43 protein-coding genes, 1 tRNA gene and 1 pseudogene are annotated in these 46,685 nt (G+C 40.6%); 20 read left to right on the top strand and 25 right to left on the bottom strand.

All coding sequences use genetic code 11. From position 1 onward, the window contains the following. Positions 1-92 precede the first annotated feature (92 nt). The 6 genes from queA to CWC14_RS09465 all read left to right on the top strand — a co-directional run bounded on the left by queA (position 93) and on the right by CWC14_RS09465 (position 7,509). Positions 93-1,124, top strand: coding sequence for a tRNA preQ1(34) S-adenosylmethionine ribosyltransferase-isomerase QueA (queA, locus tag CWC14_RS09440; RefSeq protein WP_008466350.1), 1,032 nt, complete (start codon positions 93-95; stop codon positions 1,122-1,124). Between the two features lie 139 nt (positions 1,125-1,263). Further along, a complete protein-coding gene (tgt, locus tag CWC14_RS09445) occupies positions 1,264-2,391 on the top strand; it encodes a tRNA guanosine(34) transglycosylase Tgt (protein WP_076921874.1) in 1,128 nt (375 codons plus the stop codon). A gap of 26 nt (positions 2,392-2,417) precedes the next feature. Further along, entirely contained in the window at positions 2,418-2,753 is a 336-nt protein-coding gene (gene yajC, locus CWC14_RS09450) for a preprotein translocase subunit YajC (protein ID WP_010391747.1), read from the top strand. Between the two features lie 19 nt (positions 2,754-2,772). Beyond that, the gene (secD, locus tag CWC14_RS09455) at positions 2,773-4,632 is read left to right on the top strand and encodes a protein translocase subunit SecD (RefSeq protein ID WP_055012404.1); all 1,860 of its coding nucleotides are present in this window, start codon (positions 2,773-2,775) and stop codon (positions 4,630-4,632) included. 9 nt (positions 4,633-4,641) lie between these two features. Then, positions 4,642-5,589, top strand: a complete 948-nt coding sequence (gene secF / locus CWC14_RS09460; RefSeq protein ID WP_013465987.1) for a protein translocase subunit SecF — start codon at positions 4,642-4,644, stop codon at positions 5,587-5,589. A 132-nt stretch (positions 5,590-5,721) separates the two neighbouring features. Continuing rightward, positions 5,722-7,509: a GGDEF domain-containing protein gene (locus CWC14_RS09465; protein WP_138562574.1), complete on the top strand. Its 1,788-nt coding sequence runs from the start codon at positions 5,722-5,724 to the stop codon at positions 7,507-7,509. Between the two features lie 52 nt (positions 7,510-7,561). Here CWC14_RS09465 and suhB read toward each other — a convergent pair whose 3' ends face one another. Continuing rightward, the gene (gene suhB / locus CWC14_RS09470) at positions 7,562-8,365 is read right to left on the bottom strand and encodes an inositol-1-monophosphatase (RefSeq protein WP_010391751.1); all 804 of its coding nucleotides are present in this window, start codon (positions 8,363-8,365) and stop codon (positions 7,562-7,564) included. A gap of 236 nt (positions 8,366-8,601) precedes the next feature. On the opposite strand from suhB, the gene CWC14_RS09475 reads away from it, so the two are divergent. After that, on the top strand, positions 8,602-9,018 hold the full coding sequence (locus CWC14_RS09475) for a VOC family protein (protein ID WP_138562576.1): 417 nt from the start codon (positions 8,602-8,604) through the stop codon (positions 9,016-9,018). 46 nt (positions 9,019-9,064) lie between these two features. On the opposite strand, the gene CWC14_RS09480 is transcribed toward CWC14_RS09475, so the two are convergent. Next, on the bottom strand, positions 9,065-9,730 hold the full coding sequence (locus CWC14_RS09480) for a LiaF domain-containing protein (protein WP_138562578.1): 666 nt from the start codon (positions 9,728-9,730) through the stop codon (positions 9,065-9,067). A gap of 313 nt (positions 9,731-10,043) precedes the next feature. Here CWC14_RS09480 and CWC14_RS09485 point away from each other — a divergent pair, with 313 nt between their 5' ends. From CWC14_RS09485 to CWC14_RS09495, 3 genes are all read left to right on the top strand, one after another. Further along, entirely contained in the window at positions 10,044-10,616 is a 573-nt protein-coding gene (locus tag CWC14_RS09485; RefSeq protein WP_138562580.1) for a BON domain-containing protein, read from the top strand. A gap of 64 nt (positions 10,617-10,680) precedes the next feature. Then, positions 10,681-10,839: a YqaE/Pmp3 family membrane protein gene (locus tag CWC14_RS09490; RefSeq protein ID WP_008466367.1), complete on the top strand. Its 159-nt coding sequence runs from the start codon at positions 10,681-10,683 to the stop codon at positions 10,837-10,839. 275 nt (positions 10,840-11,114) lie between these two features. Beyond that, positions 11,115-11,191, top strand: a tRNA-Ile gene (locus CWC14_RS09495). A gap of 366 nt (positions 11,192-11,557) precedes the next feature. Here CWC14_RS09495 and CWC14_RS09500 read toward each other — a convergent pair. The 8 genes from CWC14_RS09500 to CWC14_RS09535 all read right to left on the bottom strand — a co-directional run bounded on the left by CWC14_RS09500 (position 11,558) and on the right by CWC14_RS09535 (position 18,577). Beyond that, positions 11,558-12,412 carry an Lcl C-terminal domain-containing protein gene (locus CWC14_RS09500; protein WP_138562582.1) on the bottom strand — a complete coding sequence of 285 codons (855 nt, stop codon included), beginning with the start codon at positions 12,410-12,412 and terminating at the stop codon, positions 11,558-11,560. A 229-nt stretch (positions 12,413-12,641) separates the two neighbouring features. Next, positions 12,642-12,908 (bottom strand): hypothetical protein, encoded by a 267-nt coding sequence (locus CWC14_RS09505; RefSeq protein ID WP_138562584.1) that lies wholly within the window; start codon positions 12,906-12,908, stop codon positions 12,642-12,644. Positions 12,909-13,363: 455 nt separating this feature from the next. Beyond that, positions 13,364-14,740, bottom strand: coding sequence for a VapE domain-containing protein (locus CWC14_RS09510; RefSeq protein WP_212746550.1), 1,377 nt, complete (start codon positions 14,738-14,740; stop codon positions 13,364-13,366). Next, on the bottom strand, positions 14,737-15,762 hold the full coding sequence (locus tag CWC14_RS09515) for a hypothetical protein (RefSeq protein ID WP_138562586.1): 1,026 nt from the start codon (positions 15,760-15,762) through the stop codon (positions 14,737-14,739). Before CWC14_RS09515 ends, CWC14_RS09510 begins: the two co-directional genes overlap by 4 nt. 96 nt (positions 15,763-15,858) lie before the next feature. Next, on the bottom strand, positions 15,859-16,341 hold the full coding sequence (locus CWC14_RS09520; protein ID WP_138562588.1) for a hypothetical protein: 483 nt from the start codon (positions 16,339-16,341) through the stop codon (positions 15,859-15,861). A 2-nt stretch (positions 16,342-16,343) separates the two neighbouring features. Further along, positions 16,344-16,544 carry a hypothetical protein gene (locus tag CWC14_RS09525; RefSeq protein ID WP_212746551.1) on the bottom strand — a complete coding sequence of 67 codons (201 nt, stop codon included), beginning with the start codon at positions 16,542-16,544 and terminating at the stop codon, positions 16,344-16,346. A 99-nt stretch (positions 16,545-16,643) separates the two neighbouring features. Beyond that, positions 16,644-17,237 carry a hypothetical protein gene (locus tag CWC14_RS09530; protein ID WP_138562590.1) on the bottom strand — a complete coding sequence of 198 codons (594 nt, stop codon included), beginning with the start codon at positions 17,235-17,237 and terminating at the stop codon, positions 16,644-16,646. After that, positions 17,234-18,577, bottom strand: coding sequence for a tyrosine-type recombinase/integrase (locus tag CWC14_RS09535; RefSeq protein WP_138562592.1), 1,344 nt, complete (start codon positions 18,575-18,577; stop codon positions 17,234-17,236). Before CWC14_RS09535 ends, CWC14_RS09530 begins: the two co-directional genes overlap by 4 nt. A gap of 535 nt (positions 18,578-19,112) precedes the next feature. On the opposite strand from CWC14_RS09535, the gene CWC14_RS09540 reads away from it, so the two are divergent. Beyond that, positions 19,113-20,990 carry a methyl-accepting chemotaxis protein gene (locus tag CWC14_RS09540; RefSeq protein WP_013465980.1) on the top strand — a complete coding sequence of 626 codons (1,878 nt, stop codon included), beginning with the start codon at positions 19,113-19,115 and terminating at the stop codon, positions 20,988-20,990. 85 nt (positions 20,991-21,075) lie between these two features. Here CWC14_RS09540 and CWC14_RS09545 read toward each other — a convergent pair whose 3' ends face one another. Beyond that, positions 21,076-21,405: a 5-carboxymethyl-2-hydroxymuconate Delta-isomerase gene (locus CWC14_RS09545; RefSeq protein WP_013465979.1), complete on the bottom strand. Its 330-nt coding sequence runs from the start codon at positions 21,403-21,405 to the stop codon at positions 21,076-21,078. 192 nt (positions 21,406-21,597) lie between these two features. On the opposite strand from CWC14_RS09545, the gene CWC14_RS09550 reads away from it, so the two are divergent. The 7 genes from CWC14_RS09550 (at position 21,598) to CWC14_RS09580 (ending at position 27,502) form a co-directional block, all read left to right on the top strand. After that, positions 21,598-22,377 (top strand): porin family protein, encoded by a 780-nt coding sequence (locus CWC14_RS09550; RefSeq protein ID WP_249928732.1) that lies wholly within the window; start codon positions 21,598-21,600, stop codon positions 22,375-22,377. A gap of 136 nt (positions 22,378-22,513) precedes the next feature. After that, positions 22,514-22,984: a CreA family protein gene (locus tag CWC14_RS09555; RefSeq protein WP_008466374.1), complete on the top strand. Its 471-nt coding sequence runs from the start codon at positions 22,514-22,516 to the stop codon at positions 22,982-22,984. A 3-nt stretch (positions 22,985-22,987) separates the two neighbouring features. Continuing rightward, positions 22,988-23,770, top strand: a complete 783-nt coding sequence (locus CWC14_RS09560; protein WP_138562594.1) for a hypothetical protein — start codon at positions 22,988-22,990, stop codon at positions 23,768-23,770. Between the two features lie 2 nt (positions 23,771-23,772). Then, positions 23,773-24,399: a LysE family translocator gene (locus CWC14_RS09565; RefSeq protein WP_138562596.1), complete on the top strand. Its 627-nt coding sequence runs from the start codon at positions 23,773-23,775 to the stop codon at positions 24,397-24,399. A gap of 12 nt (positions 24,400-24,411) precedes the next feature. Continuing rightward, on the top strand, positions 24,412-24,906 hold the full coding sequence (locus tag CWC14_RS09570; protein WP_138562598.1) for a gamma-glutamylcyclotransferase family protein: 495 nt from the start codon (positions 24,412-24,414) through the stop codon (positions 24,904-24,906). Positions 24,907-24,933: 27 nt separating this feature from the next. Then, the gene (locus CWC14_RS09575; protein WP_138562600.1) at positions 24,934-26,475 is read left to right on the top strand and encodes a serine hydrolase; all 1,542 of its coding nucleotides are present in this window, start codon (positions 24,934-24,936) and stop codon (positions 26,473-26,475) included. 103 nt (positions 26,476-26,578) lie between these two features. Continuing rightward, complete coding sequence (locus CWC14_RS09580; protein ID WP_024601706.1) at positions 26,579-27,502, top strand: histone deacetylase family protein; 924 nt, start codon at positions 26,579-26,581, stop codon at positions 27,500-27,502. Here the strand turns inward: CWC14_RS09580 and CWC14_RS09585 are convergent. Beyond that, a complete protein-coding gene (locus tag CWC14_RS09585; protein ID WP_024601707.1) occupies positions 27,482-27,781 on the bottom strand; it encodes a DUF4144 family protein in 300 nt (99 codons plus the stop codon). The genes CWC14_RS09580 and CWC14_RS09585 overlap by 21 nt on opposite strands. 77 nt (positions 27,782-27,858) lie before the next feature. Between CWC14_RS09585 and CWC14_RS09590 the strand changes: the two genes are divergently transcribed. Then, entirely contained in the window at positions 27,859-30,387 is a 2,529-nt protein-coding gene (locus CWC14_RS09590) for an EAL domain-containing protein (RefSeq protein WP_171036839.1), read from the top strand. Here the strand turns inward: CWC14_RS09590 and CWC14_RS09595 are convergent. From CWC14_RS09595 to rsmD, 13 genes are all read right to left on the bottom strand, one after another. After that, on the bottom strand, positions 30,360-31,175 hold the full coding sequence (locus CWC14_RS09595) for a DUF2797 domain-containing protein (protein ID WP_138562605.1): 816 nt from the start codon (positions 31,173-31,175) through the stop codon (positions 30,360-30,362). The two genes, CWC14_RS09590 and CWC14_RS09595, sit on opposite strands and share 28 nt — an antisense overlap. 21 nt (positions 31,176-31,196) lie before the next feature. Continuing rightward, positions 31,197-33,737, bottom strand: coding sequence for an EAL domain-containing protein (locus CWC14_RS09600; protein WP_138562607.1), 2,541 nt, complete (start codon positions 33,735-33,737; stop codon positions 31,197-31,199). Between the two features lie 95 nt (positions 33,738-33,832). After that, entirely contained in the window at positions 33,833-35,119 is a 1,287-nt protein-coding gene (purD, locus tag CWC14_RS09605) for a phosphoribosylamine--glycine ligase (RefSeq protein WP_076921882.1), read from the bottom strand. Between the two features lie 14 nt (positions 35,120-35,133). After that, complete coding sequence (locus CWC14_RS09610; protein WP_138562609.1) at positions 35,134-35,952, bottom strand: class I SAM-dependent methyltransferase; 819 nt, start codon at positions 35,950-35,952, stop codon at positions 35,134-35,136. A 109-nt stretch (positions 35,953-36,061) separates the two neighbouring features. Continuing rightward, on the bottom strand, positions 36,062-37,648 hold the full coding sequence (purH, locus tag CWC14_RS09615) for a bifunctional phosphoribosylaminoimidazolecarboxamide formyltransferase/IMP cyclohydrolase (RefSeq protein ID WP_138562611.1): 1,587 nt from the start codon (positions 37,646-37,648) through the stop codon (positions 36,062-36,064). 235 nt (positions 37,649-37,883) lie between these two features. Beyond that, entirely contained in the window at positions 37,884-38,174 is a 291-nt protein-coding gene (gene fis / locus CWC14_RS09620; RefSeq protein WP_002957804.1) for a DNA-binding transcriptional regulator Fis, read from the bottom strand. A 19-nt stretch (positions 38,175-38,193) separates the two neighbouring features. Then, the gene (gene dusB, locus CWC14_RS09625; RefSeq protein ID WP_024601713.1) at positions 38,194-39,165 is read right to left on the bottom strand and encodes a tRNA dihydrouridine synthase DusB; all 972 of its coding nucleotides are present in this window, start codon (positions 39,163-39,165) and stop codon (positions 38,194-38,196) included. A gap of 282 nt (positions 39,166-39,447) precedes the next feature. After that, on the bottom strand, positions 39,448-40,329 hold the full coding sequence (prmA, locus tag CWC14_RS09630) for a 50S ribosomal protein L11 methyltransferase (protein ID WP_138562613.1): 882 nt from the start codon (positions 40,327-40,329) through the stop codon (positions 39,448-39,450). A gap of 71 nt (positions 40,330-40,400) precedes the next feature. After that, positions 40,401-42,245, bottom strand: a complete 1,845-nt coding sequence (gene rpoD / locus CWC14_RS09635; RefSeq protein WP_076921885.1) for an RNA polymerase sigma factor RpoD — start codon at positions 42,243-42,245, stop codon at positions 40,401-40,403. A gap of 390 nt (positions 42,246-42,635) precedes the next feature. Continuing rightward, positions 42,636-44,387 (bottom strand): DNA primase, encoded by a 1,752-nt coding sequence (dnaG, locus tag CWC14_RS09640; RefSeq protein ID WP_138562615.1) that lies wholly within the window; start codon positions 44,385-44,387, stop codon positions 42,636-42,638. 166 nt (positions 44,388-44,553) lie between these two features. After that, complete coding sequence (locus CWC14_RS09645; RefSeq protein ID WP_016899740.1) at positions 44,554-45,000, bottom strand: GatB/YqeY domain-containing protein; 447 nt, start codon at positions 44,998-45,000, stop codon at positions 44,554-44,556. Between the two features lie 19 nt (positions 45,001-45,019). Further along, positions 45,020-45,235 (bottom strand): 30S ribosomal protein S21, encoded by a 216-nt coding sequence (gene rpsU / locus CWC14_RS09650; protein WP_002957797.1) that lies wholly within the window; start codon positions 45,233-45,235, stop codon positions 45,020-45,022. A gap of 145 nt (positions 45,236-45,380) precedes the next feature. Next, on the bottom strand, positions 45,381-45,986 hold the full coding sequence (gene rsmD, locus CWC14_RS09655; protein WP_138562617.1) for a 16S rRNA (guanine(966)-N(2))-methyltransferase RsmD: 606 nt from the start codon (positions 45,984-45,986) through the stop codon (positions 45,381-45,383). 225 nt (positions 45,987-46,211) lie between these two features. On the opposite strand from rsmD, the pseudogene CWC14_RS09660 reads away from it, so the two are divergent. Beyond that, a pseudogene (locus CWC14_RS09660) lies at positions 46,212-46,685 on the top strand (signal recognition particle-docking protein FtsY); the annotation flags it as partial.

Genomic DNA, 46,685 nt, shown 5'->3' on the forward strand with positions numbered 1-46,685 from the left:
CCTAAATCGCTTTTAATTCCAACTGAAACTCGCATTTTGAGGTGGTTTGGGTATACACTTGGCGCGATTTTAAATGATGTGGAATTCTAACAATGCGCGTAGCTGATTTTAGCTTTGACTTACCTGATGAATTAATTGCTCGTTTTCCTAAAGCAGACAGAACCAGTAGCCGTTTATTGAGCTTAGATGGGCCGAGCGGTGCTGTTGAGCATAAAATATTTAGTGACATTCTTGAACTGGTTAACGAAAACGATTTACTGGTTTTTAACAACACCAAAGTAATACCTGCGCGTATGTTTGGTCAAAAAGAATCAGGCGGTAAAGTTGAGGTGCTGGTAGAGCGTGTATTAGATGAACACCGCGTTCTTGCGCATATTCGTGCGAGTAAATCCCCAAAGCCAGGTAATGTACTCATTTTAGAGGGCAAAGCAAAAGCTATTATGGTGGCACGCCATGATACCTTATTTGAGCTTGAGTTTGACCGCAGTGAAAATGTGCTCGATATTTTAAATGATGTGGGCCACATGCCGCTTCCTCCTTATATTGACCGCCCAGATAACGAAGCCGACCGTGAGCGTTACCAAACGGTATATGGCGAAAAGCCAGGCGCTGTTGCTGCACCTACGGCAGGTCTTCATTTTGACGATAAACTTATGACTGCGCTTAAAGACAAAGGCGTACAAATGGCGTTTGTTACCTTGCATGTTGGCGCAGGTACATTCCAGCCAGTTAGGGTAGAAAGTGTTGATGAGCACATCATGCACTCTGAATATATTGAAGTGCCACAAGATGTGGTTGATGCGGTTGCCAGTACTAAAGCCAAAGGCGGGCGTGTGATTGCAGTAGGTACAACTTCAGTACGATCACTAGAGTCAGCCGCAAAAATACATGGCGGCAAGTTAGATACTTACTTTGGCGATACCGATATCTTTATTTTTCCAGGTTATCAATTTAACGTTGTTGATGCCATGGTAACTAACTTCCATTTACCCGAATCAACTCTGATCATGTTAGTTAGTGCCTTTGCAGGGCAAGACAACATTATGGGCGCTTACAATACGGCGATTGAACAACAGTATCGCTTTTTTAGCTATGGCGATGCGATGTTTTTGACCCGTAAATAATTCTCAGCGTTATCGGTTTTTATTTTACTCATAAGCATAGTGAATTTCTCACTGCTAATAGTAATAGGGTGGTAAAAAGGGTAGAATCGAGCGGTTAAATTATAGCTTGTTGGACTGTTTTTCCGACACAGAGGATATTATGAAATTTGAATTAGACTGCACTGATGGCAAAGCGCGCCGCGGCCGCTTGATTTTTGATCGAGGTGTAATAGAAACACCAGCGTTTATGCCTGTAGGTACTTACGGCACGGTTAAGGGTATGACACCTGATGAAGTAAAAGCAACCGGTGCACAAATTTGTTTGGGCAATACATTTCACTTAATGTTGCGCCCTGGCACTGAAATCATCAAACAGCACGGTGATTTACACGACTTTATGAATTGGGACTTCCCAATTCTTACTGATTCAGGCGGTTTCCAAGTATTTAGCCTTGGCGCAATGCGTAAAATCACTGAAGAAGGCGTAATGTTCCAATCGCCTGTAAATGGTGACCAAATTATGATGTCGCCAGAAAAGTCAATGGAAGTGCAGCGTGATCTTGGCTCAGATATCGTGATGATATTTGACGAATGTACGCCGTACCCTGCCACAGAAAAAGAAGCCAAAGACTCTATGGAGCTTTCTCTTCGTTGGGCTAAGCGTTCAAAAGAAGGGCATGGCGACAACCCATCAGCATTGTTTGGTATTATTCAAGGCGGTATGTATCCTGAGCTTCGTGCACAATCACAAGCAGGCCTTGAAGAGATTGGTTTTGATGGTTATGCACTCGGTGGTTTATCGGTGGGTGAGCCTAAACATGAAATGATTAATATTCTTGATCATTGTGCTTATAAAATGCCAGAAAACAAACCGCGTTACCTAATGGGTGTTGGCAAGCCAGAAGACCTAGTTGAGTCGGTTCGCCGTGGTATAGATATGTTTGACTGTGTAATGCCAACACGCAATGCACGTAACGGTCACTTATTTATTACAACTGGCATCATAAAAATCCGTAACGCAGTGCATAAAACAGATACTGGCCCACTTGATCCAGAGTGTGATTGCCATACCTGTAAGAATTATTCGCGTGCCTACTTGCATCATTTAGACAAATGTAACGAAATTCTTGGCGCACGACTAAACACTATCCATAACTTACGATACTATCAACGTGTTATGGAAGGTTTGCGTAATGCTATTAGCGAAGGTCAACTAGAGACATTTGTACACGATTTTTACGCTCGCCGAGGCCAAAAAGTGCCAGAGCTAGCTGATACAACAAATTAAAATTTAAAAATTAAAGAGGAAGTATTATGAGTTTATTTATTTCAAACGCACATGCAAGCGCTGGCGCACCTGCAGCAGGCGGCGGTATGGAAATGCTAATTATGTTAGCGATTTTTGGTTTGGTTTTTTACTTTTTAATTTACCGCCCGCAAGCAAAGCGCGTAAAAGAGCATAAAAGCTTAATGAGCGCGATGGCAAAAGGCGATGAAGTGCTAACCCAAGGTGGTTTAGTGGGTAAAATCGTAAAAATTGCTGAAGATAAAGACTTCATCGTGATCTCATTAAATGAGCAAGCAGAAGTAACTGTACAAAAATCAGCAGTATCTGCTGTACTGCCTAAAGGCACAATGAAGTCGCTATAAAAATAATAAGGACAGCCCCGTGTTAAACAAGTTTCCAATTTGGAAGTATTTACTTGTTTTAGCTGTGTTAGCCATTGGCCTTTTATATGCTTCACCAAACCTGTATGGCCGCGATCCGGCCATACAGGTTTCTGGCGCTAAAGGCACCGATGTTGACCTCAGTGTTGTAGACAAAGTAAACGCAATCCTCAAAAAAGATAACGTAAGCGCTAAATCGACAAAGCTCGAAGATGGGCAAATTCTTGTTCGTTTTAAAAATGTTGAAGACCAACTAAAAGCACAAGACTTACTGCGTAACTCGCTAAGTAACGATTATATCTCAGCTATTAATATGGCTCCTGCACAACCGGCTTGGTTAAAGTCGCTGGGCGGTAATCCTATGAAGTTAGGCCTAGATTTAAGTGGTGGTGTACATTTCACCATGGAAATCGATATGGTCACTGCGGTGGATAATCAGTTAGAGCAAATGGAGCAAGATTTCCGTAGCGACCTGCGTGAAGAAAAACTACGTTATCGTAGTGTGCGCCGTGTAGCTGGTTCTGAGCGCATGCGTGTAGAAATGCGTAACGAAGAAGATAAAGATGCTGCAGAGCGCTTTTTAGAAAGCCGATACCCATTAAACGTTTACATTGATGATAGCAGTAACGATAACGCATTCTTTGCCACTATGAGTGAGCTAAAGCTAAAAGAAATTCGTGACTATGCTATCAAGCAAAACGAAACTATTATTCGTAACCGTATCAACCAAATTGGGGTTGCAGAGCCAAACGTACAGCGTCAAGGTGCTGAACGTATTATTGTGCAATTACCAGGGATTCAAGATACCGCTCGCGCTAAAGAAATTTTAGGTGCTACGGCAACGCTTGAGTTTCGTGAGGTTGACGAAAATGCTGACATAAGCGCCGCTGCTCAAGGTCGTATCCCACCGGGTACTGAAATGATCATGAGCCGTGATGGTTATCCTGTGGTACTAAAAAAACGCATTATTCTTGAAGGCAGCCATATTACTGGTGCGCAGTCAGGTGCAGATGAGTACCAGCGTCCACAAGTAAGCATTAAACTCGATAGTAAAGGTGGAGCAAAAATGAATGCCTTTACCAAGCGTGCTATCGGTAAACGTATGGCTACCGTGTTTATTGAATACAAGCCATCAGGTAAAAAAGACAGTGACGGTAAAGCACTTCCGCCAATTAAAGTGGAAGAAGTTATTAACGTAGCAACCATTCAAGCGCGTCTTGACCGTTCATTCCGCATTACCGGTATTGATAACCCAGCTGAAGCACATAACTTAAGTTTACTACTACGAGCGGGTGCACTGGTTGCGCCTATTCAAATTGTAGAAGAACGTACGGTTGGGCCAAGCCTAGGTCAAGAAAACATTGAAGCAGGTATGACCGCTGTAGCCTTAGGTTTTGCGTTTGTACTGGCCTTTATGCTTATTTACTACAAAGGTTTTGGTCTTGTTGCGAATATCGCACTGGCTGCCAACTTAGTACTTATTATTGGTGTAATGTCGTTAATTCCAGGTGCAACGCTTACCCTACCGGGTATCGCAGGTATTGTATTAACCGTGGGTATGGCTGTTGATGCGAACGTACTTATATTTGAGCGTATTCGTGAAGAGCTTGCTGATGGCCGCAGCCCTCAACAAGCGGTTCATTTTGGTTACGATAGTGCCTTTAGTACTATTTTTGATGCCAATATCACCACATTAATTGCGGCGATTATCTTGTTTGCTGTTGGTACCGGTCCTGTTGCAGGCTTTGCGGTAACCCTAGCAATTGGTATTTTAACCTCTATGTTTACAGCAATTGTAGGTACCCGTGCGGTGATCAACCTATTTATTGGTGGTAAACGTGTTGATAAACTTTCAATTTAAGGAGCAGACATGCAAATTTTAAGATTGGGCGGAAAAACCCTTCGTTTCATGTCTCTTCGAAAAGTGGCAATGGGCTTTTCTACGTTATTAATCATAGCGTCGCTGGCGTCACTTTTTGTTAAAGGCTTAAATTTCGGTTTAGATTTTACCGGCGGTACAGCAGTTGAGGTAGGTTTTTCACAACCTGCCGATCTGAAAAAAGTACGTAATGTACTGGCTGAAAACGACTTTGCTGATGCATCGGTACAGCTTTTTGGCTCAAGCCAAGAAATACTGGTCCGTTTAGCCCCTCGCGGTGATGATGTAAAAGCAGAAGTAATTGGTAACCAAGTAATTGCTGCCCTTAAACAAGCTGATGATAGCGTAGTAATGCGCCGTATTGAGTTTGTAGGCCCAAGCGTAGGTGAAGACTTAAAAGAGCAGGGTGGCCTTGCCATGTTAACAGCGCTTATATGTATCTTAATTTACGTAGCATTTCGCTTTGAATGGCGCTTTGCTGTGGGCGCAGTTGGCGCGCTTTTACACGATGTAATCATTACGATTGGTTTATTCTCGGTGCTTGGTTTAGAGTTTGACTTAACTATTTTGGCAGCAATACTTGCCGTGATAGGTTACTCACTAAACGATACCATTGTTGTATCAGACCGTATCCGTGAAAACTTCCGTAAAGTACGTATTGACGACACCATTGAAATTATTGACCTGTCACTTACGCAAACACTTAATCGTACTTTAGTTACATCAATTACCACTATTTTAGTATTAATTGCACTCTTTGTATGGGGCGGCCAAACTATTCATGGCTTTGCTACCGCACTATTATTTGGTGTATTTATTGGTACTTATTCTTCAGTTTACGTTGCCAGCTCGGTGGCGATTGCCATGGGCGTAAGTAAAGAAGATTTAATACCAGAGGTGATTGAAAAAGAAGGTGCCGATTTAGACTCAATGCCTTAATTGAGATTAAATTATCCTTAAAACAAAACCGCTCCTAGTGAGCGGTTTTTTATTGCCTCCTAGATAAGTCACATAATAGTCATACTCAGTTGGTATTTTATTGCTCTTATTAAATTTTTATTTGAGCTAGTAGTGACTGAGCAACGTAAAGCCTTAGAGTCAATCTTACAACAAGGGGCAATAACAACCTTGTTCCAACCTATTTTTGATATAACTAAGCAATCTATTATTGGGTATGAAGCGCTGAGTCGAGGCCCTAAAAATAGCCCATTAGCGATGCCAAATAAGCTATTCGAAACGGCTCATAAATATCAATTAATTTCAGAGCTTGAGCTTTTATGCCGTTCTCGCGCCATAGAAAACTTTGTAAAACTAAATCTACAAGGGAAGTTATTTTTAAATGTCAGCCCAAAAATTCTACTCGATCCGAGCCACCCTAAAGGCGAAACCTTACATTTAATTGAACAGTTTGGTCTTGCGGCTAATCGTGTGGTGATTGAAGTCACCGAACAAGAAAAAGTAGATGATGGCTTTTTACTGTTAAAAACCATTGCTCATTATCGAGAGCTAGGCTTCACTATTGCTATTGACGATCTTGGTGCAGGTTATTCCGGTCTAAAGCAATGGTCGCAGTTATGCCCAGATATTGTAAAAATTGATCGTTACTTTATTGATCATTGCGATCAAAGCGAAGTTAAAAAAGAATTTCTAAAATCAATTGTGGTGTTAGCGCGGGCAACAAATACAGCGGTGATTGCTGAGGGAATTGAGCGTACTGAAGAACTCGATTTAGTTAAAAGTATAGGCATAAGTCATGTTCAGGGATTTTTGTTAGAAAGACCCACCCAACAACCAAGCTATGACTATAACTGTAAGCAGTTACAAGCATTTACATCGACTCAAGCAGGTTCAAAGTTTGAACAATCAATGGCTATCGGGGTGCTTGCTGTTGCTCAGCCTGCCATTAGCAGTCATACGCGTTGTAAAGAAGCTCATGCGCTTTTTGAGCAAGACAAACGCATAATTAGCTTACCCGTTTTAAATAGCAATCAGCAGCCAATAGGGCTGTTACACAAAGATCAGCTAACAGAAGTGTTTGCCGCGCCATACGGGCATGCACTTTATGATAAATGTGAAGTCACTGAGTTAATGGATAAACAGCCTTTGGTGGTTGATGAAAATCAAATGCTTGATATTGTCTCTCAGCAAATAACAGAGCAAGACTTTGATATTCGTCGCCATATTGTTATCACAAGTAATAATAAATATTTAGGTTTGGCACCGCTCAGGGACATATTAAAGCACATTACTGCTGAAAAAATCCGCCACGCCCAACATGCTAACCCTCTGACCATGTTACCGGGTAATGTGGCAATTAGTGAAGTAATAGAGCAGCGTCTGCAACATAAACAGCCATTTTCACTAGCTTATATCGATTTAAATCATTTTAAACAATTTAACGATCTGTATGGTTATGCCAGTGGGGACAGCGTGATAAAACTTCTGGCCGATGTGACTGTAAAAGCGTGTGCGCACAGCGCTAACTTTGTCGGGCATATTGGTGGCGATGACTTTATGGTGGTGTTTGAAAAAAAAGATGCGGTGGAGGTTTGTAATACCATTATCACGCAATTTGAATTGCAGTCACGCGTATTTTTTACGCCAGAGCATATTGCTGGAAAAGGGTATTGGGCAACTAATCGAGAGGGCGAAAAGCAGTTTGTACCTCTACTTACATTATCGATAGGTTTAGTTGAGCCGGATCTGCAGCAGTGTAAAAATAGCCATCAAGTAGCGGCATTAGCCACAGATGCTAAAAAAGAAGCAAAACGTTATCGTCACAGCTACTTATTTATTTGTAATCGAAGAAGGCCTGCACCCGCTGTTGTGCGTTTATCCAATAGTAAAAAAAGTGGCTAACAAAAAGCAAAAAAGGAGCCTAGGCTCCTTTTTTTTAAGTGCGGTATTACGATTAACGTAATAACGACTCAGATAATACTGGGCGCATTTCACGAACAATCGCTTGTGTTAGCTTAGGTGCACCACAAATAACGTTACCGCTCACGTTGTAGTTATTACCGCCAGCAAAATCAACAACCATGCCGCCAGCTTCTTTAACTAATAGCTCGCCTGCTGCTGTATCCCACGGTTTTAAACCAATTTCAAAGAAACCATCAACACGACCCGCTGCAACATACGCCATATCAAGTGCTGCAGAGCCTGCACGACGAATATCAGCGGTATGTACGAATAATGCTTTAAACGCTTCAGAATAGGCATCTAAGTGGTGTTTTTGTTTGAAAGGGAAACCTGTTGCAAGAACAGAACCGGCAAGTTCAACCGTTTTAGATACACGTAAACGTTTGCTGTTTAACTGTGCGCCTTGACCACGAGAAGCGGTGAAAAGTTCGCCACGAATTGGATCGTAAATTACGGCTTGGTCTAAACGACCTTTAACTTTAAGTGCAATAGATACTGCGAAATGAGGGATACCCTTGATGAAGTTAGTTGTGCCATCAAGTGGGTCAACAATCCATTGGTAATCAGCATCCTTACCTTTGTGTTCGCCTAACTCTTCACCAACGATGCAGTGATCAGGGTAAGAACGTAAAATAGTGTCACGAATTACGGCTTCGGCTTCTTTATCAATGTTCGTAACTAAATCATTAGTGCCTTTTTGTTGCACTTCAACTTTTGATAAGTCTTCACTTGCACGAAGAATAAGCTTGCCTGCGTTACGCGCAGCGCGAACCGCAATGTTTAACATTGGATGCATGGTATTACCTTTGGGTTGTAAAAGAACGTTTATATATTTAAGCCGGCGTATTTTAGCGGTTTTTGCCATAAAGTAAACCATAAAGCCTAAATACTTGTGAGTGTTTTTTGTACAGGCATGATCTTTCAATATATTTATCGGAATAAAAACAGACAATAAATTTGTAAATTAGCGCTTTACCTAAAGTTAACTTGAGGTTTTATGATGTTCTATATTCAATTAATAGGAAGAAAGTTATGAAATTAGAACACGTAAATTTAGTTGTTAGTGACATAAACGCCATGCTTAAGTTTTACCAAGCAGCGTTTCCCTATTGGTCAATTAGAAGTGAGGGGGAAGGAACTTGGTATGGTAAAGCAAGGCGCTGGGTACATTTTGGTGATAACGAGCAATATATTGCTATAAGCGATCACGGTGAAGGGAAAAACCGCGACCTATCAGGACATCAAATTGGTTTGGCACACTTTGCCTATGTAACCAATAACTTAAATGCAGTAATAGCGCGCCTAAAACATGCGGGCTTTGCAATAAGTAAAAAAGGTGCTGTAAATCCATTTAGAAAAAACATTTATTATATTGATCCCGCAGGGTTTGAAGTTGAGTTTGTAGAGTACATGAGTGATGTACCTAGTGAGCGAAATAACGATTTATAATATGAATGAAGCCAACTATTATGGCTTCATTCAATGTTTAGCATATTTAATAATGTTTACCATGTATGCCAAGCTGAGTTTTTAGATCATTTGCAAAGCTAATAAATTTTTCTTTAATAGTGCGTTTAACTTTAACTTCCACAGAGCCTAAAACAGTTTTTCCTTCAATGTGAATCGTTGGCCCTTGGCGCTTATTAAGTGACACTGTTTTATTTTCAAAACTGCCTAAAATACAAAACATTTTAGAAACTACATTAACGTGCTCTGGTACATATATTTCTTCGCTGCCAAAATAACAATTAACGTGAATAGTGACATGTTGGTGGGTAAAAATAGCATCCGTAAAATCAAGATTGATTGACCCCATGTAGTTTTCTATATAAATGTTTTGAGGAACTACCCATTGGCCGCTTCGTTCACTCGAACCAAGAATGCTTCTTAATGTAAGTGGCTCTTCATCAGTCTCATGCTGCGCGCTATAATTAGGTGCAAACTGAGAGTGCTTTTGCGCCTTATCTTGCTGGTCAGTATTTAAGGTTAAATCTTCAACGAGATCCATAAGTGCTTTATTGTCACTCGCTGCCATGGCGTCGTCTAAGCGCCTTTCAAATGCTTCTACAGAAATAACACCATGGCTGTAATTATAAATGAGCTGATCAATCACTTGCTCACGAACTTGCTCAATAGGGCAGTCTTCAATTTTAACAGACATTTAAATTATCCTTTTATGGTTTCTGGTTATTTCAAAGCAAGCCTTATACCAAATATTAAATTGTTTAAATTCAGTGGTTTATAATTTTTGGTTTTTGATTCTTTATTATATTAACGACAGATTAACCAAATATACAATTATTTAGTAAGTTTCGCTATTCGAGAAACTTTTACGCAATAGTCTGTAAATGTTTACTTAGTAGGTTTAAGCCAACATCTACTATTTTAAATTAACCTATTGAAATTAAAGGTTATAAAATGTTGGCCCGATGCTCGCATTAGCTTAAGTGTCTTTAATCAAAAGGAGAACGATTATGAAAACATTTAATAAGTCTATGATTGCAGCCCTAGTATTAGGAACAACCGCAATGGGCGCTCAGGCAAGCAGTTGGGAAAACGAAAGCAAAAAAGATGCTTGGATTGATGGGAAAGCAGAAACAGTATTGCTTATGAACACCAATCTAAATAACTTTGATATCAACACGGACGTAAAAAACGGCAAGGTAATGCTAACAGGTAAAGTAAACAGCGAAGTAGATAAAGAGCTTGCTGAAGAACTCGTGCTAAGCCTAGATGGTGTAACTGACGTTGAAAACAGTCTAACTGTGGTAAAAAACTCCGACATGAAGAAGCATGATTCTGAAATGATGGGTAACGACACTGAAAGTGATTTAACAGATGCTAAAATCACTACAGTGATCACAACACGTTACTTATTTGATTCTGAAGTAGGTGGTACAGACATTGATGTTGATACCGATAATGGTGTGGTAACTCTTAAAGGTACAGTTGAGTCTGATGCTGAAAAGCAATTAGCGATGGAAATTGCTAAAAACGCTGAAGATGTTCGCAAGGTAGTTGATGAATTAACTGTTATTGCAGAATAATACACTATACTAAAGCCCAGCCCTGCTGGGCTTTTTGCTTTGCTAACATTATAAGGATTAAATTATGGATATCATTAGAATTATTTTTTCTATTTTATTACCACCACTGGGTGTGTTTTTACAGGTAGGACTAGGGATGCATTTTTGGTTAAATATTTTGCTAACTTTGCTCGGCTATTTCCCTGGATTAATTCATGCGATTTACATTATTGCCAAAAAATAATGTAGCAGCATAGCAGGACATAATACTGAGTTGCTAAGTGCTCCCAAAGGTATGTGTATTAGTTACTCAGGCTGCTATTAATAAATGGATTTGTTTTACAAAACTCATCACTAACAAAACCTCAAAGCCTACTATTTGAGCAGTTAGCCCCTTGATTGTTAAAATAAAGCTTTTTGCTAGTGACAAGCCCCTAAAAACTTTTTATACTGCAACCCGCTTTAGTCGCTCTATGGCTAAACGCTTCAAAAATTAACTGCTTACAGTTATACAAAGATGGCCCCTTAGCTCAGTTGGTTAGAGCACACGACTCATAATCGTTAGGTCCCCAGTTCGAGTCTGGGAGGGGCCACCACTTTTCAAGGCTTTCCAAGTAAATACCTACTAACAAAAATATAAAAATTTTTTCGCGGACGTCCTACGGATCATAATTCGGTTTGCCTATGCGTCCGAAAAGTCACACCTTTACGGTGTCGGAAAACTTACCAGCGTATGACTTCCAAATATTCCTTTTTTATAGTGTCGAAAAACTAGATATTAAGTTGATTAACAGCAGCGGCTAGGTCATAAGTAAAAGTTTTATACCAGTAAATGCGGATAAAGGTGTTACCTCTACTATTTTGTATTATGTTTATTACGCCACCCCAATATTTAACGAGCAAATATGCTGCTTATATAGGTGAGTCAGGGTGGCCAACAGTAATTTCTATACTAAGTAGGCTTATTTATCTTTGACTAGCCGAGCATGCTGGGCTGTAGGCTCGCTTCCAACAATATTAGAATCGCCACCATTTTTAAAAGATACAGTTTTATAAAACTTATAGTTTGGGAACTCACTACGAACACTTTCTGTACTTGTATGATAAGCAGATTCTAAAGATACATTTGGAAATACAGGGGCCCAAATCGTTGGAGCGTTAATGTCTTGAAGGTCACACTTTTGGTCTATAGTTGTTAAAAAGTAATCAGGGATACCGTTACTACAATAAACTAGCGAAACTAATTCATTTAAGGCTGGTAAACGCCAACCATCACCTAATCGTGAAGCGGTATTTTGGGCTGATAGATTAGATATTCTTGATGCTTCTCCTTCGCAATTTTCTGTTGAGTCACTCCATACTTGACCTACACTACATCGAGCCCAAACTAAAGATGTGCCCAAGTCTGTTATGACGTCTCCATCTATTTGATAGCGCGGCACAGTGCTGGCTATTGGGCTTTGTTCGCTTTCTCTGTCACCTAACTTTGCTACAACTGTAAAAAAATATTTTTTCGTATAATCATCAGGCGTAAACAAAAAAGGTGATGTGACGCTTTTTATCCACTGTGAATTATCAAAGTTAGCATAACTATCGAATTGTAACCCTTTCTCGGTTGATAGGTAGATATCATAATTGTAAGACGGTGAAGAATTCCAACTAACTATAACTTCTCCATTATCAGAAATGGCAGCCACATTTTCTGGCTTTTTCAGTACCACTTCTTCATCAAAAGTATTAGTTTCGCTTTCAGAACCTCCACAGGAAGCAAGTAAAATAGATATAGAAAGTAGGCTAGCTTTATTGAAAAAGTTCATATAATAAACATCCTTATTAGTTAAATCTCATGTTATAGGTTTTGACAGGCCAAAAACCCTGTTAACTTATTGCCTATCCATAACGCTTATATTGTTTGATTTACTATTACAATAAATAGTGTTGTTTACAAGTCTTGGAGAGTGGTTATCAATTAAAGGCAGGTTTAACGTGACACCGAGATTTATAATCTTTTATTATTTGCGTCCGAAATTCCTTATCTATTTTTATCTAGTTTAGATTAACGGCAAACATATCATCATTAGCCTTTTCTCTGTTCTCAATCTTAATAGTTGATACTGGTGCTATTGCTGGAAGTGCAAATTTAGATAATTTACAAATTGCGTCTATACGCTCGGCTGGTTTTAACTCTTTGAGTAGTTCGGGTAATTGTTCAAACTCATCAGCTAAAGCATTTACTAATAACTGTCGAGTCTCAAACGTTAGCTTATTGGGTGTGCCTGCTTTACGTCCGCCTGTTTTTTTACCTGCTGCCATTGTTTATTCCGTTTAGTGTTAAAAATTGTGTAACTATTTCACTGTTCGCAAAAGCTAGTCGCTGCTTGTGTGATCAGTATTGTTATATTATAGCATTTACATGGTTAAGTGGTTAAGTGGTTAAGTGGTTAAGTGGTTAGGTATGGTTAAGTAAAATAAAATCTACTTAACCAGCCTACAAGCCTTTAGCGGTGTGGCTTTGCGGTAAAAATGGTTAAGTGGTTAAGTGACTTTACCCACCTTACGGAATTTAGCCGCTGCTGTGTGTGGGTCGTACCCCCTCTACTATTTATCATATAAAAATTTAAAGTTAGCGTTTTTACTTAACCACTTAACCAAAAACACCTGAAACCCTTGTATATAAAGGGGTGTAGCGTGGTTAAGTAAAATAAAATCTACTTAACCACTACTTAACCACTTAACCATTTAAAAAACAGAAGCGGCTATTCTATCGCTTAAAAATAATCCTCAAGCCCATCGTCATAACTGTCGTTAGCGGCTGGTGTAACCTGTAAAATTATCTTGTAAGCGGTGCTGTTTGCTCTACCTTTTTTACGTTTAAGAAAACCCTCATTAACTAAAAGCTTTAAGGCTTTACCCACAATTGCTGAATGGTTTGATTGAAACTTCCTATCTTCTGCTACTAATTCACCAGCGGTAAACCAGCCATTTATACATGTTGGGCGTTCTATACACTGCGGCAAATCAATTTTACTTTCTGGTGCGATATAATTATCAACTATGTGATTGTAAGCAAAACCCTTATCTTGAAAGTTATCATTAACAGATAGTGCCTTTTCTTGTGTCTCATCACTTAGCGCCCAACCGTAACCGTCTAAGTAAAGCTTTTTAACCTCAAGCCAAAACTGGTGTAGTTGCTCGGGGTCGGTTTGTTTTATTGCGCCTGTACCGTCAAACGTCCAACCTAGCAAACTGTTTAAGGTGTCCATATCAATAACGCTTTCAAGTTCAAGCACTGCAAAGCGTGTTGAGCCTGTCGGGTCTTTTAAAAAGTCTCTATCGTTTACTGTCGCAATAAAACACGTTTGGCGCGGCTTTTTTATATCACTTCTGGCGTATGGTGGGCGCACTGTATCAATAGACTTTGTAATAAATGCCTTTAAGCTGCCTTGTGAGTTTTTGCTTGTCCGCTCAAGTTCGCCAAGCTCAACAATCCATGACCGTATATTAGATAAGATACTATCCTTATTATCTGGGTTTAGTTCTGCGCCCTCTAAAAAAGAGTGTGGCAATACACTAGCTATACGCTCAATAAATGCCGTCTTTCTGAATGATTGACCGCCTTGTAAAACTGGCACTAACTTACTTTTGAATGTGTCCTCATAAATACACGCCACACACGCCACCAGCCAGTGCTTCATAATAGAATCGGCTAGTTGTTCATCTTTAGCATTTAAACACTTTATAACCTTGCTAACGCGCTCTATACCGTCCCATTCGCCCTTATCTAAGTAAAACTTAACAGGGTGAAAAGGATTATCTCGACTAATCGCCAATATATGATCATCAATTGCAGACTTTGGCAGTGAGTGTATAGCCGCTGCGCTTATTAAATGACTTCTGACACTTTCAAAATCATCACTTAATGATTGTGTACCTTTCACCAGCTCTGCTTCAAACGTCATCTTATTAAAGCCAAATTCTATACCGTAAAATTTGCCCAACGCTTTTAAGTTTTCGGCTGTGTTTAATGTGCGCCCTTTGCCGTCCTCACCTATTTTTACATCGGGGAATTTAGGGCTTAACATAGGCGTTTTTTCGGCTGTCTTTTCAACCTCTACAGGTATGTTATTAATTGCTGGCAGACTCATTTTTCACCCCCTGCAAAAAATGCGTTTACGCTCTCATTATGCAAGTGAGTAAAATACTCTTGCTGGTTATGTTTGTGTATTTGCTTAAACTGAGTTTTCGCAATGTCATGCAATGCGCGTTTATAGTCTCCGCCATATTCACGAATAACAATAAAATCGAACATATCTAAGCATTGCCCTGTAGCGCATGGGTCGCTTTCATGGTGTGAATAATAACGCTCTTTGCCATCGGTATGGCTTGTTAAGATATAAGCGCCTGCGGTTTTGCTGGTGGCTTCGGGTGGTAAATAAGCTTTACCTTGTTGCTTATACCCATAATGGCTAAGTAAACCCTCCCACGTGAAACCGCTATTAACTAAGTTAATAATAGATATTTGTTTCCCGACTAGGTTTTGCTTATACGCTGGTTTAATCGGTGCTGACTTAATAGCCTGCTCTTGTTGCTTGGTTTGTTCTTGTGCGTACCTCTCCGCATTCACTAGAATTTGCGAGTCTGCAACGTTCAGTGGTTCGCCTTCCCCTATTTTATACTCGTAACAATCACCATCAAAGCGCACAGGTAAATACATTATTTGCTGGGGTCTTGTGGCGCAATCGTCCGCCATAAATACATAGCTTAGATAGCTTTCCAACAGCGCCCATACCTTGTAAGTGACAGATTCGGCTATTTGTATATAAACCCTGTAGCGGTTGCCTTTACCGTCTTGCTGGTGGCTCGCTGTCGTGTGTATGATGTAAGACTTAATGCCCATACCTTCAAGCGTATCGGCAATGGAATCTATATCCAGCTTGGTGTCGTCTAGGTCTAACCTTAACAATGTAAAGTTATTGTGCTTTAAAACTGTTTCTTTGGTTTTGTCGGGTGCGTCATTAGCTGCGATAACAGGACTTTTAGCCTTTGCTTGTGCGTGCGTTAGGGTGCCTAAATCGCTTGGCTCTGTAATTTTAAGTGTTAACTCATGCCAGTTGATATAGTTAAAACACTGAGTAACTTTTATACTTTTAGCTGATAAAAATTTCATAATAATTTATACTCTTATCTAGGGCTGGTGGTATAAGTTTGCTGACATAACCACCAGCTTTTGGTTACATATCAAAATGAATCTAAGCCGATTAAATCAACTTTTAGTCGGCTTATCTTTTTTATGAATAGGATCATTGGCCGCATCTCCTAAAGATTTAAAATACTCTTTATTGGCTTTTGTCATTTCGGTAAAAGCTTTTGGTTCACGCTTACGCCCATGAACAGCTTGTTTGTAAGACTCTTTGCCTAGCTCTTTTCGTCTTTCGCGCCTTGCTGATCTGTCTTGCTCTACATCACCACTTAAATGCCTAAAATCTAATTGCAATAACGTTTTGTTTGAACCCTCTATTTTGACTGAGTGAATTAACCAATAGCCACCGCTTTTACTTTTGAGCTGCTGTAATGCTGAGCGCATTGTTTCGCCTAATCCTGTGCTTAATGCTAAATCATCTCGTTGATAGGCTTTGCAATCTGATAAAGCTTTAAGTAATTTATAAGCGCTAACATTTTGCTTTGGTATTGCTTCAAGTGGTGCTGCTTCAAAAATTTCAGTTAAAGGTCTGTGTAGGTTTATCATCGTTAAGACTCCTTACCAGTTAATAAAGCAGCTACTTCATCAGCTGGCCACAATAGGCGTCCAGAAGGTAATTTGATTGGTTTGATGCCGTAAAAGCTGCCTGTTTTGCATAGGCGGGTTCTTATCGAGTTGGGTTTGCCTTGTAATGCTAAAGCAAACTGTTCTGTGGTTAGGTTTTGTGGAGTGAATGTAATTGTGTTCATGCTTATACTCATCTGTTTGTTTGTATAAGCACTATTATGATGATAACTATTTGGGGGGATATTCCGTTTAATTTTTAATTAATTCCCCCCCGAATAATTTTATTTTAAAACTTGCGCCGCATTTACCGCTTTCTGATAAACATCTAAACGACGATCATATATATCAACGATCGTTGCAGGGCTTAGTATTGGTTTAAAATTCATTTCTTTTAGGATTTCTTCGAGCACAAAAGCTGAATTAAACTTCTGTCGAGTAACACGGTTACTAGGTACACTTAAACCAGCATTAATAAGTAAAGATAGTGCGCACAATAAAAAGTAGTCTCGCATCACCTCAGGCTGGCGACCTCTCTTTTTTGCAGGTGGCTTTTCACTAGCTAGCATAAATACAAACTCGCTAAGCCTAGGGTCGCTAGGGTTTTTAGAGGTGTAAGCTTTTAATATATCCCATGCCGTGCGGTCTTTTTTTGCAGCAATAAGCAATTTAGCAAGTGTATTATCATTCATTAAATGAAAAACCTTACTGGTTTCCTCATTAGCTATTAGTTTTAGAGAAAGTGAGCCATAATTGACAAGCTCATTCATAGTGTCGACTTCACGCAAGTTGTTAATAGTTTCAGATCTCGATGCTAAATATTCTTTAGCTTTGAGCTTGGCTTTTTTTACATCGTCTATTGTTATATTGCTTTTCATAAAGCCCCCTTAATAAGCGTTAAACGCTGCTCACTGATGTTAGGCATAGCAACACCAGCCTGTTCTAATATCCAAGCTTCTAACGTTGTGTGCCACTTCCTTAATAAATCGAGCGGCCTTTGTTTGTAATGCTTTTCAGCGGTGGCACTGGGTTTGTGTCCCATAATTTGAGCAACAACGCCTGTTGGAATTTCTACCCATTCACTAAGATTTGAAAAGCTGCGTCTTAAACCATGCAAGGTTAGCCCCTCAATACCAGCGGCTATTAGTGCGGGTTCAACGCTTTTTCTTGGGTCTGTTAATTTACCTGATACGCCTGAGGGAGTAGAGAAAACCCATTCATTTCTACGGGGTAGGTTAACAAGCAAACTAGCTACATAAGGCGTTAAAGGAATTACCCTATAACCTGAGTCTGAACCGCTGCTGGTGGCTTTATCGCGTATGGTCATACTATTCCATTGTAAATCTAATTCGGTCCATTTAAGGCCCACCAGCTCATTTCTTCGCGCACCCGTTAAAAGTAGTGTTTGCACAAACGCTGAAATAACAGGATTTTGTATTTGTCTTACATATTTAAAAAAGGCGGGTAACTGTTCTTTTTGCAAGCTATCGGTTCGAGCGCTTAGTTTAACGACTGTTTTTTTTACGTCTTTTGTTTTTAGCTTTGCTACATCAATTAAGCCTGAATATTTATCTTGCTCACTACACCAGTTTAAACAGGCAAACAATAAGCGGTAGGTTTGAGCGGCAACACCTGCGCGAGTCTCATTTTCTTTTTGTAACCATCGTTCGATTTTTTTCGATGTTAAATCTTTTAGCTTTGTTTCGATGAGTGGATATAAACAGCCAGCTTTAGTTAAGCGGCCCTTACCTCTTGCCCATGGTTGGTTAGGTTCTTGGATTGATTTTAGATGATCGTTGTAATGCTTTTCACCCCAGCGACTTTTGTTTGCGTCTATGTACTCAAGCCATACTTGTTTTAACTTGATAGTGCCGCGCAATTCTTCTTGTTCTTCGGCAAGTTCTTTTGCTGCTTTTTCGCGTTTAAGCTTGGCTGGGCTAATATAGTCTTTAGCACTTGATTGAAACTCTCGAGCCTTTGCCCGTGCTTCATCAATATCAAACGCATCTACAGGACCAATTACAGCCCGTTTTGTTTTTCCGTTTATTGCAGCTCTAAAGGTATATGTTTTTTTACCTGATGAATAAGCCCTTATACCTAAACCCGTGCAACCGCTATCCCATAAAAAAGATTCTTTCTTACCCTCGGCACATTTAAAAGTGCGGACACGTTCAGCGGTAAAGTTTACTCGATTAGTGGTATTATTAGTTTTAGCCATTCGAACCCCCTTATGGTTCTTTGGTAGCCCTAATTATGTTGGCGCATAGTTGGGGCTTTTTATTGTCTGCGGATCTGTCACGGACGTCCCACGGACGCTCTACGGATCACTTTACGGACAATATACATCAATACGGACCAATATGCCAAAAAAGAGGGGAGGGGTTAAAGCCTTTAAAAATAAGGGTTTTGAAGTGTTAATCAATACAGGTAAATTGTTTGTGAGTTCGACTCATAATCGTTAGGTCCCCAGTTCGAGTCTGGGAGGGGCCACCACTTTTACACGCTTTCCAAATAAATAAAAACTCATTTTCCTAGTTTATAAAATTCGCCTTTGTTATTTCTATCGTATTTTTCACCAGCGCACTGATTTCTGTATTAATTCTATTGAATACATTGCAATAAACACAGTTGAATCTACTATTAAAGTGTTATGGGGTTTTATTATAAAAATCTTTACTTTATGCCCTTTAATGTCGCTACTGTTAATTGTGTGCGGTATATAAAATACTGCTTAGTTACTCCTTAGGTGCTCTATGTTATTAAAACGAAAAGTATACCTCAGCCTTATTTTGGCTGTTGTTGCTCCTTTAGCAATATCTACTCTAATATTTTCAAATAGTATTCGCTCAAATACAGAAGAAAAACTAGCAAAAGTAGATTTACCGACTGCGCTTAGTGAAGTGAAAAGCCAAATCGAATTAGAGTTATCGACTCCTATTATTGTTGGCAAAGAAATAGCGCAAAACTTATTTGTGCAACAATGGATGAATAATAATGAAGATGCGCAAAGCCGAGGTAAATTCATTGATTACCTCAAACATATAAAAAATAAAAACCAAGCCAGCAACGCATACATTATTTCTAAAAACTCCCGCAATTATTACACCGATGAAGGTATTTCTAGGCAAATAGACAGTAGTGATACTTGGTTTGATGCCTTTTTAGCATCGGATAGACCATTTGAAGTAGCACTCGACATAGATAAAGGTAGCTCTGAGGTGATGGTATTTATTAATTATGCCATTGAGCTTGATGGGCAACGACAAGGAATTGCCGGAATAGGCCGTTCGCTCGATTCTATGGTGGATCTCATAAGTGAATATAGAATAGGAGAGGGCGGTATTGTTTATTTGGTCTCTGGTAGTGGCGAGATTATGTTGCATGGTAATAAAACTAAAATTGGGCAATCTGTTGACTTGGCACCCATTAAAAATGGGGCAATTCAAAGTAAAGTAATTGATGGTGATGACTATGTTGTCTCAAGTACGCCAGTAAATTCATTAGGTTGGCATCTAGTCGCTGAAATTCCCCAAGAGCAATTATATGGCGCAATTAATAGTGCCATTAATACTAATATCATTTTTGGTGTAATTATTGCGCTTGTAGGTTTAGCGTTAGCACGCGTGTTAGTAGGGCAAATATTTAGGCCAATCGAAAACATTACTGCAGCAGTGAATGCGTTAACAGAAAAAGATGGCGATTTAACAGCGCGACTTCCTACTGATGATAATAATGAAATTTCAGACTTAGCGGTTAAGTTTAATCTGTTTTTAGAGCAGTTACATTATATGTTCAAACAGGTTTCTGAGTCGGCAATTCATGTTAAAGGTATTTCCCAAGATGTGCTTGAGCAAGTGCAAGGTGCGGCAAATTTAGCTGAAGTGCAATCATCGAGTACGCAAACGGTGGCGGCAGCCGTTAATGAGATGGAGGTTACGGTTCAGGATATTTCTGGTAGTGCCAGTAATGCAGCAGATATTGCTACTAAAACCGAAGAAACGACGCACAAAGGGGTTGAGTTTGTGCAAAGCACGATTAAACAAATGGAACAACTGGAAGCGTCAATGGCCAATTCTGTGGCCTCGGTGTTAGAGCTTTCGACAGAGATTAAATCAATTTCTCATGTATTGGATGTAATTAAAGGGATTTCCGAGCAAACTAATTTATTGGCGTTAAATGCGGCTATTGAGGCTGCTAGAGCGGGTGAGCAGGGCCGTGGCTTTGCGGTAGTTGCTGACGAAGTAAGAACGCTTGCGCAACGTACCGCGGAGTCTACGGAGCAAATTAATGAGATGATTGATTCGTTAAATGCTAAAGCGTCAAGCACGGTAACAGCGATTGAATTGGGCAGCAAAAACACCCTAGAAAATGCCGAGCGCTTAAAAGAAACCGGCCATACATTAAATGGTATTTCACAGGAAATTGTACTACTAAGCGAGTTAAACAACTCAGTGGCTACTGCAACGCGAGAGCAAACACTAGCAACCTCAGAAATTAGCCAAAATATTGTGATGATTTCCGATTCGGCAGAGCAAACCAAAGAAAATATGAAAAAGTCAGAGCAGCTTTGTAATGGTTTAAATAAAGAATCGAATATTTTAAGGGATTTACTGGGTAAGTTTACGCTTTAAACACGATTTAATTAAAAATCAGTTGAGCGAGGAAACCATCATAGTTATAGCGCTCTCGCCTATAACTATGATGTTGTAATAGCGGTTAGTTTTTACGGTAAATCTCGTGATCCATTTCGTAAATATTTACGCTTAAACTGTCAGAGGCTCTGCAATACGTTTGCAAGCAGGCTAGTAATTGCTCACTTAGTAGTTGCTTTTGCTCAATGGAACGCCCAGCCATAATATGCACCGCAATATGAATAAACCCTTCTTTACCCACACCTAACTGATAATGCTGATAAGCAATAGCGCGAGTCTTTATTGTTTCTAAATCAAATAAGCCACTTTCAAACGTTGTTGTATGGATTTTTTCCACAAGAACTTGAGGTAGTAAAGGCAGATCTTCTGAGTGTTCAATAATAATGTGTGGCATTTAACGTATCCTCTTTAGATTGGTTCATTTAATTATACCAAACGGGTTTGTACACGCTAACCCCATAACGCTTAATTTTTAAAAATGTGGCTTGAACATATTTTTAGCAATAAACTATTTAAGCAATTACAAGACCTGTAGCGTGTTTAATTTTAGATTTATTATGGCAAATATTTTTGGTTGATACGTTTTATGTCAATTTGTGGTGACTTATACGAAGAGCACACAAGCCAGTTGGTATTTGTAATTGCAATTGATGAAATAAGTAACGAAAACATCATGCGCGAATGTTATGACTCAGAGGCTGCGTGGGGCAGTGATAACGAATACTGTAGCGATATTACCCGTAACGACGAAGGTAACATTGTAAAAACTCTACAGCGTGAACATAACTTGGATGAGTTAACTGCGCGCGGTTACGATGTCGTTGCAACTTACAAATATGACATCGGCAGCTATGGCAACTTGTTATTTAAGCTTTATTACAATCACATTATTGAAAACTCGCAAACCTATGAAGGGTTAGATGGTAACAGTGTTACTTCACAGTATGCAGGTTATGGGCGCTCAAAAGATAAAGCCGCTATGTCGATTGTATGGAAAATGGATGATTTACTTATCCGCTGGCGTACAAATTACGTAGGCGCGTTTAAAGCAAGCCAAGAAGATGAGAAAGACTACCTTGAGTATGTTGCTGCAAATGATGAGCGCTGTGCTGAGGGCGATGCCGGTTGTATTGCTAACCCTGAGCCACTGGCATACCAAAACTACGGCTCATTTTTAAAGCATAGTTTATCAGCGTCTTACACTATGGCATTGACTGATAAGAGTGACTTACGTGTATTTGGCGGGATTAATAATGTATTTGACGACAAAGGGGCATTTTACCCAAGTGGTCGAGGGAACTTCTATAGCCGTTACGGCGGCGGTGCAGGCCGCTATGTTTATCTAGGTGCACAATATAGCTTTTAATAATTTTTAGCTGTATTTGTTTGCAAAGGCACTCCTTCGGGCGTGCCTTTTTTATTGCTTATAAAATTTGTTTTATCGCAGTGAAAGCGTTTAGTATAAGGCATAACTTAATTTTAATATGAACGAAGGACTTGCTATGAAGTATCTCAAAATGGGTAGTCTAATTGCGTGTTTAGCAGGGCTTACAGGGTGTTCTGATGATGTTGCTTCAGTAAGTCTTGGGCTATTTACCACTAAAGATGTGGTGGTTAACTCACAGCAAGACCCGCTTGTTACAGGGGTTACTTGTCATATTAGTCACATTGAGGCTAATTTAGACTTTTCAGACCCATCAGATATGTCGATTGCTTGTCGCCAAACAGGGCCAATTACCGCAGACCAATTACAGTCTATTGACCGTAGTAAGTCGGGTGAAGTCGTGTTTAAATCATCTAAGAGTATTTTGTTTAAGTCGTTAAAAGTTCGTCGCATTTATGATGCTAAAACCCATACGTTATTGTATTTATCGTACTCAACGAAAGAATCTACGGGCAGTCATCATCACGCGCTTTCTACGGTGCCTTTATACAATACACAAGCATGGCAATGGGCACAGGGGCAAGAATAGTTTATGTTAACCCTATTTAAATCAAAGCCCTTATTGGCAGAACAAGAACAACAGTGGCTAGTTGATACCTTTATTTGGGCTGCAGAAAACTTTGACCTGAATTTTTTTACTAAGCATAGCCAAATTATTTTACCAACGGTCGAGTTTTTTCCTGATTCGGTTTCAAGCATTGAAGAAATGGCCAGTAAGGTGTTTGCGCGTGTTAAACACTATGCTGGTATGGATGAGTGGCCTATAACACTTGTTGCACCGCAACAATTACAACCTCAGGTGTTTCCACATTTTGAATTTAGTGAGCATCTACGTGGTGAGCACTGCCATTTAATGGTGCCACCAAGCCATACAATTAATGTGTCGTTTAACCCCAACCAAATTAATCAGCCACAAGATTTAGTAGCTAGCTTTGCAGGTACTCTTGCTACTATTTTAATTCATCATGTAGGCGTATTACCTCCAGGTGGTAAAGAGTTCTTACCTCAAGCAACGGATGCTTTAGCGTGCTTTTTAGGTTTTGCGGTGATGATGAGCAATACCGTGTACCAGTTTAAGGGGGGTTGTGGCTCATGTTACAACCCATATGCCAATCGCGAAGCCACGCTCAGTGAAACCCATACTGTATTTATGCATGCTTTAGTAAGCTACTTTAAGCAAGATAAACACTCTAAAAAACATTTAAAACCGCATTTACGAGGCCAATTTAAAAAAGCGCAAAAAGAAATAAAAGCCTTGGTTAATCAATCGGCTAATCCATTATTATTGGCTTTTTCGCCAGAGCAAGCCAGTTAAGTATGAATTATATCGATGAATTTTTATTAATTGCGGTGGCTCATTTTTTTGCGGTAGCAAGCCCTGGGCCCGACTTTGCGGTAGTCCTTAAACAAAGCGTACAGTACGGCAGGCGTAATGCCTTATGGACAAGTGCCGGTGTTGGTGCGGCTATTTTATTACACATAGCCTATTGTGTATTGGGAGTTGCGCTGGTGTTAACTCAATCACCTGCGTTGTTTATGGCGCTTAAATATATAGCGGGCGCGTATTTAGCGTATTTAGGCGTGCAGGCACTGCGCGCTGCTAAACCTACAAAGACCTCATCAGAACCGACTGCAAAACCCAGCCTTGCAGCTGAGTCATCATGGCGTGCGTTTCGACGTGGCTTTTTTACCAATGCACTTAACCCTAAGGCAACACTGTTTTTTATGTCGTTGTTTACCTTAGTGATTAGCCCAACTACGCCGGTAATAGTACAAATGGGATATGGCGTTTATATGGCGCTTGCTACGTGGGCTTGGTTTTCTATTTTATCGCTATTGTTATCAAAAGCGCGTGTACGTGATTTTTTTCAGCAAAGTGGTTATTGGTTCGACCGCGGCATTGGCATTATTTTAATCGCACTGGCTGTGCGAGTTGTTATTTAAAGAAGGAATAGTATGGCGTTATATAATTTTTCGTTTGGCTCTAATATGTCATCTAATCGTTTATTGGCACGTTTACCTAATGCAAAACGTGTGGGTACGGCACTTTTAAAGGGCTATAAGTTAACCTTTAATATGGCCTTTTCAGATGGTTCAGGTAAATGCACTATTGTGCCTACTAATGAGCCCGATGCGGTTGTATACGGTGTGGTGTATCAGATAAATGAAGACGAAAAACGAATTTTAGATGAAATTGAAGGCCCTAATTACGACTGTGTTGACTTAACCGTTAGCCTTTTAGATGACGATGACATTAATGTACACTGCTACATAGCAAACACACATGACGACACACTGCTACCTTATGATTGGTACGTGCAGCATGTATATCGCGGCGCACTTGAGGCGGGCGTACCCGAACACTACAGTCAACGCATTTTAGCTTACCCGAGTAAGCAAGATACTAATAAAGCGCGCGCCGAAATAGAATTTGCGGTTCATCAAGATTAAACAAAAATAATAACCTAAGGTAACACTATGAAACTAAAAAAATTAACCACAGCCGCATTATTGGCTGGCTGGGCGTTTACGAGCTCTGCAGCAGTTGATACCGATAAAATTTCAGAGGTGATCAACGCTTCAATGACACGTTTTGATGTACCCGGAATGGCCGTTGCCATTGTTGAAAATGACAAAGTTGTATTCGCTAAAGGCTTTGGTGTTGCCAACCTTGATACGAATAGCAAGGTGAATAAAGACACTTTATTTGGCATTGCTTCAAATACCAAGGCATTTACCAGTGCAGCATTGGCTAAGCTGGTGGATGAAGGCAAGTTAAGCTGGGATGACCGCGTAATTGACCATCTTCCTGAGTTTAGATTGTACGACCCTTACGTTACTCGTGAAATGCGCATACGCGATTTACTTAGTCATCGTAGCGGTTTAGGGCTTGGTCAAGGCGATTTAATGATTTGGCCAAGTACAGATAAATCGGTAGCCGATATTTTATCTGGGCTGAAATATTTAAAACCTGCGAGCAGTTTTCGTAGCCAATATGCTTACAACAACCTAATGTTTGTTACCGCTGGTGAAGTTGTTGCGCGTATATCGGGGATGAGCTGGAACGACTACATTGAAAAAAATATTCTACAGCCGCTAAATATGACCAACTCGCGCGCTGGCTTTTCGCGTATCGCAAAAAATAACAAAAACTGGGCGATTGGACACATCCCAATGGATGGCAAATTGCATCCTTTTTTTGTTAATTACCTTGAAGACTTTCGAGGGGCAGGCGCCATTGCATCAAGCGTAAATGATATGAGCCAATGGCTCCGAACTCAACTTGCGGGTGGCAAAATGCCTAATGGCGAGCAGCTATTTAGTGAAAAGCAGCAAGCACAAATGTGGCATCCACATATTACATCAATGGCATCTAAAAGTGCCTATGAAGCGTATCATCAGCAATTTAGAGGTTATGGATTAGGTTGGAGTATAGAAGATTACCACGGCGTTAAAAAGCTGGCACATGGTGGCGGCATTTTAGGTATGGTATCGCAGGTGACTTTACTGCCAGAAAAAAACGTGGGGATTGTGATATTAAGCAACCAACAAGCATTTTCTGCATTATCGGCGGTGACCCATGAAGTACTTGAAGATGTACTCGAGCTTGAAGATAAAGATTGGGTTGAAGAGTTAGCTAAAAAACATTTTGCAGGAAAAGAAAAAGCCTATGCTAATGCCGCACCAAAAGCGCCAACAGACACTCAACCGCAATTACCTAATATAAACTACACCGGTACATTACATGATGATTGGTATGGCGATGTAATCGTTGAAGAGCTGGATGGTAAATTACGCATTGATTTTACCCATACAAAACGCCTTAAAGGTGAACTGGAGCATTACACAGGCAATACCTTTATTGTTAAGTGGGATGAAAAGTTATTAGAGGCAGATGCCTTTATTCGCTTTTCTATGAGCGCCGATAACCGCGTAGAATCAGCGAAAATGAATGCAGTTTCAACGCAGGTAACCGACTTTAGCTTTGATTTTAGAAACCTCGACTTAAAAGCTAAATAACCATAACTTTGGTTAAAGAGTCGTTTAGTATCAACCAAAGTCGCAAAGCCACCACAAGGTGGCTTTGTTATACTCGTTAAGCAACTTATTTTTGGAGTTAGCTATGCGCACTGCGATTATTTCTCATCCTCACTGTCGTAAACATAAAATGATTGAAGATCATCCAGAGTGCCCTGAGCGTTTAGATGCGATTAATGACCGTTTACTTGCTAGTGGACTGGATGTGGCTATAGAGCAAAAACAAGCCCCTAAAGCACTGCGCGAACATTATTTATTGGCGCACAGTGAGCAGCATATTAAGCATGTAGAAGACATGATCCCCACCGAGGGGCTCAGCGATCTTGATGGAGATACGTGGTTATGCCCCGACTCTTTAAAGGCCATTGAGCGTGCAGTCGGAGCAGGGTTACTCGCTGTTGATGAGATTTTAGAGGGCAAGTTAGACGCTGCGTTTTGTTCAGTACGCCCGCCAGGGCATCACGCTAACCGAGATAGCTCTTCTGGTTTTTGTGTGTTTAACAACCTTGCGATTGCGGTTAAATATGCACAAAGCAAAGGGGTAAAGCGCATTGCTATTGTTGATTTTGACGTACACCATGGCAATGGGACTCAAGATATTTTTATGGATGATGAAAATGTCTTGCTGTGCTCGTTATTTCAATATCCATTTTATCCTAATACCGCCATTAAAAATAATGCCACACTGGTAAATTCACCTTTACCGATAGCTAGTGATGGTGCTGATTTAAAAGCACTTTATGAGCAACAATGGCTACCAAAATTAACAGAATTTAAGCCTGAGCTACTTTTTATAAGCGCGGGATTTGACGCACATTTAGAAGATGACATGGCCAGTCTTAAGTTTGTTGAAAGTGATTATATATGGCTTACTGAGCAGTTAGCGCAATTTAGCCAACAGCATCATTGTTTAGGTATTATTTCTTATTTAGAGGGAGGGTACTCACTGTCGGCCCTCGGGCGCAGCGCGATTGCACACGTTAAAGCGTTAGTTGATTTCGGCGAGTAACGCAAACGCTTGGCTTGGTGTGAGCTGCTCTATTTTACTTAAGCAGCATTGCCCTTCTTTTGCTAAATATTCTTTTACTAGCTCTGCTAATTGGCTTGCACTGAGCGCCGTGAGCGAATGGCCGCTTAAACTTTGATAGCCACTAACCTTATCTAAAATAATGACTTTTTGCTGTTCACTTGCTTCCATAGTGTAAATAAAGTCGTGTAAATCATTGGCGTGCTCTATTAGCTCAATTTCATTATTATAAATAATAATTTGTGGGTAACTGATGCTCATCTATTGTCCTAAATCAAATTGTTTTTTTACTGAATAATTTATAATCATTAATTGGTTTAATTTTGGAAGTAGAAGCAATGCCTCAAACTAGCCGCTATCAAAAAGTATGCGATGTTTTTACCAATAAGGTGATCGCCTGCGCTAAGGATACCCCTTTAATTGAAGCGGTGAAACTAATGCGAGCGCATAATGTTAGCGCTATTTTTGTAAAACAACAGCAACAAATAATAGGCGTATGGACTGAAACCGATTGTTTAACACTTAACTTTTCTAATCGCTCACTTAGGCAGTTAGCGATTGAAAGCGTTATGTCGAGCCCTGTATTAAGTGTGCCCAGCCAACAATTATTAACCGAGACGGCCATGGTGTTTAATAAGCAGGGTGTAAGGCATTTGTTAGTCACTGATATAAATGACATTCCCAGCGGCGTGATCAGCATTACAGATATTGTAAACAATCAAGGGCTAGAGCATTACTTACAATTTAGACCTATTAATGATCAATATAATAAAAACATACGGATAGTACCGAGTTCATTGGCAATCAATGACGCGGTGAGCATGATGCGTGAATATGCAGAGAAAGTGATTTTGGTGTTTAATGAGGATGAAAATGCCCATGGCATTATTACCCAGCGCGATTTACTAAAGCTCATCACCGAGCAGCACAATCATCTTGTTTGTTGGGATTTAGCCAGTCGCCCCCTTTATCAGATAAGCCCCCAAGACAGCCTTTTTGATGCTTACAGGTTGATGTCTGAAAGTAACATTCGACATTTAGTAGTAAGCGAAAATAATCAAATTAACGGTGTATTATCGCTTGAAAACTTAATTAATGAAATTGAAACGGCTTATTGTTGTGAGCTTGAAAAAGTACTTCAGCAGCGTGATATTGCATTGCAGCATTCGCAGCGTAACTTATTTTTAGCCAATAAAATTATCGACTCCTCCCTAGATGGCATCATGATCACCGACTCGAATGGAGTGATTATGCAAGTAAACCCTGCATTTACTCATCTAACCGGTTACAAAGAATATGAGGTGATAGGTAAGCGACCCAATATGTTGAGTTCAGGGCGTCATGATAAAAACTTTTACATAAAAATGTGGGATTCACTGACCAAAACAGGGGTATGGCAGGGGGAAATTCATAATCGTAAAAAGTGTGGTGATATTTATATTGAGTGGCTCAGTATTATAGAAATAAAAGAGCCAAGTCATAGTGAGGTGATTTACGCCGCTATTTTTAGTGACATAACTGAGCGAAAAAGCGCAGAAGAAAAAGTGGTGCAGTTAGCGTATTTTGATGAGCTAACTGGCTTACCTAACCGGCGTTTATTTAACGATAGACTTTCTATGGCACTGGCTGCTGCACACAGAGATAAACAAATGTTAGCGGTAATGTTTATTGACCTTGACCGTTTTAAAGAGGTGAATGACAGCTTAGGCCATAATGCCGGTGATACCTTATTAAAATTAGTCTCTGAGCGCATTATTAACACCCTCAATGAGGGAGATACGCTGGCGCGATTAGGGGGCGATGAGTTTATTGCAATGTGCGAAATAAACAATGTAGAAGGTGCTATCCCCCTTGCTGAGAGTATTTTAAATCACTTAAATACACCGTTTAAGCTTGAAGGCTTTGAGGTCGGTGTTACCGCCTCTATAGGTGCAGCAGTTTACCCTGATGATGGCTTAGACAGTGAAACATTATTAAAGCATGCTGATATTGCCATGTACCGCTCAAAAGATGTCGGTCGCAATTCATTTCAATTGTTTCAACCTTCAATGAATGCACGATCTTTAGAGCGTTTAGCGATGATGAGTCGCTTTCAGCATGCACTCGAAAATGATGAGTTTGAGCTTTATTTTCAGCCTAAAAAATGTTTAAAAACAGGGTTGATTATGGGAGCTGAAGCACTACTGCGTTGGCATGACCCTGATTTAGGCACTATTTCACCAGCGCAGTTTATTCCGCTTGCTGAAGAGCTAGGTTTAGTGGTGCGTTTAGATTTATGGGTTATAAACCAAGCAGGTAAAGAGTTAACCCTTTGGCAAGCGCAGGGGATTGATGCCGGACGTTTAGCGATTAATGTCTCTGCGTGTCATTTAAGCCAAGGTAAGTTGGCTGATAATATTAAAGCTATGCTTACTCGTTACCAATTACCTGGCAGCTTACTTGAAATTGAGCTGACCGAAAGCAGCTTTATTAGCTCGTTTTCACAGGCAAAAGAGCAACTACAACAGCTCAAAGCGCTGGGCGTGCATATTGCGCTGGATGATTTTGGTACGGGGTATTCTGCACTCAGTTATTTAACCAAATTACCGTTTAATACATTAAAAATTGATGCGAGCTTTATTGCTAAGATTCCTGATGAGTATGGCAATAGCCAAATTGTGGCGGCCATTATAGCCATGGCGACAAGTTTAGGGTTAGATGTGGTTGCTGAGGGCGTTGAGCATGCCTCGCAAGAGGCACACTTAGTCGAAATAGGCTGCAATGTTATTCAGGGCTATTATTATTGCCATCCATTAACGCAGCAGCAGTGGATAGCATTTTATAACCAAGCAGCAAATGGTTATTCTGGGTCTACACTCACTTCATAAGAGGTGAATTTTCGAATATTAATCACACCACTATCAAAAATTAAGTACTGACCTTTTATACCTTGTAAAACGCCGCTAACAACGGGGTTTTTGTCAAAGTTAAACGAGCTAATTTTGCTCGGGTATTCACTGACTGGAAAATCAAGGTTTACTACGTCTTCATCAAGTTCTTCAATGGCGGTTGTGCCAAATAATTCACTCAGCTCTGTTAGTTTTTCGCTAATTTGTGGAATAAGCTCAGCAGCCGCTGCTTTTAAATCAAGAACGTCGTTTTGTCCTTTGAGCATATTGCGCCAATTGGTTTTATCAGCAATAAACTGCGCGAGCGCCACTTCCACTAAGCCCGACTGTAAACGAGTTTGTACTTTAAAAATAGGTAATGCTTGGGTTGCCCCTTGGTCAATCCAGCGGGTAGGTATTTGGGTGTGGCGAGTAATGCCTACTTTTAAACCTGATGTATTAGCTAGATACACATAATGCGGGATCATGCAGTTTTCTTCGCCCCACTGTGGCTCGCGGCAGGTGCCTTGATCGTAATGGCAGGTTTCAGGTTTCATGATACACATGTCGCAACTTGCAAGCTTGCGCATACATACAAAGCAATGCCCTTGAGAATAGCTTTTTTTTGTTTTTTTACCACAGTTAGAACACAAAATTGTGCCACTAAAAGTGAGAGTCAATTGTTTACCTATTAAAGCATTTAAATCAACCAGTTCATCACCTACAGGTAAATGATATTGAACGGGTTCTGTTAAGCTCGACTTTAATTTACGCAGTGTACCTTGCATCTTTACTTGGCCCCAAAGATGTTAAAAAGGGAAGCTTAACATTTTTAGACGGTATTGGCTGTTCAAGAAGTCTAAATAATTATCATAAGAGAGTGCTTTTGCGTACAAGTAGCCTTGGGTACGGTCGGCTTTCATAGTGTTGAGCAGCTGGTGAACTTCTTGAGTTTCTACTCCCTCAATCGTGATAGTAAGGCCCAAGTTATGTGCCATATCTATGGCTGTTTGCACAATGACCTGATGAGCCCGGTTATCGGTTAAATCAAACACAAACGACTTATCTACTTTAAGTTCACTAAAGTGATAGTTAACTAAGTAGCTAAGCGATGAATAACCAGTACCAAAATCGTCTAACACGACCTTAACGCCCAGTGTGGCAAGTTCACCAACTAAGGTGACTAACGCATCTTGATTTTCGACAAACGCTGATTCAGTCAGCTCAAACTTCAATAAATGAGGGGCAACCTGATACTTTATTAAAATGTTTTCTACTTTTTCGGTTAAATTGGCAATGGCTAGGTTTTTTGCACTTAAATTAACGCTAATACTATGTTCAGTTACGCCCTCATTTGCCAGCTTTGTAATGTCTTTGCAGGCTTGCTCTATCACCCAAAGTGTTAATTCATTAATAATACCGGTGTGTTCGGCAAGTAGAATTAGTTTTTCTATGGAAATGTTTTTAAACTCAGTATTAGACCAGCGTAGTAGAGCTTCGGCACCATTGACACTGTTATCTTTTAAATTAATTTGTGGTTGATAAAACAGAGCGAGCTGATCTGTTCTTATCGCTTGTTGAAGCTTAGCAGCAAGCGCAACGTCCATAGCTAAACTGCTGTTCGCAGATGATGAGCTTACTTTACTTAGACTATGTTTAGCGTTATGTAATGCCAAGTAGCCTCGTTTCAACCAAAATTCAAAGTCATCACGTTTACCAAAGGCACTAATCCCCACGCTGTAATTGAGTTGTAAGTCTAGCCCTTTGATTTGATAAGTTTTTGGTAACTTATTTACTACCCTTTTTAATAACTCTTCGAGCGTGTGTGGGCTTTGGTTTTTAGTCGAGATACAGGCAAAAACACCGCTACCTAAATCAGCAATTTTAGCGGGTTGATTAATGCCACTACTTAAGTTAAAAAATTCTCTCTCAAAGCTCAATTGGCATTCTAATTCGTGCGCAACATGCTTAATTAATTCATATCCTTGGGAGGGCGTAATAATGGTATTTAGCGAGTTAAAATGACGTATTTTAACCAAACATAAAGTGGTGGAACGTTGCTGGGCTTTGAGTGCCATAAAGGCATACTTTAACTTTGCGCTATTGAGCAGTTTTGTTTGCTGGGTATGCGTGGCATGATATAAAGCGCGCTCACGCTGATAACGAACCCGATCGGCAAGTGCCATGGCCATGAGGACAATTTCACATAAGATGGCCATTAAAAAAGCATGACGTATTGAAAAGCTATAAGTGATAATGCCTGTAAGCTCTAAAGGCTGAATGGCTGCACCAATAATCAATGGCACCCATGAAAATACGTAAAACTTAGCCCATCTAAAGCCACTTTTTAATTTGTTATAAATTAAAATAAAGCAGACGATATAAAGTAATCCCAAAATTACAAAAAATATGGGGGCAGCTATATTTTCGGGAATAAAAAAGCTTAATGTACCGAGCACTAGCATTAGCCAGAGTAAACCAACACTTAATTTATAACGCCAGCAACGGTCTTTATGATATCGCAAAAACATGGTGCAAAAAGCGAGAGTGAAAAACGCAATAGTGTAATTAACGACAATTATTTTTTCGTGAATAAACAACTGCCATTCTAGCGGCCATAAATAAAAACCAAACCCCAGCACGGTGCCCATTAATGCTATAGCACTAATAATGTAGCCAATATAAACTAAGTACACGCGGTCTTTAATGCCAAAATAGAGTAATAGGTTATATAGTGAGGCCATTAACAATACACCCGTGAAAATTCCCCAAATGCCTGTTTGTGAGCGAACTAAGTCAACAAATACATTATGGCGATACAAGTGAATTGGGGTTTTACTGATCCCCACGGTATCTATTTTTATAATTAGTCGATGTGTAGATTGGCCATCGAGGTTAAAGCGAATGTGGGGCACGCTGTACTTAAATAAAGTAAGACGTGGCTCTTTATCGCCAAGCTTATAAGTGTCGAGTAGTTGGTTGTTACTATTGAGCCGATATATGGTGAGATGATCTACCATCGGGTTATCAAAGTGGGCAACCACATCTTCTTGTTGGCTGCTTTTGTTTTCTAAATCGAGGCGTAACCAATAATTTTGCTGTTCAAAGCTCCAAGGTATATCGTTAAATTCTTGCTGTGTAAATAGCACCTGCTTGGTCATTACTTCTTCAAAACTTTGTGTTTTGCTTTTGTCTATGTAATACGCATGATCGAGGTAAACAGGGGTTATTTTATCTATGGTATAGCGTGATGGCATCACAAAGTTTGTTGCCAATGTGCTGATAATAAAAAAGATAAAAATAAGTATTACAACTGCTACCGCATGGTAGCGCAAGGTTTTAAATTCCAATATTAATCTATGTCCAGATTACTTTTTTATAGTGTTGCAGTAAAAAGCGCAGATAATCTGCGCTTTTATAAAATTTACTCGTTAGTTATCAATCGTTATGATTGTTCACGAGCAATTGCGCGATAAGCAATGTCAGTACGGTATTCCATGCCATCCCAGTTGATTTCATCAACCAGTTTATAGGCACGCTGCTGCGCTTGTGTAACTGTATTACCCAGTGCAGTAGCACACAGTACACGACCACCGGCAGTCACTATGCTATCGCCGTCTTGCTTAGTCCCTGCATGGAAGACTTTTTCGCCTTCAGGGTAAGTTACTTTCAAGCCACTGATAGCATCGCCTTTCGGGTAGCTATCTGGGTAGCCTTTAGCGGCTAAAACAACACCTACTGCAGCGCGTGAATCAAACTCAATGGTGGTTTTATCAAGCTCTACACGGTTAGCTGCTTCAATCAATTCAACTAAGTCTGATTGTAAGCGTAGCATCATAGGTTGTGTTTCAGGGTCGCCAAAACGACAGTTATATTCAATTACTTTTGGTGTGCCTGTCTCATCTATCATCAAGCCTGCATACAAAAAGCCAGTGTACGGATGGCCTTCGCTAGCCATACCTTCTACCGTTGGGTAGATCACTTCGTTCATAATGCGCTGATGAATTTCATCGGTTACTACAGGCGCTGGTGAGTATGCACCCATACCGCCAGTGTTAGGACCTTGATCGCCATTGTAAGCGCGTTTATGGTCTTGGCTGGTTGCAAACGGCAGTACGTTTTTACCATCAACCATGACTATAAACGACGCTTCTTCACCTTCTAAAAACTCTTCAATGACTACACGACTACCGGCGTCACCAAAGGCATTACCCGCAAGCATATCGCGAATAGCCTCTTCAGCATCGCGTTCGTCCATAGCAACAATCACGCCTTTACCAGCAGCTAAACCATCGGCTTTAATAACAATCGGTGCGCCTTTTTCTTTTAAATAGGCAAGCGCAGGGTCGATTTGTTCAAACGTTTGGTAATCAGCGGTTGGGATAGCATGACGTGCTAAAAAGTCTTTAGTGAACGATTTAGACCCTTCAAGCTGGGCAGCGCCTGCTGTTGGGCCAAAAATAGCTAAGCCGTGTTCACGAAACTTATCAACAACACCTAATACTAGCGGCACTTCAGGGCCAACAATGGTTAGCTCAACATTATTTTGTTGTGCAAAGCTAAGTAGCCCATCAAGATCTTCAACGTTAATTGCTACGTTCTCGAGTTTTGGCTCAAGGGCTGTGCCCGCATTACCTGGAGCAACATAAACAGTGTTAACTTTTGTATTTTGAGCGGCCTTAAACGCAAGTGCGTGTTCGCGGCCGCCGCTGCCAATGACTAATACATTCATGGCGAATATCCTATTTAAAGCGGTTTTTTAAATTTCAGCGTCATACGGTCGCTTTCACCTATGGCTTTATATTTAGCGGCATCTTGCTCGCCAAGTCTAAGGCTCGGTGGAAGGGTCCATACCCCTTTAGGGTGATCGGCTGTATCAAGAGGGTTTGCATTAATATTGCTTTTTGCTTCAAGTTCAAAACCAGCTTGTTCAGCAAGTGCAATAACCACACTTTGCTTCATATAACCTGATGATTTTTGCATCTCATCATCTTGCTCTTCTGGTAGGCGGTGTTCAACCACACCTAAAGTGCCGCCTGGTTTAAGTACTTTGTAAAAAGACTTAAACGCATTGCTTGCAGCTTCTTTATCTTTGCTCATGTACCAGTTATGAACATTACGAAAAGTCAGTACCATATCGGCGCTAGCCGCAGGAGCAATATCTAAATGTGTAGATGGGGCAAACTCAGTGAGTTTAACGTGACTAAAGCGGGCATCTTCAGCGATTTTAGCTTTAAAGCCAGCAAGAGAACGTTGGTAATAACCAACCGATGAATCAGCAGGGAAGTGCGCAGCATAATAGGTGCCTTGCTCTTTCAGCGCTGGCGCTAAAATTTCACTGTACCAACCACCACCTGGGGCAATTTCTACCACGGTCATAGATGGTTTAAAGCCAAAAAACTCGAGGGTTTCTACAGGATTGCGGTATTGGTCGCGTTCACTGCTGCGCTCACTTGCTTTAACTGCATTTGTTAATGCTGAGTCGTGGCCATGGTTGTGTGCCAATGCCATTGTTGAGCTTAATGACAGTGTGGCAACCAGTAGAGATTTTAGTGCAAATTTCATCGTCTAATCCTTCACATTATAATTGTTAGTCATGGTTATAGAATAAGCAGAATACGTGAATTTGATGCAAACAAAAAGAGCTAACTGAAGCAGTTAGCTCTTTAAGCGATTAATGGCGGAAATGGCGCATACCCGTAAACACCATTGCCATACCAGCTTCATCAGCTGCGGCAATTACTTCTTCATCGCGCATTGAACCACCCGGTTGAATAACCGCGGTAATACCTGCTGCGGCTGCAGCATCAATGCCATCACGGAATGGGAAAAATGCATCTGATGCCATGACTGAGCCTTTAACTTCAAGGTTTTCATCAGCGGCTTTAATACCGGCAATTTTAGCTGAGTAAACACGGCTCATTTGGCCTGCGCCAACACCAATAGTCATACCGTCGCGGGCATAAACAATGGCGTTTGATTTAACAAATTTAGCCACTTTCCAACAGAACAGTAAGTCTTTAAGTTCTTGCTCAGAAGGCTGGCGCTTAGAAACAACCGTTAAGTCGCCTTGCGTTACCATACCTAAATCACGGTCTTGAATTAGAACGCCGCCATTAACGCGTTTAATGTCATGGCCTGTGCCTTTAGCTGAAAACTCGCCACACTCTAATAAGCGAACATTTTGCTTAGCCGAGACTATTTGAGCCGCTTGAGGGCTTACGCTTGGTGCGATAATAACTTCAACAAATTGACGTTCAACAATCGCTTGTGCAGTTTTTGCGTCAAGTTCTTGGTTAAAAGCAATAATGCCGCCAAACGCTGACGTTGGATCAGTTTTAAAGGCGCGATCGTATGCTTCTAAGATATTTTCGCCAATTGAAACACCACATGGATTAGCATGTTTTACAATAACACACGCCGGTACATCAAATTCTTTAACACACTCAAGTGCGGCATCGGTATCGGCAATATTGTTAAACGATAATGCTTTACCTTGTAGCTGAGTGGCTGTCGCCACTGACGCTTCAGTGATGTCGTTTTCAACATAAAACGCGGCATCTTGATGCGAATTTTCACCGTAACGCATATCTTGCTTTTTAGTGAATTGCATATTAATAGTACGTGGGAACTTAGTATCTTCAGCGGCTTCTTCTGTGTAATCAGGAACCATTTTACCGAAGTAGTTAGCAATCATACCGTCGTATTGCGCTGTGTGCTCATAGGCGGCAATAGCTAAATCAAAGCGGGTTTTGTAAGTAGTTGAGCCGTTATTATTTTGCATTTCGCTAATAATACGGTCATAGTCGTTTGCGTTAACAACAATCGTCACATCTTTGTGATTTTTAGCTGCTGCACGCACCATGGTTGGGCCGCCAATATCGATGTTTTCTATAGCATCTTCAAGGCTGCAGTTTTCTTGAGCGACAGTATTCGCAAAGGGGTATAAGTTAACTACAACGATGTCGATAGCAGAAATGTTGTTATCTGCCATTACGCCTTCATCTTGGCCACGACGAGCAAGAATACCGCCATGAATTTTTGGGTGTAGGGTTTTTACGCGACCATCCATGATCTCTGGGTGTCCGGTGTGATCTGATACTTCGGTAACTTTAATCGCATTATCAGCAAGTAGTTTACAAGTGCCGCCAGTTGAAAGTATTTCAACACCTTGTGCTTCTAGTGCACGGGCAAATTCAACAATACCGGTTTTGTCTGACACACTCAAAAGTGCGCGACGTATAGGACGATGTGTATCCATTGTAGTTTGATTTCCTCAGTTAATGAGCTAGCTTAGAAGCGCGTATTTTAACTGATTACGACTCAAAAAACGACTTATAACGACCCATAAAGCGTGAGCATTTTGCAATTTCGTTAATAAATTTTACAGATAAAAAAAGCACCCTAAGGTGCTTTTTTAAGAGTGTTTTATAAAACACTCAGTGTATTGAATCAGTAAGCGCGGTAAAGCAATTACGGCATCAATACTCTAGGTATTAGTTCATACCGTATTTTTTTAGCTTTTTACGTAAAGTACCACGGTTGATACCTAGTAAAATTGCCGCACGAGTCTGGTTGCCACGTGTGTAAGTCATTACTTCTTCAAGCAATGGCGCTTCTAGCTCAGAAAGAACAAGGTCGTAAACGTCTTGCACATCTTGACCGTTAAGCTGTTTTAAGTAGTGGTGAACAGCTTTTTTTACTGCATCACGCAATGGCTGCGGTTTCTCGTGTGACTGAACATGAGGGTTAGTGATAAATGGAGAAGTCACGTTTTGTTCGAACATTATAAAGTCTCTTTCTTTCTTAGTTAGCTGCTAGTGTTTTAAAGTATTGCTCTAATGCGACGACCTGTGCCTCTGAATTGTCGAGCGCATTAAATACTCGCCTAAACTGACCGTCACTGTCATGGGTTTGCAAATACCAAGATACATGTTTGCGAGCGATTCGTGCTCCCATTGGCTCACCGTAAAACACATGGAGGTTAGTTAAATGCTCCATTAAAATACTGCGCACCTCTGCTATAGCAGGTGGCTGCATATGTTCACCAGTTCGCAAATAGTGGTCTATCTCCCTAAATATCCAAGGGCGACCTTGGGCGGCTCGACCAATCATAATGGCATCTGCACCCGTATAGTCCAAAACCTGCTTTGCTTTTTCAGGTGATGTAATATCACCATTAGCAACGACAGGTATCGACACTGAACGTTTTATATCCCTAATTGTGGCGTACTCAGCATCACCTTTATACATACATGCGCGCGTGCGCCCATGTACAGCCAGTGATGCAATGCCATAACGTTCAGCTATTCTTGCAATCTCTACACCATTACGGTTGTCCTGATCCCATCCGGTACGGATTTTAAGTGTTACAGGTATATCAACCGCGTTTACTACGGCATCAATAATCTCTTCCACGAGTTCTGGAAACTGTAATAAGGCTGAGCCTGCAAGTTTCTTATTCACTTTTTTTGCTGGGCACCCCATATTGATATCTATGATCTGTGCACCGTTTGCAACATTGAATTGTGCGGCCTGTGCCATAAGCTCAGGGTCTGCTCCTGCAATTTGCACCGCACGTATACCCGACTCACCAGAATGATCCATTCGGTTCATCGACTTTTCGGTTTTCCAAACCTTCGGATTAGACGACAGCATTTCAGACACAGCAAGGCCAGCGCCTAAACGACGACATAGCTGTCTAAATGGTCTGTCCGTTATGCCCGCCATAGGCGCGACAATGACATTATTCTCAAGTTGGTATGAACCGATACGCACGATATTCAATAGGCCTCTTTTCAAGGGGCGCTAAGTTTACGGCTTTTTATGCAAAAATCAAAGGCTATAAATTGAACAAAAGTGACTTTTTTTTGCTCTTTCCGTATTGACATTTGATAACCGTATGACGAAGCGGTTTATTTGTGTGAATTTTGAACGGCTGTTACTTTTATAATAAAAAATCTTTATTTTTTATTATGTAAAAAAATAGTAAAGCCTGTTAAATACAGGCTTTAGATACGACTTTTGAGTTAATACTCTAAATTTTTTAATAACGCACTATTACGCTTTTTTAATGCCACTTACTCGGGTCCAATCGCCTTCAATGGCAATTTCATCGAGCTCAATAAAGGGCGCGTATATGTCAGCAACCGATTGTGCTTGTTCTTCTAAAATGCCAGACATCGCAATTTTACCGCCTGGCTTTAATAATCCTAAAATAACACTATGAAGCTCACGCAGTGGTTGCGCTAAAATATTTGCCACCACAATGTCAGCAGTAAACTCAGGTTGGTTTTCTGGCAGGTACACTTCAAGCTTGTCAGCAACAACATTGCGATTAGCGTTATCTAGGCTTGCTTCCAGCGCTTGTGGGTCAATGTCTATCCCAATCATGCGCTCAGCACCTAATTTTATTGCTGCAATACCCAATATGCCTGAGCCACAGCCAAAATCGACCACGGTTTTACCAGTTAAGTCTTGGCTTTCTAACCATTTTAAACACAGTGCCGTGGTGGCGTGTGTGCCAGTACCAAAAGCAAGACCTGGATCAAGTAGTACATTGACTGCGTCTGGGTCTGGAATGTCGCGCCAGCTAGGACAAATCCAGAGTTTTTCGCCAAATTGAATAGGGTGAAAATTATCCATCCACTCTCGTTCCCAGTCTTTATCTTCGAGTTGCTCAATTTTGTAAACTAAATTGTCTTTTAGCTCATCATGGCGTTTTAATAACGCAACCACTGCGTTCATATCGTGATTAGCTTCGAACAAGCCAATTACTGTAGTGTCAGCCCAAAATACAACAGTGCCAATTTTAGGCTCATAGATAGGCGTGTCTTTAGCATCAATAAAAGTAACAGAAGCACTGCCTGCTTCCATTAATAGGTCACTTACTGCATCAGCGGTTGCAGCATTGGCATTGATACGGATTTGGATCCAAGCCATGTTTATTTCCTTGAAATAGAAAAAAGGCCGCTACAGCGGCCTTTTAAATTAACTTATAATGTAACGCTAGATTATTTAGCGTCTAAAAAGCTTTTCAGTAAATCAGAGCGAGAAGGGTGACGTAATTTACGCAGTGCCTTCGCCTCAATTTGACGAATACGTTCACGTGTTACGTCAAACTGTTTACCTACTTCTTCTAACGTGTGGTCGGTATTCATATCAATACCAAAACGCATACGTAGTACTTTCGCTTCACGGGCTGTTAAGCCAGCGAGCACGTCGTTAGTTGCGCCACGAAGAGACTCCATTGTTGCCGAATCGATTGGCGAATCAATAGTGGTATCTTCGATGAAGTCGCCTAAGTGCGAATCTTCATCATCACCAATAGGTGTTTCCATTGAAATTGGCTCTTTTGCAATCTTAAGTACCTTACGGATTTTATCCTCAGGCATCATCATGCGTTCAGCTAATTCTTCTGGATTTGGCTCACGACCCATTTCTTGTAACATTTGACGTGAAATACGGTTCAATTTATTGATCGTTTCAATCATATGTACTGGAATACGGATTGTTCTTGCTTGGTCAGCAATAGAGCGCGTAATTGCTTGACGGATCCACCACGTAGCATAAGTTGAAAACTTATAACCACGACGGTATTCAAACTTATCAACCGCTTTCATCAGACCAATGTTACCTTCTTGGATTAAATCTAAGAACTGTAAACCACGGTTGGTGTATTTTTTAGCGATTGAAATTACAAGACGTAAGTTTGCTTCTACCATCTCTTTTTTAGCACGGCGCGCTTTCGCTTCACCAATACTCATGCGGCGGTTTATATCTTTAATACGTTCAATGCTTAAGCCAGTGCTTTCTTCCATTGAAGTAAGTTTGCTAATACAACGAAGTATTTCAGGCTTAACTTCTTCAAGTTTAGCTGAATGCTTTTCGTTTGCTGCAATTTCAATATCAAGCCATGCTGTGTCAGTTTCGTTGTTTGCAAAATGCTTAACAAAGGTTTTCTTTGGCAGCTTTGAAACTTGAACTGCATGCTTCATGATAAGACGTTCTTGAACGCGAACTCGGTCCATCATTTCACGCATGTTATTAACCATGCGATCAAACTGTTTAGGCACGAGTTTAAAGGTTCTGAACAGCTCACCGATTTCTAAAATAGCGGCTTGAGACTCTGGATGAGAGCGACCTTTCTTATCGAATGTTTCACGTGCTTTGGTGTATAAATTACGTAAATTTTCGAAATGGATGCGCGCTTCTTCAGGATCTGGACCTGTATCTACTTCTTCTTCGTCTTCATCATCGCTGTCATCGTCATCATCGTCGCTATCATCAAGCTGTTTTTCACTTAATTCAGAACCAATGTTGGTGGCAGCAATAGGCGGTGCTTCTTCTGCATCAGGATCGAAAAAGCCAGAGATAATATCGCTAAGACGCATCTCTTCTGCTTCAAACTTATCCCACTGTTCAAGTAGGTAAGTGATCGCTTCAGGGTATTCAGCAACCGAAATTTGAACTTGGTTAATGCCTTCTTCAATACGCTTAGCGATAACAATTTCGCCTTCACGGGTAAGAAGTTCAACAGTACCCATTTCACGCATATACATGCGAACAGGGTCAGTTGTACGGCCGATTTCTTTTTCTACAGTAGCAAGGGCTGCAGCGGCAGCTTCCGCTGCGTCTTCGTCTGTCGTGGTTTCTTGCATCATTAACTCATCGGCATCAGGCGCGTTTTCGCTAACCTTGATACCCATGTCATTAATCATGCTAATGATATCTTCTACTTGATCTGAGTCGATAATATCTTGTGGAAGGTGATCATTAACTTCTGCAAAAGTTAAGTAACCTTGCTCTTTACCTTTTTGAATCAGAAGTTTTAATTGTGACTGAGGAGTTGGATCCATAGAGATTGTTTCTTCCACTCTGATAAGTTGATACAACAGGCGCCATCATGGAGTTTGCTCAAAGGCTAACCAGAATAATGTGACGCAGTGAATAGCACAGTATAACAGCCTAAATCAAATCTGACTAGGGTCTGTTGGTCTTTCAGGATTAAAGTTTGTTCAATCCAAGGGTGGTTTAATCGCGGCGCGAGGTTTGTAACCTAGTGGGCTAAGTAAAAACCGAACAACAAAGAGTAAACCTCCCTTGGGTCGAACCCAAAGGGCAGCGCGTGTTTGGCATTTATGCTGCGTTATCGCCTATTTATGTGAAATAACCACACTACATAGGCTCTGCCTTGTCTAAATACCAAACACACTGCTGTAAACTTAACCTCGAAAGATAAACAGACCCTAACTATTAGTCGTTTTTAACGCTGTCATTAGTAAATGACATTCTAGTCGTTCGTCGCTATTTAGGCCCTGTGTCTTGTCTTTTATTAATAGGGTCTCTAGTCGATAATTTAAACACTGATCTTCAATAAATTTAAAAGTATTTTGAAAAACAGTCTCTAAACGCTCTTCATCTATTTGATGTTGCCATGTCGCTAACTTAGTTAATGGCTCGTAGTCATCGGTGCCCCGAAATGATTCAAGAATTTGTGCGGTGGTAATGCCATCTTTTTGTAATGCTTGATGTTGTAGTCGCAATAATAAGCCAATACCTGCAATATTCATTTGAGCTAAATCGGGTAAATAGGGCACACTTTTAGCCAAGTTAGGGTGCTGAATTAAAATCCCTATTGCTTGGCGCATGGGTGTAATTTTAAATTTTCGTTCAATTGCTTGCTGCTGTTTTGGCGTTTTTAAGTGATTATTGAGTTGCTCACGGGTACGGCCAATCAATCGCCCAAGTTGCTCTAGGATATTTTCTTGGTAAAACTCACTTGGGATCTTTTCAATCAGGGGCAGTGCCGCACTGAGTAACTTAGCCTTACCGGAATCTAGTGTTAAATCAATCTCTTTACTTAGTTTATTAAACAGCACTTTAGTGAAGTCATCTGCGTTTTCAAGGCGTTGCTCAAAAGCTGCTTTACCTTCTTGTTGTACGAGTGAATCAGGGTCTTCACCATCGGGTAAAAATACAAAATGCAGTGCTTTGCCATCGTTTAAGTAAGGCAACGCATTTTCGAGTGCGCGCCACGCAGCATCTTTACCTGCACGGTCACCATCGTAACAACAAATAACTTTATCTGTGGTTCTAAATAAAGTGTGCATGTGCTCGCTGGTTGTCGCTGTACCAAGGGCTGCTACGGCATATTCAATACCTTGTTCTGCCAGCGCTACTACGTCCATGTAGCCTTCAACAATCAGTACATGGTCAAGCTTCTTGTGTGCTTGTTTAGCTTCATAAAGGCCATAGAGTTCAAAGCCCTTATGAAATATGCGCGTCTCCGGAGAGTTTAAATATTTAGGCCCTTGATCGGCTTGCATTACTCGCCCACCAAAAGCAATAACGCGGCCGCGTTTATCACGAATTGGAAACATTAAGCGATCACGGAAAAAGTCGAACTGTTTGCCTGGGGTTTTCTCAGATGCGAGTTTAAGCTCAACTAATTGTTCTTTTTGTTCTTGGTTTCGCCCAAGTTGTTGGCAGAGCCCTTCCCATTCGCTGGGCGCATAACCTATCATAAACTTTTTAACGGTTGCACCGCTTAAGCCGCGACCTTTAACGTAATCGATTACCGCTTCAGAGTTACTGTGATGTTTTAACTGATGTTGATAAAAGCGTGCTGCATGCAGCATTAGATCATAGTCTGAACGTTTTTGTGCCGCTGTGCGCTCTGGTCCATTACTGCTCCCTTGTTCGCGAGGAACATCAAGGTTAAGTAAACTGGCTAGTTCTTCAATTGCATCAACAAACTCGAGTTTGTCATACTCCATTACAAAAGAAATAGCATTGCCGTTAGCGCCACAGCCAAAGCAATGATAAAACTGTTTATCTTGCGATACAGTAAATGAAGGCGACTTCTCATTATGAAAAGGACAGCAAGCTTGATAGTCTTTGCCCGCTTTTTTCAACCCTACCTTTGAGTCAATCAGGTCGACAATATCGGTTCGTGCCAATAAATCATCGATAAAGTTGCGTGGGATCTTTCCAGCCATTGTTTAAAGTACAGCCCTAAGATAAATAGAAAAGTGATGAAAACGAATTATAATACGCAAAGATTTGAACACAAATGCATAATTTTTTGAAGTACTAAATATCTAAACGAAGAAACCGAGCTCAAGGCTCGGTTTACTTCAATCATACTAAATGTATGTGGGGGTATTAGGCAGTTAATCGTTGCTTAATTAAACCTGAGATTTTGCCCATATCGGCACGACCTTCGGCTTTGCTTTTGATTATACCCATTACTTTACCCATGTCTTGCATACCTGCTGCGTTAGTATCAGCAATAGCCGCGTCAATGAGAGCAATAATTTCTTCTTCACTCAATTGTTGAGGTAAAAAAGCTTCAAGTGCTGTAATTTCATTGGCTTCAATATCAGCTAAATCATCACGCCCAGCATCTTTGTACTGAGTGTAAGAGTCGCGACGTTGTTTAACAAGCTTCACTATAACGGAGGTAATACCTGCGTCGTCTAGTGTTATTTGCTCGTCAATTTCACGTTGCTTGATTGCAGCAAGTACCATACGAATAGGGTTAAGACGTTGTTTGTCTTTGGCTCTCATCGCATCTTTTTGCGCATCTTTTAGCGTTATTAAAAGGCTCATTTATACAAGACCTAATATATTAGTATAATTTAACGCGACGAGCGTTATCACGAGAAAGTTTTTTCATGTGACGTTTAACAGCAGCTGCTTTTTTACGCTTACGCTCAGCTGTTGGTTTTTCATAGTGCTCGCGACGACGAACTTCTGAAAGGATACCTGCTTTTTCACATGAACGCTTGAAGCGACGAAGTGCTACGTCAAACGGTTCGTTCTCTCTTACTTTAATTACTGGCATTAAAAATTCACCTACCTAAATTATGAGCGTTGCTCAAGTTGATCAAACATTGATCAAGTGGTTCAAAAATGGTGCGGTATTGTAATCCGAAGCAACACCACATGTAAAGGATAATATTAACAGAAACACAGCAGCTAAAACAGTGTTAATTTATATGGCGTTGGTACAGCCTACAAAAAACCTGACCTGCCTTTTTCTCTTTAATTAACAACCAGTTATTTGGTGCTTTAAACGAGGTTAGCTCGGTTTCTACTTCAACATATATCAATGCTTCGGGGTCGAGCCATTGATTATTTTCCAATAAATCACAGCATGATTGAGCTAAATTTTTGCGAAATGGCGGGTCAATAAAAACCAAATTAAATGTGTCACTGGTGTTTTTTCTCTCTAAAAACGTCAGTGTATTAGTATTAACGACTTGCGCGTTTTGTGCATCAAGCGTCGCAATGTTTTGCTCTAATTGTTTTGCTGCTTGTGAATCAAGCTCTATGAATGTGGTGTGTTTTGCAAAACGCGACAATGCTTCAAATCCCAATCCACCGGAACCGGCAAAGCAATCGAGAGTGTGCGCATCGCGGGTATCGTGCATCAACCAATTAAACACCGTTTCTTTAATTCGGTCGGTTGTAGGACGCAGACCTTGAACATCTTTTACTGGCAGTTTTCGACCGCGAAATTGGCCGCTAATGATTCTAATAACCCCATCAGCTGATTTATGAGTGGTGTTATTTTGTGTGTTTTTTTTTCTCATTTAACTCACTAAAAATTGGTATCTATGATCTAGCTCAGATAATATTGCAATCATATCACGGCGTGTCATTTTTCAACTGCGCTAAAAGTGTTACTATTATGCACCCTCGAGGATAACGTGTTGCTAAAAGCAATTATTTAGACTTAAAAGCACGCTATCATTATCGTTAGTTTATCAGATTTTTATAAGTGGTTATTAGCAAGTATGGCAAAAAAAAGTAAATTCATGTCGTGGCTCGGTTTTGGCAAGTCAGATAAAAAACAAGCAGAAGCTGATAAACAACAAGCATTAGCAAAAGAGCAGGCAGAAAAAGCCGAACAAGATCGTTTAGCACAAGAGCAAGCTGAAAAAGCTGAGCAAGAACGTTTAGCTGCAGAGCAAGCTGAGGCAGAGCGTTTAGAGCAAGAGAAACAGGCGCAAGCACAGCGTGCAGCGGCAGAAGAAAAACAAGCGATTGAACACGCTAACGCAGAGCTATTAGCTAAACAGCAGGCAGATGCAGAGCAACAAAGGCAAGAGCAAGCCAAACGTTTAGCAGAACAAGAAGCGCAAATGCAGTTAGAGCAAGAGCGCATTGCAGCAGAAAAAGCTGAGAACGAGCGTTTAGAACAACAGCGCATTGCAGCAGAACAAGCTGAGAATGAGCGTTTAAAACAACAGCGAGAGTGGCAGCAGAGCAAGATGAGAAAGCGCGTGTGG

Source organism: Pseudoalteromonas sp. S3260 (assembly GCF_005886925.1).
Classification (GTDB): domain Bacteria; phylum Pseudomonadota; class Gammaproteobacteria; order Enterobacterales; family Alteromonadaceae; genus Pseudoalteromonas; species Pseudoalteromonas tetraodonis.

What these genes read in the sequence shown, in the direction of transcription:
- queA (WP_008466350.1), top strand. Translation starts at nt 93, where the DNA reads ATGCGCGTAGCTGATTTTAGCTTTGACTTACCTGATGAATTAATTGCT.
- tgt (WP_076921874.1), top strand. Translation starts at nt 1,264, where the DNA reads ATGAAATTTGAATTAGACTGCACTGATGGCAAAGCGCGCCGCGGCCGC.
- yajC (WP_010391747.1), top strand. Translation starts at nt 2,418, where the DNA reads ATGAGTTTATTTATTTCAAACGCACATGCAAGCGCTGGCGCACCTGCA.
- secF (WP_013465987.1), top strand. Translation starts at nt 4,642, where the DNA reads ATGCAAATTTTAAGATTGGGCGGAAAAACCCTTCGTTTCATGTCTCTT.
- suhB (WP_010391751.1), bottom strand. Translation starts at nt 8,365, where the DNA reads ATGCATCCAATGTTAAACATTGCGGTTCGCGCTGCGCGTAACGCAGGC.
- CWC14_RS09475 (WP_138562576.1), top strand. Translation starts at nt 8,602, where the DNA reads ATGAAATTAGAACACGTAAATTTAGTTGTTAGTGACATAAACGCCATG.
- CWC14_RS09480 (WP_138562578.1), bottom strand. Translation starts at nt 9,730, where the DNA reads ATGTCTGTTAAAATTGAAGACTGCCCTATTGAGCAAGTTCGTGAGCAA.
- CWC14_RS09485 (WP_138562580.1), top strand. Translation starts at nt 10,044, where the DNA reads ATGAAAACATTTAATAAGTCTATGATTGCAGCCCTAGTATTAGGAACA.
- CWC14_RS09490 (WP_008466367.1), top strand. Translation starts at nt 10,681, where the DNA reads ATGGATATCATTAGAATTATTTTTTCTATTTTATTACCACCACTGGGT.
- CWC14_RS09500 (WP_138562582.1), bottom strand. Translation starts at nt 12,412, where the DNA reads ATGAACTTTTTCAATAAAGCTAGCCTACTTTCTATATCTATTTTACTT.
- CWC14_RS09505 (WP_138562584.1), bottom strand. Translation starts at nt 12,908, where the DNA reads ATGGCAGCAGGTAAAAAAACAGGCGGACGTAAAGCAGGCACACCCAAT.
- CWC14_RS09510 (WP_212746550.1), bottom strand. Translation starts at nt 14,740, where the DNA reads ATGAGTCTGCCAGCAATTAATAACATACCTGTAGAGGTTGAAAAGACA.
- CWC14_RS09515 (WP_138562586.1), bottom strand. Translation starts at nt 15,762, where the DNA reads ATGAAATTTTTATCAGCTAAAAGTATAAAAGTTACTCAGTGTTTTAAC.
- CWC14_RS09520 (WP_138562588.1), bottom strand. Translation starts at nt 16,341, where the DNA reads ATGATAAACCTACACAGACCTTTAACTGAAATTTTTGAAGCAGCACCA.
- CWC14_RS09525 (WP_212746551.1), bottom strand. Translation starts at nt 16,544, where the DNA reads ATGAACACAATTACATTCACTCCACAAAACCTAACCACAGAACAGTTT.
- CWC14_RS09530 (WP_138562590.1), bottom strand. Translation starts at nt 17,237, where the DNA reads ATGAAAAGCAATATAACAATAGACGATGTAAAAAAAGCCAAGCTCAAA.
- CWC14_RS09535 (WP_138562592.1), bottom strand. Translation starts at nt 18,577, where the DNA reads ATGGCTAAAACTAATAATACCACTAATCGAGTAAACTTTACCGCTGAA.
- CWC14_RS09540 (WP_013465980.1), top strand. Translation starts at nt 19,113, where the DNA reads ATGTTATTAAAACGAAAAGTATACCTCAGCCTTATTTTGGCTGTTGTT.
- CWC14_RS09545 (WP_013465979.1), bottom strand. Translation starts at nt 21,405, where the DNA reads ATGCCACACATTATTATTGAACACTCAGAAGATCTGCCTTTACTACCT.
- CWC14_RS09550 (WP_249928732.1), top strand. Translation starts at nt 21,598, where the DNA reads ATGTCAATTTGTGGTGACTTATACGAAGAGCACACAAGCCAGTTGGTA.
- CWC14_RS09555 (WP_008466374.1), top strand. Translation starts at nt 22,514, where the DNA reads ATGAAGTATCTCAAAATGGGTAGTCTAATTGCGTGTTTAGCAGGGCTT.
- CWC14_RS09560 (WP_138562594.1), top strand. Translation starts at nt 22,988, where the DNA reads ATGTTAACCCTATTTAAATCAAAGCCCTTATTGGCAGAACAAGAACAA.
- CWC14_RS09565 (WP_138562596.1), top strand. Translation starts at nt 23,773, where the DNA reads ATGAATTATATCGATGAATTTTTATTAATTGCGGTGGCTCATTTTTTT.
- CWC14_RS09570 (WP_138562598.1), top strand. Translation starts at nt 24,412, where the DNA reads ATGGCGTTATATAATTTTTCGTTTGGCTCTAATATGTCATCTAATCGT.
- CWC14_RS09575 (WP_138562600.1), top strand. Translation starts at nt 24,934, where the DNA reads ATGAAACTAAAAAAATTAACCACAGCCGCATTATTGGCTGGCTGGGCG.
- CWC14_RS09580 (WP_024601706.1), top strand. Translation starts at nt 26,579, where the DNA reads ATGCGCACTGCGATTATTTCTCATCCTCACTGTCGTAAACATAAAATG.
- CWC14_RS09585 (WP_024601707.1), bottom strand. Translation starts at nt 27,781, where the DNA reads ATGAGCATCAGTTACCCACAAATTATTATTTATAATAATGAAATTGAG.
- CWC14_RS09590 (WP_171036839.1), top strand. Translation starts at nt 27,859, where the DNA reads ATGCCTCAAACTAGCCGCTATCAAAAAGTATGCGATGTTTTTACCAAT.
- CWC14_RS09595 (WP_138562605.1), bottom strand. Translation starts at nt 31,175, where the DNA reads ATGCAAGGTACACTGCGTAAATTAAAGTCGAGCTTAACAGAACCCGTT.
- purD (WP_076921882.1), bottom strand. Translation starts at nt 35,119, where the DNA reads ATGAATGTATTAGTCATTGGCAGCGGCGGCCGCGAACACGCACTTGCG.
- CWC14_RS09610 (WP_138562609.1), bottom strand. Translation starts at nt 35,952, where the DNA reads ATGAAATTTGCACTAAAATCTCTACTGGTTGCCACACTGTCATTAAGC.
- purH (WP_138562611.1), bottom strand. Translation starts at nt 37,648, where the DNA reads ATGGATACACATCGTCCTATACGTCGCGCACTTTTGAGTGTGTCAGAC.
- fis (WP_002957804.1), bottom strand. Translation starts at nt 38,174, where the DNA reads ATGTTCGAACAAAACGTGACTTCTCCATTTATCACTAACCCTCATGTT.
- prmA (WP_138562613.1), bottom strand. Translation starts at nt 40,329, where the DNA reads ATGGCTTGGATCCAAATCCGTATCAATGCCAATGCTGCAACCGCTGAT.
- rpoD (WP_076921885.1), bottom strand. Translation starts at nt 42,245, where the DNA reads ATGGATCCAACTCCTCAGTCACAATTAAAACTTCTGATTCAAAAAGGT.
- dnaG (WP_138562615.1), bottom strand. Translation starts at nt 44,387, where the DNA reads ATGGCTGGAAAGATCCCACGCAACTTTATCGATGATTTATTGGCACGA.
- CWC14_RS09645 (WP_016899740.1), bottom strand. Translation starts at nt 45,000, where the DNA reads ATGAGCCTTTTAATAACGCTAAAAGATGCGCAAAAAGATGCGATGAGA.
- rpsU (WP_002957797.1), bottom strand. Translation starts at nt 45,235, where the DNA reads ATGCCAGTAATTAAAGTAAGAGAGAACGAACCGTTTGACGTAGCACTT.
- rsmD (WP_138562617.1), bottom strand. Translation starts at nt 45,986, where the DNA reads ATGAGAAAAAAAAACACACAAAATAACACCACTCATAAATCAGCTGAT.